This window comes from Microvirga aerophila (assembly GCF_003332305.1).
GTDB classification, from domain to species: Bacteria; Pseudomonadota; Alphaproteobacteria; order Rhizobiales; family Beijerinckiaceae; genus Microvirga; species Microvirga aerophila.
Window position 1 is genome coordinate 1 of sequence record NZ_QOIO01000052.1, and the last position, 40,602, is coordinate 40,602.

At 63.2% G+C, this 40,602-nt stretch carries 37 protein-coding genes and 2 tRNA genes; 25 read left to right on the top strand and 14 right to left on the bottom strand.

Features of this window, described 5'->3' with window-relative positions; translation table 11 throughout:
- Positions 1-90 precede the first annotated feature (90 nt).
- Positions 91-507, top strand: a complete 417-nt coding sequence (locus tag DRB19_RS22745; RefSeq protein ID WP_147023549.1) for a hypothetical protein — start codon at positions 91-93, stop codon at positions 505-507.
- A 107-nt stretch (positions 508-614) separates the two neighbouring features.
- On the opposite strand, the gene DRB19_RS22750 is transcribed toward DRB19_RS22745, so the two are convergent.
- From DRB19_RS22750 to DRB19_RS22785, 8 genes are all read right to left on the bottom strand, one after another.
- Positions 615-857 (bottom strand): hypothetical protein, encoded by a 243-nt coding sequence (locus DRB19_RS22750; protein ID WP_114188314.1) that lies wholly within the window; start codon positions 855-857, stop codon positions 615-617.
- A complete protein-coding gene (locus DRB19_RS22755) occupies positions 854-1,039 on the bottom strand; it encodes a hypothetical protein (RefSeq protein ID WP_114188315.1) in 186 nt (61 codons plus the stop codon). Before DRB19_RS22755 ends, DRB19_RS22750 begins: the two co-directional genes overlap by 4 nt.
- A complete protein-coding gene (locus tag DRB19_RS22760) occupies positions 1,036-1,497 on the bottom strand; it encodes a DUF5681 domain-containing protein (protein ID WP_114188316.1) in 462 nt (153 codons plus the stop codon). Before DRB19_RS22760 ends, DRB19_RS22755 begins: the two co-directional genes overlap by 4 nt.
- A 221-nt stretch (positions 1,498-1,718) precedes the next feature.
- On the bottom strand, positions 1,719-2,834 hold the full coding sequence (locus DRB19_RS22765; RefSeq protein ID WP_162815808.1) for an AAA family ATPase: 1,116 nt from the start codon (positions 2,832-2,834) through the stop codon (positions 1,719-1,721).
- Positions 2,818-3,060, bottom strand: a complete 243-nt coding sequence (locus DRB19_RS22770; protein WP_114188318.1) for a hypothetical protein — start codon at positions 3,058-3,060, stop codon at positions 2,818-2,820. Before DRB19_RS22770 ends, DRB19_RS22765 begins: the two co-directional genes overlap by 17 nt.
- Positions 3,061-3,378: 318 nt before the next feature.
- Positions 3,379-3,588, bottom strand: coding sequence for a helix-turn-helix transcriptional regulator (locus DRB19_RS22775; protein ID WP_147021966.1), 210 nt, complete (start codon positions 3,586-3,588; stop codon positions 3,379-3,381).
- Between the two features lie 107 nt (positions 3,589-3,695).
- Positions 3,696-4,430: a hypothetical protein gene (locus tag DRB19_RS22780; RefSeq protein WP_114188320.1), complete on the bottom strand. Its 735-nt coding sequence runs from the start codon at positions 4,428-4,430 to the stop codon at positions 3,696-3,698.
- Between the two features lie 90 nt (positions 4,431-4,520).
- Positions 4,521-5,819 carry a tyrosine-type recombinase/integrase gene (locus tag DRB19_RS22785; RefSeq protein ID WP_114188321.1) on the bottom strand — a complete coding sequence of 433 codons (1,299 nt, stop codon included), beginning with the start codon at positions 5,817-5,819 and terminating at the stop codon, positions 4,521-4,523.
- A 306-nt stretch (positions 5,820-6,125) separates the two neighbouring features.
- On the opposite strand from DRB19_RS22785, the gene DRB19_RS22790 reads away from it, so the two are divergent.
- The 9 genes from DRB19_RS22790 (at position 6,126) to DRB19_RS22835 (ending at position 14,824) form a co-directional block, all read left to right on the top strand.
- Positions 6,126-6,201 (top strand) — tRNA-Ala (locus tag DRB19_RS22790).
- A gap of 24 nt (positions 6,202-6,225) precedes the next feature.
- A tRNA-Gly gene (locus tag DRB19_RS22795) sits at positions 6,226-6,300 on the top strand.
- A 743-nt stretch (positions 6,301-7,043) separates the two neighbouring features.
- On the top strand, positions 7,044-8,396 hold the full coding sequence (locus DRB19_RS22805; RefSeq protein ID WP_162815809.1) for a M10 family metallopeptidase C-terminal domain-containing protein: 1,353 nt from the start codon (positions 7,044-7,046) through the stop codon (positions 8,394-8,396).
- A gap of 311 nt (positions 8,397-8,707) precedes the next feature.
- Entirely contained in the window at positions 8,708-9,796 is a 1,089-nt protein-coding gene (locus DRB19_RS22810) for an ABC transporter ATP-binding protein (RefSeq protein ID WP_114188324.1), read from the top strand.
- A 10-nt stretch (positions 9,797-9,806) separates the two neighbouring features.
- Positions 9,807-10,907 carry an ABC transporter ATP-binding protein gene (locus DRB19_RS22815; RefSeq protein WP_114188325.1) on the top strand — a complete coding sequence of 367 codons (1,101 nt, stop codon included), beginning with the start codon at positions 9,807-9,809 and terminating at the stop codon, positions 10,905-10,907.
- Entirely contained in the window at positions 10,904-11,800 is an 897-nt protein-coding gene (locus DRB19_RS22820) for a carbohydrate ABC transporter permease (protein ID WP_114188326.1), read from the top strand. The genes DRB19_RS22815 and DRB19_RS22820 overlap by 4 nt, the downstream gene beginning before the upstream one ends.
- Before the next feature lie 107 nt (positions 11,801-11,907).
- Positions 11,908-12,684, top strand: coding sequence for a carbohydrate ABC transporter permease (locus DRB19_RS22825; protein WP_114188347.1), 777 nt, complete (start codon positions 11,908-11,910; stop codon positions 12,682-12,684).
- A 12-nt stretch (positions 12,685-12,696) separates the two neighbouring features.
- Entirely contained in the window at positions 12,697-12,981 is a 285-nt protein-coding gene (locus DRB19_RS22830) for a DUF2160 domain-containing protein (RefSeq protein ID WP_114188327.1), read from the top strand.
- 88 nt (positions 12,982-13,069) lie between these two features.
- Entirely contained in the window at positions 13,070-14,824 is a 1,755-nt protein-coding gene (locus DRB19_RS22835) for an ABC transporter substrate-binding protein (protein ID WP_114188328.1), read from the top strand.
- Positions 14,825-14,904: 80 nt separating this feature from the next.
- Here DRB19_RS22835 and DRB19_RS22840 read toward each other — a convergent pair whose 3' ends face one another.
- The 4 genes from DRB19_RS22840 to DRB19_RS22855 all read right to left on the bottom strand — a co-directional run bounded on the left by DRB19_RS22840 (position 14,905) and on the right by DRB19_RS22855 (position 22,369).
- Positions 14,905-15,792, bottom strand: a complete 888-nt coding sequence (locus DRB19_RS22840; protein ID WP_114188329.1) for a cation diffusion facilitator family transporter — start codon at positions 15,790-15,792, stop codon at positions 14,905-14,907.
- A gap of 448 nt (positions 15,793-16,240) precedes the next feature.
- The gene (locus DRB19_RS22845; RefSeq protein WP_245439749.1) at positions 16,241-18,199 is read right to left on the bottom strand and encodes a CHASE2 domain-containing protein; all 1,959 of its coding nucleotides are present in this window, start codon (positions 18,197-18,199) and stop codon (positions 16,241-16,243) included.
- Between the two features lie 19 nt (positions 18,200-18,218).
- Entirely contained in the window at positions 18,219-21,830 is a 3,612-nt protein-coding gene (locus tag DRB19_RS22850) for a FecR domain-containing protein (RefSeq protein WP_114188330.1), read from the bottom strand.
- Positions 21,831-21,982: 152 nt separating this feature from the next.
- Positions 21,983-22,369, bottom strand: coding sequence for a response regulator (locus DRB19_RS22855; protein ID WP_114188331.1), 387 nt, complete (start codon positions 22,367-22,369; stop codon positions 21,983-21,985).
- A gap of 391 nt (positions 22,370-22,760) precedes the next feature.
- Here DRB19_RS22855 and DRB19_RS22860 point away from each other — a divergent pair, with 391 nt between their 5' ends.
- Both DRB19_RS22860 and DRB19_RS22865 read left to right on the top strand, forming a co-directional pair.
- Entirely contained in the window at positions 22,761-23,231 is a 471-nt protein-coding gene (locus DRB19_RS22860; protein WP_114188332.1) for a tellurite resistance TerB family protein, read from the top strand.
- 4 nt (positions 23,232-23,235) lie between these two features.
- Positions 23,236-23,955, top strand: a complete 720-nt coding sequence (locus tag DRB19_RS22865) for a glutamine amidotransferase (RefSeq protein ID WP_114188333.1) — start codon at positions 23,236-23,238, stop codon at positions 23,953-23,955.
- Positions 23,956-23,975: 20 nt separating this feature from the next.
- On the opposite strand, the gene DRB19_RS22870 is transcribed toward DRB19_RS22865, so the two are convergent.
- Positions 23,976-25,409, bottom strand: a complete 1,434-nt coding sequence (locus DRB19_RS22870) for a helix-turn-helix domain-containing protein (RefSeq protein WP_114188334.1) — start codon at positions 25,407-25,409, stop codon at positions 23,976-23,978.
- A 185-nt stretch (positions 25,410-25,594) separates the two neighbouring features.
- Here DRB19_RS22870 and aceA point away from each other — a divergent pair, with 185 nt between their 5' ends.
- From aceA to DRB19_RS22925, 11 genes are all read left to right on the top strand, one after another.
- Positions 25,595-26,914 carry an isocitrate lyase gene (gene aceA / locus DRB19_RS22875; protein WP_114188335.1) on the top strand — a complete coding sequence of 440 codons (1,320 nt, stop codon included), beginning with the start codon at positions 25,595-25,597 and terminating at the stop codon, positions 26,912-26,914.
- A gap of 40 nt (positions 26,915-26,954) precedes the next feature.
- The gene (locus DRB19_RS22880) at positions 26,955-27,158 is read left to right on the top strand and encodes a DUF4170 domain-containing protein (protein ID WP_114188336.1); all 204 of its coding nucleotides are present in this window, start codon (positions 26,955-26,957) and stop codon (positions 27,156-27,158) included.
- Between the two features lie 195 nt (positions 27,159-27,353).
- Positions 27,354-28,256, top strand: a complete 903-nt coding sequence (gene osmF / locus DRB19_RS22885; protein WP_162815812.1) for a glycine betaine ABC transporter substrate-binding protein OsmF — start codon at positions 27,354-27,356, stop codon at positions 28,254-28,256.
- 92 nt (positions 28,257-28,348) lie between these two features.
- A complete protein-coding gene (locus DRB19_RS22890) occupies positions 28,349-29,512 on the top strand; it encodes an ABC transporter permease (RefSeq protein ID WP_114188338.1) in 1,164 nt (387 codons plus the stop codon).
- Positions 29,509-30,444, top strand: coding sequence for an ABC transporter ATP-binding protein (locus DRB19_RS22895; protein WP_114188339.1), 936 nt, complete (start codon positions 29,509-29,511; stop codon positions 30,442-30,444). Before DRB19_RS22890 ends, DRB19_RS22895 begins: the two co-directional genes overlap by 4 nt.
- Positions 30,441-31,193, top strand: coding sequence for an ABC transporter permease (locus tag DRB19_RS22900; protein ID WP_114188340.1), 753 nt, complete (start codon positions 30,441-30,443; stop codon positions 31,191-31,193). The genes DRB19_RS22895 and DRB19_RS22900 overlap by 4 nt, the downstream gene beginning before the upstream one ends.
- Positions 31,194-31,299: 106 nt before the next feature.
- Complete coding sequence (locus tag DRB19_RS22905; protein WP_162815810.1) at positions 31,300-31,866, top strand: biliverdin-producing heme oxygenase; 567 nt, start codon at positions 31,300-31,302, stop codon at positions 31,864-31,866.
- 14 nt (positions 31,867-31,880) lie between these two features.
- The gene (locus DRB19_RS22910; protein WP_245439750.1) at positions 31,881-34,103 is read left to right on the top strand and encodes an ATP-binding protein; all 2,223 of its coding nucleotides are present in this window, start codon (positions 31,881-31,883) and stop codon (positions 34,101-34,103) included.
- Complete coding sequence (locus tag DRB19_RS22915) at positions 34,104-34,553, top strand: response regulator (protein WP_114188343.1); 450 nt, start codon at positions 34,104-34,106, stop codon at positions 34,551-34,553.
- A 5-nt stretch (positions 34,554-34,558) separates the two neighbouring features.
- The gene (locus DRB19_RS22920; RefSeq protein ID WP_114188344.1) at positions 34,559-35,617 is read left to right on the top strand and encodes a sensor histidine kinase; all 1,059 of its coding nucleotides are present in this window, start codon (positions 34,559-34,561) and stop codon (positions 35,615-35,617) included.
- Between the two features lie 79 nt (positions 35,618-35,696).
- Positions 35,697-37,754 carry a sensor histidine kinase gene (locus DRB19_RS22925; RefSeq protein ID WP_162815811.1) on the top strand — a complete coding sequence of 686 codons (2,058 nt, stop codon included), beginning with the start codon at positions 35,697-35,699 and terminating at the stop codon, positions 37,752-37,754.
- A gap of 43 nt (positions 37,755-37,797) precedes the next feature.
- Here the strand turns inward: DRB19_RS22925 and DRB19_RS22930 are convergent, their stop codons facing one another.
- On the bottom strand, positions 37,798-38,829 hold the full coding sequence (locus DRB19_RS22930) for a DmpA family aminopeptidase (RefSeq protein ID WP_114188346.1): 1,032 nt from the start codon (positions 38,827-38,829) through the stop codon (positions 37,798-37,800).
- A gap of 147 nt (positions 38,830-38,976) precedes the next feature.
- Here DRB19_RS22930 and DRB19_RS22935 point away from each other — a divergent pair, with 147 nt between their 5' ends.
- Together DRB19_RS22935 and DRB19_RS22940 are read left to right on the top strand one after the other, a co-directional pair.
- Entirely contained in the window at positions 38,977-40,281 is a 1,305-nt protein-coding gene (locus DRB19_RS22935) for an amidase (protein WP_114188349.1), read from the top strand.
- Positions 40,282-40,361: 80 nt separating this feature from the next.
- Positions 40,362-40,602, top strand: a 241-nt coding sequence (locus tag DRB19_RS22940) for an IS630 transposase-related protein (RefSeq protein WP_245439419.1), incomplete at its 3' end; no start/stop codon positions are given.

Genomic DNA, 40,602 nt, shown 5'->3' on the forward strand with positions numbered 1-40,602 from the left:
CGGTTCCAGGTCAGGCTTCAGCACCTTCCTGGAATCATAGAGGCCTCGGCCACTCAACCCTTTTCGGGACGGGCTCTAAGAGGGAACTGCATGAAACGTTTTGCGGTGCTGTGTGCCGTCACAGGTGTAGTGGCAGTGCACAGTTCGGCAAACGCATCCGACATCGAGTTGCGCTGTACTGGATGGTACTACCCGAGCATAGAAGAGAGCCTCGAACCCGACAGACAAGCCATTCCTGCTGCTGCCAAGGCTAACTTCACCTTTACCACGAGAGAGGTCATGTTCCTCTTGGAACAGCCGCCCGGACTGACCGCGTTCAATGGCGTATTCCCAATGGATCTTGCAGACCAGACTTCGCTTGGGTTCCGTGGCGGCGACAAGACTGGCCTTTTTAGCAAGCGACCGGAAGTTGTCGGCTTCTTTAGCCGAACGGATGGAGCCGCCTTTGTAATGTCAGAGCCAGAAATATTGGACCTCAAGTGCTCCTCTGCGGGGCAATTATTTTGATGCGCCAATTACTCCACCGTCTCCCTGAGATGATCAGCACTGTGGCACTCCTGAAGGTACTTCACATCCTCTCAGATTGAGGCATCAGCAGGCGGCAAGCTGGCAACTTAGATTATCCGCTTCATCAATTCGGCCCCGCTCTTGCAATCCTCTGACGCCTCGATGATCAGAGCCGTTGCCTCGTCCCCATTCGCCCGGGCTGCCGCGGCTGCCATCTCAGTACCCCCGCTTTCCCGGATCTCCTGGCGCAGGAAAGCTAACAACTGATCGTCGGTCATGTTGCTGACCTCGCCGAAGGGGTTCCGCCGCTTCTCGATCCGCTGAAGCCTGGTGACTGTCGATTGCCTCATGCGTCACCCCCGCAATAGAGCGCCTGCCATTCCTCTTCCGTCAGGATCGGGGACAGAGTAGTTGCTCCGCCCAGATCGCTCTCCAACTCTTCGAGAGGACAGTCGCTGACGTCGTATTGGATCGCCTCTTGGTGATCTGTCTGCTCAAGGCGGATGATGCGGCGTCGGATATCCTTGCTCATACGGTACCTCTCTCGGTTTCAAGCTGTGACAGTCGCTTGTCGATGTCGTGGATCTCAAAGGCTCGGGTGAAGCCTTCAACCAGTTTGGCCATCTCACCGGCTTCCATGGGCGTCAGCTCGCCGGATGCCACGGCTTCAGTAATGGCGGCAGTTGCTCTCACAGCGTCAGCCGGCGTCTCTAGCTTCGGCAGGGCAAAGTTCACCGGCCGGTCACGCCTTGGTGGCAGAAGCCTGTCCAGAACAAGCCGCATAGCAGTTGCATCGCCCTCCTTTGCCATCTCGATCGCCTTGCGGGTCAGGGCCTCTGCCTCGCCGTCGAGCAGGGCTTCCATGGCAAGGGTTGCCCTGTTGCGAGAGCCTTGAGGGCGACCGGAGTTGCCGGGCTGGAAGCGCCTGCCCTCCGGAACCTTCTTCCGCGTATTGCCCGCGTTTTTTCGGGGTGACTTGGCGTCCGTCATGTCAGCTCTTCGCACTCAGGTGATCCGAATAGGTGAAAGGTGCGGCCATCGGAGAGGCTGGCACCGGATACAAGCGTTCGGGATGTTCAATAGCACGGAGCCAGCCAGCACACCCCAAAGCCAGAGTTGTGAGGGTTATCGGGACATTCGACAGATGTGCCGCTTCTGGTCCTTGCCCCCTTCGACCCCCGATAAGATCAGTAAGAAGATAAGAAGGAGAGCTACGCATTGTGGCTGCCCTCCGCGTCCTCATCCTCCCCGCTTCTTATCTTCTTATCGTTCTTATGGGGGGTAGAAGCATGAGCCTCGATAAGATCGGTTCGGCTGGGGTGGATGTAGCGGCCTCGTTTCGCTTTCAGCACCTCGCCAGCCTTGGCCATCTTGTAGAGGAGCTGATCGATGTTGTTCCGGTCGGCTCCGGTTGCGATGGAGATCTCGCGCGGTCCCATCGGCTCATCGGCGTCGTTCAGAACTTCGAGAATGGCGGATCGTTCGTCCGTCCGCCGCACCTCCGAGGCCTGCCCAAGAACGAACCACCGGCAATCGCCCTTGTTGAACTCGACCGCGCTCTCGATCTCCTCGATGTCACGCCCGCGCCCGTAAATAGTGGCTCCATTGCTGTCCCGGTCGAGAACAATGGTGGTGTCAGCGGCGCCGGACAGCCCCAGGGTGCCACTTACCTTCTCGAACGGGTCCACGTCACTGCCACCCTTGCGGGTGTGATGCACGACGATGATCGCCACACGGTATTCAGACGCCAGAGCCTGCAAGCCTTTGATGGCGTGGTAATCAGCTTCATACATATTCTCGGCGGCGCCACGCACCGGCTTGAACATGGCCAGCACGTCCACGATCACGAGACGCGGATGACGAACGCTCCTGATCCAATCGCGGATCGCATCGATGCCGCCCTCGTTCGCCCGTGGGCAGTCGGTGGCATAGTGAAAGTTCTCAGGCCAGTCTTCGAGCGGTCCGAGAACCTTGTCCATGCGCTTTTGCAGCCGGCGCTCGTTGTCCTCCAGGGCGAGGTAGAGCACATCGCCCTGCTCACAGAGCACACCGCCCAGGCAGGCCTCACCCATGGCCACGGAGAGGCCCATTTCAAGCACAAGCCAGGACTTGCCCAGCTTTGGGCGGCCTGCCAGCAATGTGCAGCCCTCCGCGATATAGCCGGGCACCACGTACTTGAGTGGCTCAAAGTGCTTCTGCCGCAGCCGGTAGGCGGACGAGAACCGGGCCTTGGCCGAAGGCTCGGCCCGGCTTGGGGTCCAGTCCTCCAAGTCCACAGGGCCGAGGTCGATGTCGGCGAACGGATCATCCTTAAGCGGCGCATTCATCGGCCCCTCCATGTTTCTCGGTTTTCAGGTCTGCGAGGGTGCCGAGGGCAGCGCGGGTATAGGCCGCCAGCCGGCGCATGGCATAGTCGAGGCCGGCGTCGTCGCCGGTGGCTGCGTAAGTCTCGCCGATCTCCGCTTGGATGCGAGCCATGCCGAGCATCTCGGCGATGAACTCCCGGTAGGCTTCCGGTGTCCCATGGGAGACGTGATGCTGCGATGTGCTCATAGAGCACCTCGTGGCTGACGAAGGAGCAGGGCTGGTAGGCTTAGACATTCGCCACCTCCTGACCGAAGCCGGAGAGTTCGCAGATGACGGCGGCTACTGCTGCCTATACGCGTGCCCGACGCATAACCGCTCGGACGGCAGGGTTGGTGACGGGAGAATTATGCTGGGCCCAAGCGAAGAGATCAGGATGGGCCAGAACGGATTGGCGCTTAGAGCGCTTTGCGCTAGATATAGCCATATTGACGAAAGTCCTTTGGAAGCCCCCTGCGCATGACTTGGCGGTCCCAGCGCTCGGGGCTTTTTCGTGTGGGGAGGGGTTCACGCGGCGGCTGCGGCGCTATCAGAGGTCGAGCGGCGCTGAAGGTTGGCCAGCCACTCCCTCACAGTCGGGACATGGTAGCGGACCGATTTGCCGATCTTCGTGAAGGGGGGAGTATCGCCGGTCAGGCGGCGCTTATTCCAGGTGCTGGCGCTGATGCCGGTGATCTCGGCCAGCTTGCGAGTGTCTACATACTCGTTGGGGCTCATGGTCATTTCCGCTTGAAGGAAACACCCGGTCGTGCCGGGAATGACCAGAGAATGAGAGCGCTCGGGCCCTGGATAGAAGTCAGTGAATTGGAGCGAATTGGAGCGAATTAATCCAGCTTTGTGTAGGTGTCCGCGTACCGCTTACGTAGACGGGTCAATTTGCTTTCCTCAGAGCCAAGACCGGGAGCGTTTGAGACTACCATGCCGGCCGCGGCTGAAATCGAGCGCGCTGCCCCCGTCTCAATGAGCCTATGCATCTCAGCGACCAAGGGCTGATCATCTGAGCCTAGTGAAACAGCCCCGCGCTTCCTTTTGGCTTTCGGATTGGAAGGGACTGTCTGATGCTCTACTACCGATGAGTGGTCGGAGTTGAACAAAGCGATTATTGCGGCCTCTTCGACAAAGAGATACCGCCGGGTTTTTGGACTGTCCTCTAGAAAGACATACCCCTGCGAAAGGATTATCTCGCCGCCTGGGGCCCGTAGACCTTCGCCGTTTATATGCTCGATTTGGCCTCTCTCATTGATGAAATGAGCTTTCATTGCTCCTTCGGCAATCAAACCTCTGAACAGAAGTATAGCTTCGCCATAGTCATTCAGGCGGACCCTCGTTGAGGGATCTGAAGCACGCGCTTTCTCATCTACATAGTATAAAATGTGGTCCTCTATGAATTCCGGAGATAACTGATTTGTCGCAATCTTGTCCCAAACCTCCCCCTCTCCAGGCAACATTTTCTCTGGTGTCCATCGACTTGGGTAGCGGTACTGAACTATCAGGAGCACCGCATCAATAATCCAGACATAGCCAGGTGGTATGTAAATTTGTCCCATCGCACCGCACATGCGTTATCCGCACTATGGAAAATGCACACGGCAGCCCCGGTGCGGTCGGGGTTTTCGGCTGGCCGGCCTAGCCGTGTGCGTCTCTGAAACTCAGCTCTCGCCTGTCTGTCCTTTGATAGGAATAACAGGCGCTTTAGGTCTGCCGTCGAGGGCGGCAGAGATCGCGTCCCCAATTTTGTTTGATGCTCGGCGCAGCGGATCGGCGTCCAAGTGCGCATAGCGAGCCGTTGTCGCTGATTGGGTATGCCCAAGTAGTTTGCCGATAATTGGAAGACCCATGCCAGAGCCGGCGCCAAAGCTGGCATGGGTATGTCGAAGGTCATGAAGGCGAACGCCGTTTAGGCCTGCCCGTGTTGAGACGGCGGCCCATGGCCTCTTGAGATCGGCCCGAGGTTTATTGGGATCATCACCAGGAAGGACGTACCGGGATGTTCTCGCTAGCCCTTCAAGGATCGAAAGGGCGGGGGCGTTCAGGATGATGGTCTTCCGGCCTGTCTTGGAGTCAGGGAGGAGAAGCAACCCACGTTCGAAGTCCACGTATTCCCATCTTAAGTGCAGGATCTCTCGAAGGCGGGCGCCAGTCAGTAGGAGCAAGCGGATCGCCGCCACAGCCTCGGTACTCACCTTCACGCGGCGGTTGTCATCCTTCGGGGCGTGCTTCGATTTTTTGTTTGGGTCCGGCTCCCATGGCAGGCCGATTGTCTCAGCGTCCCGCAGAGCCTCCCCTATGCGTTCGATTTCGTAAGACGATAGGAACCGCTCGCGCCGCTTCTCCTGATATTTTTCGATCCGGGAAGCAGGGTTAAAAGCCTCTGGCACATAGCCGTGGGTCGAGCCCCAGGAGAACATCGAACTGGCAACAGCAAGCACCCGATTTGCAATAGCCGGCTTACTGAAGAGCTTCCCATGAAGGCGGGATATATCGGAGCGGGCAATTGCACCAGCCTTCCTCTGGCCAAGTTCAGGCAGAAGATAGGCGTTTATGACGTGCTCGTAGCTCTCTACCGTCTTGGGCTTCCGCTTCTTCTTGACGTGATCCGCTACGAAGGCTTTTGCCAGATCAGAGAGGCTAGCAGCTGCCCGCTCCTGGGCAATAGCATCGGCTGGATCTTCGCCATTTGCTGCGGAACCCAAGATTTCTTTGGCCCTCCGTCGGGCGTCATCAGGGGTTAGTGCGCCATATCGCCCAATGCTGACAAATCGCTTTGGAGCCTTTCTCCCTCCTGCCCCTGGTCGATACCTCACAATGAATGATTTGATTCCAGACGGCTCAACTCGGAGGCCAAATCCCTTTAGCTCGCTATCCCACACCTCATAGCGCGCGGCTGCTGGCTGAGCAGCATCAACCGTTCGCTTTGTGAGCTTGATCGCGACCTTGTCTTTTGCCATCCGTGGTCACTTCAGTGCGCGGTGACCACCGGGTGACCACCGAATAAGGAAACTGGCGGAAATGCCAGAACAAATCAGACGATATAAACCATTGAAACGCAACGGAACGGGGTGTCTACAAGAAACATCAGGATACACCCAGAAATTACCGCCTTCTCATTCGTAATGAGGGGGTCGGGGGTTCGAATCCCTCTTGCGGCACCATTCCTTCCCTTGAGGAACAGGGCATTGCGAGTGACCGGCAACCGCCGGTACGGTGTCATGGACCGGAGAGCATGGCGGCAGAAATGCCGCCCTGTCCAGGTTGGGGCCATAGCTCAGTTGGGAGAGCGCTTGAATGGCATTCAAGAGGTCGGCGGTTCGATTCCGCCTGGCTCCACCAACCTGGTCTGACGAAACGGGGCGTGCGGGTGTAGCTCAGGGGTAGAGCACAACCTTGCCAAGGTTGGGGTCGAGGGTTCGAATCCCTTCGCCCGCTCCAGTTTCCAAATGGCAGTCTTACTGCTAGTCCGAACTTCCCAGAAGTCGCGAATCTTTCAAGCTCGGCGTCCGGCATCTGGTAGCTCGTGACACCATCTAGTTAAGCGTCTTGTCGGACAGCGTCGGTGTTCATGTTTCGACGAGGCGGGCTAGGCCTTCGTCCAGTTCTCGATCAAGCCCCGAACGGCCTCCGGCAGATCGTGCGGCCGCATGACCGAAACGGAGTCGTCCGACGCGATTTCAGCCAGGACGGCTTGGTACTGCTCGGTTTTCGCGAGCCTTATGGCCTGATGATCTTCTGGCCGCCTGTTCGGCGGTGTCGAAAGCAGGCAAGGAAGTCTGATCCACCCACGCATGTCTTTCCCTCTCCGACATCGAACGAAAAACAGTGTGCAGCATGGCTGTTTCCTGCTGGCTCCGGCGTGCGTCGGCGCACCTGGGCGCTCAACATTGGGAATGGGGCATGGCAGAAGCGTAAAGGTCTGTTCTCGATGATGGCTGTGCGCGCCTCCGCGCCGCCGGAGCGGTGATGCTCTTTATACCAAATATCTCTTTTCGAAGCCTTCGATGCTTCGCATTCGTGAGTATGAATTCACAAAGTGGCTTAAAACCGAAGTAAAACCCGCAGATAGGCGGTTTATCCTAGTAAATAGGATCGCCTGATGCCACCAAATAGTTATGTGAAGCCAAGTTTTTGCCTGTTAGCCGTAAGTATTCCACTACGGGGAACTTTGAATGCCAGGCATGATTTCAGTTGGTTCGACGAACGATCAGGATATGGACGGCATATTGAGCGGCGAACGGTGGGATGCCTTGGATCTCACGTTCAGTTTCCCCACAAGCGCTTCAAATTATGAGGCCGGGTACGGCCACCAGGAGCCGCGGGCCAATTTCGAGGCTTTGAACGGCCAGCAGGCCGCAGTCGCGCGTCAGGTCTTCGCGATGGCTTCCTCATTGACGAACCTGAATTTCAGCGAGGTTGGCGAGACCGCGACATCCCACGCCACGATCCGGCAGGCGATGTCGGACGGGCCCGCCACCGCTTGGTCTTACATGCCCGGCGCCGGCGCGGAGGCCGGCGATATCTGGTACGGCAACTCGACCGGATGGTATGACGTGCCGGTGCTCGGCAACTACGCCTTCGGCACGATGATTCACGAAATCGGCCATACGCTGGGCCTCAAGCACGGTCACGACGGCGAAGCGGGAGGCTTCGCGGCCATGACGGCGGCTCATGACTCGATGGAATATTCGATCATGACCTACCGGTCCTACGTGGGCGCGGCCGGCCTCTCCGCCGAGAACGAGATCTGGAGCTTCGCCCAGACTTTCATGATGTACGATATCGCGGCCTTGCAGCACTTGTACGGCGCGGATTTCTCCACCAATGGGGGCAACACGACCTATCGGTGGGATCCCGCCACAGGCGAGACCTTCGTCGACGGCGCCGGGCAGGGAAGCCCTGGAGCCAACCGGATCTTTCGCACCGTGTGGGACGGCGGCGGAGTCGACCTCTATGATTTCTCCAACTATGCCACCAATCTCATGGTCGACCTGCGCCCAGGCGAGTGGACGACAACGTCGAGCCAGCAGCTTGCCCTCCTCGGACCAGGCCATTATGCCCGCGGCAACGTCGCTAACGCTCTGCAGGTCGAAGGCGACCCCCGGTCGCTGATCGAAAACGCCCGTGGCGGGTCTGGCAACGACAAGATCATCGGAAACGCGGCTGCGAACGTTCTGTCGGGCCGCGGCGGCAATGACGTGCTCACTGGCAGAGCCGGCAAAGACATCTTCTTGTTCGACACCAAGCCCAACAGAAGCACCAACACCGACCGCATCGCCGACTTCTCCGTGCCGGGCGACACCATCCGGCTCGAGAACGCGGTCTTTTCCAAACTCACCAAGACCGGCACGCTTCCGGCCACCGCATTTTGGAAAGGGCCGTCGGCTCACGATGCGAATGACCGCATCGTCTATAACGGCGTGACGGGCGCGGTGCTCTACGACCCGGACGGTTCCGGCCGGGGAGCCGCCGTGCAATTCGCCACTCTGGTGAACAAGCCCAAGGTCAGTCACGTCGATTTCTTCGTGGTCTAGAGTTTTTTCGCGTTCCCGGAGCAGTCGGCGTCCAGGCGTTCAGGAGACGCCGGCTGCGCTTCCCCGCATGGGACATTCCTCCGGCCCTTTGGGATGACCGGGGGCTCTTGCGCTTGGTCCGGGACCCACTTACGCTTGCGGCAACAATAAGCATAAAAAGTCACGAATCGAACGAGGGCTTCAGGGAGGAAGCACTTGGGAGAAGGGACCCTCGACGTCAGCCGCAAGCTTTCCGTCAGGAAGGCGCGTCGATCCCTTTTGCGCTCCGCGTCCACACAGGCTCCTCCTTGCCAATGCGAGGGATCGCCCCTGTGACACTCGTTCTCGACAACGTCAGCAAGAAGGTCGGCGCGGAGACGCATATCGGCAAAGTGTCGTTGACGCTTGAACGCGGTTCCCTCAACGTGCTTCTCGGCGCGACGCTTTCGGGCAAGACCTCGCTGATGCGCCTCATGGCAGGCCTCGACGCACCTACGAGCGGGCGGGTCCTGGTCGACGGCAAGGACGTAACCGGTTGTGCCGTGCAGCGCCGCAGCATCGCGATGGTCTATCAGCAGTTTATCAATTATCCGTCCTTCACGGTTTATGAGAACATCGCCTCGCCGCTGCGTGTCGCGGGCCTTTCCCGAGATGAAATTCACGCCCGGGTGCAGGAGGCCGCAAGGCTTCTCAAGCTCGAACCTTATCTCGACCGCAAGCCCCTCAACCTGTCCGGAGGGCAGCAGCAGCGTACCGCCATCGCGCGGGCGCTGGTCAAGCGCGCCGATCTGGTGCTGCTCGACGAACCTCTGGCCAATCTCGACTACAAGCTGCGCGAAGAATTGCGCGAGGAACTGCCGAGGGTCTTTGCCGCCTCTGGCGCGATCTTCGTCTACGCCACCACCGAGCCGACCGAGGCGCTGCTGCTGGGCGGCAACACAGCGACCCTGTTCCAGGGCCAGGTCACCCAGTTCGGTCCGACCCCACGGGTCTATCGCCAGCCGCACGATCTGGTCAGCGCAGGCGTTTTCTCCGATCCGCCGCTGAACACCGTCGCGGCGCGCAAATCTGCGGGCGTCATCGCCTTGAGCACCGGCGGGGAGTTTCGTCCCACGGGCGTTTTCGCGGGTGTTCCCGATGGGGATTACACGGTGGGCTTCCGAGCGCACCATCTCGGCCTCGAACCATCGGGTGGCGACCTGTTCGCCATCCCGGCAACTGTCTCGGTCGCGGAGATCACCGGCTCGGAGAGCTTCGTCCATCTCGATGCGAGCGAACGCCGGCTCATCGCGCTCGTGCCCGGCGTGAAGCGCCTGGAGCCTGGCTCCGACGTCACGGCCTATCTCGATCCACGTCACCTTTTCCTGTTCGACGGCACGGGCCGCCTCGCGGCGGCCGACGTCGCCCAGCAGGCAGCTTGAGGATCGCGCCGTGGCCCGCATCACCCTCGATCATCTCGCCCACGCCTACCGGCCCGATCCCCAGGGACCGCAGGACTACGCGCTCAAGGAAATCAATCACGTCTGGAGCCAGGGCGGGGCCTATGCGCTGCTCGGGCCCTCGGGTTGCGGGAAGACGACGCTTCTCAACATCATCTCGGGGCTGGTGCGCCCGACGCGTGGTCGCATCCTGTTCGACGACCGGGACGTGACGGACCTGCCCACGGAGGCGCGCAACATCGCCCAGGTGTTTCAGTTTCCGGTGGTTTACGACACCATGACGGTGCGCGAGAACCTTGCCTTTCCGCTGAAGAACCGGGGCGTGCCACGCGAGCGAACCGCCTCGCGCGTGGAAGAGATCGCCCGCCTGCTCGATCTCGGCCGCGTTCTCGACCGCAAGGCGAGCAATCTCACGGCCGACATGAAGCAGAAGATTTCCCTCGGCCGTGGCCTCGTGCGCTCGGACGTGTCCGCGATCCTGTTCGATGAGCCGCTCACGGTCATCGACCCGCACCTGAAATGGCAGCTGCGCTCGACCCTCAAGGAAATCCACCGGGCGCTCGACATTACCATGATCTACGTGACCCACGACCAGACCGAGGCGCTGACCTTCGCCGACAAGGTCGTGGTCATGCATGACGGCGCCGTCGTTCAGACCGGAACACCCGAAGAGCTCTTCGAGCGCCCGGCCCACACTTTCGTGGGCCATTTCATCGGCTCCCCCGGCATGAACATCCTGCCGTGCCGGGTCGACGGCGCGACGGCTTACATCGGCGACGAAGCGGTGGCGCTGTCGCGGGCTTATCGGGCTTTGCCGCAATCGCAGCGAATCGAGCTCGGCATCCGGCCCGAATTCCTGAGACTGCAGCACAAGGGCGCGGGCCTGCCCGTGCGCCTAAGGCGCATCGACGACATTGGCCGCGCACGGATCGCCCGCGTCGAGATGAGCGGACGCCCGCTCACCGCGAGCGTGCCGGACGACATCACCATCGAGGGGGACGAGGCCGCGCTCGCGTTCGATCCGCACCATGTCCACATCTATGCGGACGGACATCTGGTGGCCGGTGAAGCAGCCGGAGGTCAGGTGCGATGACGAAGACCCTCAACAACAAGGCCTGGTTCCTGGTCTTGCCGGTCTTCGCCATCGTGGCGTTCTCGGCCGTGCTGCCTTTGATGACGGTGGTGAACTATTCGGTGCAGGACACCTTCGGCAACAACCAGTTCTTCTGGAACGGAATCGGCTGGTTCCAGGAGCTGCTCGACCCGTCCAAGGAACTCGGCGGGCGCTTCTTCGAAGCCCTGTGGCGAACGCTTCTGTTCTCGGCCATCATTCTGGCGATCGAGATCCCGCTCGGAATCCTCGTGGCGCTATCGATGCCCAGGGAGGGATGGACGGTGGCGCTCTGCCTCGTCCTGATGGCGCTGCCGCTGCTCATTCCGTGGAACGTGGTGGGCACGATCTGGCAGGTCTTTGCGCGCGGCGATATCGGGCTGCTCGGCTGGGTCGTCAACCATCTGGGCATCGACTACAACTACACCGGCGACGCCCTTGACGCGTGGGCCACCATCATCGTCATGGATGTATGGCATTGGACGAGCCTCGTGGCGCTCCTCTGCTACGCAGGCCTCAAATCGATCCCCGACGCCTATTATCAGGCGGCGCGCATCGATGGCGCGTCCCGCTGGGCGGTGTTCCGCACCATCCAGCTGCCCAAGATGCGCCGGGTGCTCCTGATCGCCGTGCTCCTGCGCTTCATGGACTCGTTCATGATCTATACGGAGCCTTTCGTGCTCACTGGCGGCGGACCCGGCAACGCCACTACGTTCCTGTCCATCGACCTCGTGAAGCTGGCGCTCGGGCAGTTCGATCTCGGCAAGGCGGCCGCCCTGTCGCTCGTCTACAACCTGATCATCCTGGCGATCTGCTGGGTCTTCTACACGGTGATGACCAACGTGGACGCCGATCGCGAGAGGGTCGAGGCATGACCGACACCATCGCCATCGGGACCGCCGACAGGAAGGACGCGAAAACCGGAACGGTTGCGGCCAACCGTGCCCTGGCGGGCCCCCGGGTCAACGGCAAAGCCGTCGTGATGACGCTCTACCTCGTGTTCCTGATGCTGCCGATCTACTGGCTCGTGAACATGAGCCTGAAGACCAACACGGAGATCACGTCGGGCCTCACGCTCTGGCCCCGCCAAATAACCTTCGACAATTACATCCGGATCTTCACGGACCAGAGCTGGTACTCGGGCTACATCAACTCGCTCACCTACGTGGTCATCAATACGGTGCTGTCGATTTCCTTCGCGCTGCCGGCGGCCTACGCGTTCTCACGCTATCGTTTCTTGGGCGACAAGCACCTGTTCTTCTGGCTGCTCACCAACCGCATGGCGCCGCCGGCGGTGTTCGCCCTGCCGTTCTTCAACCTCTATTCGGCCATCGGGCTCTTCGATACGCCCTGGGCGGTCGCATTGGCGCATTGCCTGTTCAACATTCCGCTCGCCGTGTGGATCCTGGAGGGCTTCATGTCTGGCGTGCCGCGCGAGATCGACGAGACCGCCGCCATCGACGGCTATTCGTTCCCGCGCTTCTTCGTGAAGATCTTCATGCCGCTGATTGCGTCGGGCATCGGCGTCGCGGCGTTCTTCTGCTTCATGTTCTCCTGGGTTGAACTGCTGCTTGCGCGCACCCTCACCACCGTGAACGCCAAGCCGATTGCCGCCACCATGACCCGCACGATCTCCGCCTCGGGCATGGATTGGGGCATGCTGGCGGCGGCAGGCGTTCTCACCATCGTGCCGGGGGCGCTCGTGATCTGGTTCGTCCGCAATTACATCGCCAAGGGCTTTGCCCTGGGTCGGGTTTGAGGAGGAGCGCCCATGCCTGATTTTGCCTGGATGGCCTGGACGTGGCAGACGGCGCTCTTCTTCGCCGGCATCGCAAGCCTCCTTTTGGTGATGACCGTGCTCGCCGTGTATCGCCCGGAAACGGAGCGCGTGGGAGTGCTGCGCATTCCCACCACCCGGGGCGACCGGCTCTTCATTTCGCTGCTTGGCGCGGCCTTCATCCATCTCGCCTGGCTCGGGCTCTTCGGCCCGGACCAACTCTGGTGGGCTTTCGGCCTTTCTCTCCTGTATGCGGCGGCCGTATTCCGCTTCGTGTGAGGGCAAGGTTCAAAACGACTCTGCGGCTCGAATGAGCCGACGAGACCGACCGGCGACAAATGCCGGCCGATAATGGGAGGAAGAACACATGTTGCCAAAGTCGCGTCTTACGCTGCTTGTCTCGGCAAGCACGGTTGCGCTGGCGCTCGGCACGAGCGCCGCATTCGCCGGCATGGAAGAGGCCCGCCGCTGGATCGATTCGGAATTCCAGCCTTCGACGCTCTCGAAGGAAGAGCAGGCGAAGGAGATGGAATGGTTCGTGAATGCCGCGAAACCCTTCGCCGGCATGGAGATCAACGTGGTCTCCGAAACGATCACCACTCACGAATACGAAGCCCGGACCCTCGCCAAGGCGTTCTCGGAAATCACCGGCATCAAGCTCACCCACGACCTCATCCAGGAGGGCGACGTGGTGGAGAAGATCCAGACCCAGATGCAGTCGGGCCGCAACGTCTACGATGCCTGGGTCAACGATTCCGACCTCATCGGCACCCATTTCCGCTACAAGCAGGCGGTTGCACTCGACGATTGGATGGCGGGCGAGGGCAAGGACGTCACCTCGCCGACCCTCGACGTCAACGACTTCATCGGCAAGTCCTTCACGACTGCGCCTGACGGCAAGATGTATCAGCTGCCCGACCAGCAATTCGCGAACGTGTACTGGTTCCGCTACGATTGGTTCCAGCGCCCGGACTTCAAGGAAAGATTCAAGGCCAAGTACGGCTACGACCTCGGTGTGCCGGTGAACTGGTCGGCTTATGAGGACATCGCCGAGTTCTTCACCAACGACGTGAAGGAGGTCGATGGCGTCAAGGTTTACGGCCACATGGATTACGGCCGCAAGGATCCGTCGCTGGGCTGGCGCTTCACCGATGCTTGGCTGTCCATGGCAGGCAACGGCGACAAGGGCATTCCCAACGGCAAGCCCGTCGACGAGTGGGGCATCCGCATGGAGGGCTGCCGCCCGGTCGGCTCCTCGGTCGATCGCGGCGGCGACACCAATGGCGCTGCCGCCGTCTACTCGATCGCCAAATATCTCGATTGGATGAAGAAATACGCCCCGCCTCAGGCGAACGGCATGAACTTCTCCGAATCGGGACCTGTGCCGGCACAGGGCAACATCGCCCAACAGATCTTCTGGTACACGGCGTTCACGGCCGACATGGTGAAGCCCGGCCTGCCGGTGGTGAACCAGGACGGCACGCCGAAATGGCGCATGGCGCCCTCGCCGCACGGCGCCTACTGGAAGGAGGGCATGAAACTCGGCTACCAGGACGCCGGCGCGTGGACGCTCCTCAAGTCCACTCCGGTCGACCGCCGCAAGGCCGCCTGGCTCTATGCCCAGTTCGTGACCTCCAAATCGGTCTCGCTGAAGAAGAGCCATGTGGGCCTCACCTTCATCCGCGAGAGCGACATCTGGCATCAGTCCATGACCGATCGAGCTCCCAAGCTCGGCGGGCTCGTGGAGTTCTACCGCTCGCCGGCCCGCGTGCAGTGGACTCCGACGGGCAACAACGTGCCGGATTACCCGAAGCTCGCGCAGCTCTGGTGGCAGAACATCGGTGATGCGGCCTCCGGCTCCAAGACCCCGCAACAGGCGATGGATTCGCTTGCGGCCGCTCAGGACGAAGTGCTCGGACGTCTCGAGCGCGCCAACGTACAGGGCGAGTGCGGTCCCAAGCTGAACCCGAAGACGTCCGCTGAAGACTGGATCAAGAAGGCGGCCACCGCCGGCACGGTGGCTCCGCAGCCCAAGCTCGAAAACGAAAAGCCGAAGGGTGAGACGGTCGATTACGACACGCTCATCAAGAGCTGGCCAGCGTCTCCGCCCAAGCGCAGCTGAGTCGAGCGCATATCGGAAGAACAGGAGGGCGCAAACGTGCCCTCCTTTTTCATCGCATTGGCCCCGGATCGACGGCGGTCCTACAAAACCACGATGCCTGCGTGCTTGGCCTTGACGTCCGGCTCGACGTGGATGGTGATCAGCGAGTCTTCGACCTCGTTCTTCAGCGCCCGCTCGAGGCGGTCGCAGATGTCGTGCGCATCCGTGACGCTCATGTGGCCCGGCACCACGAGATGGAAGTCGATGAAGGTCATGCGCCCCGCGTGGCGGGTGCGCAGATCGTGCGCCTCGATAGCGCCTTCCGCATTGCCGGCGATCACGTCGCGGACACGGGTCAATGTGGCCTCCGGCAGGGCCTCGTCCATGAGGCCCCCGATGCTTTCCTTCATCAGGCCCCAACCCGACCAGACGATGTTGAGCGCCACGACGGAGGCGAGGGCCGGATCGAGCCAGTGCCAGCCCGTGAGCGGCACCAGAAGCAACCCTCCCAGTACGCCGACCGATGTGACCACATCGGTCAGAAGATGACGGCCATCGGCCGCAAGCGCCGGGGAGCGCCTGAGGCGGCCCTGCCGGATGAGAACCCAGGCCCAAACGGAGTTGATAGCGGTCGCAAGTCCGTTGACAGTTAGGCCGGCGGCCGTTGCGTCGAGCGCCTTCGGGGACAGGAAGCCGAAGTAGGCCTCCCGCAGGATGGCAAGGGCCGCGACGATGATCAGCACGCCCTCGAGAACCGCGGAGAAATATTCGACCTTGTGGTGACCGTAAGGGTGGTTGGCGTCCGCCGGCTGCGCGCTCAAGCGCACGGCCAGAAAGGCTGCCACTGCCGTGACCACGTTGATGATGCTCTCGAGGGCGTCCGAATAGAGCGCAATGCTGCCCGTGAGGTGATAGGCGGCATATTTCAGAACGAAAACAATCGCTCCGACGAAAATGCTGCCAATGGCAAGTTTTTGGATCTTGTCCATTGCGACACAATAATACGGATCAGCGGGGGAGGGCGAGGCGTCCTTATAGAGGGTGGCGAACGAGGCGCAAGCCTTTGTTTATACTTGCCAATGGCTCGCAAGTGCAGGGCTTGCGCAGAGTGGTGCCGCAGACGCCTTGGTGTCCTCACAGAATGGGACTTGCATGCGCGATATTGCTGTTGGGCCAAGAGCGAACAGCCGCATGTAGCGAGGGCCGCCGCTCCTCTCCTCCCCCTTACGTCTGTTCATTCTGAACAGCGGGGAGGAGGTGGAGGTGGGGGTCGTAAAGTCGGGGCGCCGTGCTTCGTTGTTAGAGCACGCGGCCGCTACAGCCTCACCTCCCCATCAATCACCTAGTCGCACCAACCCCCACCCGACCGCTTCGCGGCCACCCTCCCCTCAAGGGGGAGGGAACAGGCGCGCGGCAACTTTGGGGTCGGTCGGCGCGTCAGGGCGTTGAAAACCGTCCTACGAGTTTGTCGTAATAACCCGCAAGCAATGGCATCAGAGTCCGCGCAGGGACGATGAGTGCGTCCGCCTCCTGCTTCCTGCCGGACCGCAGCAATTCGAGAATACGGGGATGCAGGCTCTCGATTTCGGTGACTGCCGGATCCTTCCGTTGTTCGACGGGCGCCACCACCGTGTAGATGGCCGACTCGGCGGCCCGGCCGCGCACCGCGATCCGGTCGAGCTCGATGAGAACGTAATGCTCGCGCACCGCCTCGGCGGTTGCAGGCCCCAAGATCAAGGACACGCCGAATTCCTTCGACAGACTCTCCAGCCGGGAGGCGAGGTTCACGGCATCGCCCAGCACGGAATAATCGTAGCGCCAGCGAGACCCCACATTGCCGACCACGCAATCGCCCGTGTTGATTCCGACGCCAACGGCGAAACGCGGCGCGACATCGCCCTCTTCCGCATGCAGAACGAGGTTCAGGTGTTCCACGGCCTTGATCATGCCGAGGGCTGCGCGCACGGCCTTGAGCGGATGGTCCGGGCTCGGCAGCGGAGCATTCCAGAACGCCATCACGCAATCGCCCATGTACTTGTCGATGGTGCCGCCCTCTGCCAGCACGGCTTCCGAGAGTGCATCGAGAAGGCGGTTGATCAGGGTCGTGAGCCGCTCCGGCTCGTCCTTCAGCTTCTCGGACATGCTGGTGAACCCGCGCACATCGCAGAAGAGAACCGTAAGGTTGCGGCGCTCGCCGCCGAGTTTCAGCGCGCTGGGATCGCGGGCTAGCTGCGCCACCAGTTCGGGCGCAAGATAGCGGGAGAAGGCCTCCGACACCGTGCGGCGCAACTGGCGCTCATTCATGTAGTCCAGGCCGAACCGCGCGCCGAACACGCCAAGGGCGGCCGCTACCGGAAGGGCGGGAGGCGCCCAGATGCGGCCGAACCGCAGCAGCGCCCATGCGCCGGCGATCAGCAGGACGATGCTGAGGCATGCCAGGGCGGCTCTGCGCCAGTTGAAGCCTTTGCGACAGACGAGGGCCGCCATGAAGGCAGCGGCTACGATCAGCCCAGCCAGGACGACACGCGGAACGGGAACCGCATAAAGGCCGTGGCGGAGGTTGTCCATGACGGTCGCCTGCACCTCCACGCCGGCCGTCAGGCTCTCGCTGGTGAGCGTATAGGCGGTCGGAAACGCGTCCGGCGCACCACTGTCCACCGCCATGTCGGCCTTGAGGTTCAGGCCGATCAGGACAGTCTGACCCTTGAGGCGGCCCGGTGGCAGGAAGGTCTCGGGTGCCAGGGCCTGATAATAGGAAACAGTGGGATAGGTTCGGGACGGCCCGAAATACTGGATAAGCGCTCCTTCGGGCGGCACAGGAGCCGAAAATCCGTTCAGCCGCAGGGCCTCGGCCGCAAAGCTGTCAGGCAGGCGCGGCATGCGGCGCAGGTAGGCGTCGCCGTCGAGCTCCACGGCCGTCACGCCGGGCAGGGCCCCGGCTTCCAGGAAGGGATCGATCGGGTTGACCCGTGTGGTCTGGACGCCCTGGTCGAGCACGGTGGTCACGTCGTCCGCCGCGAGCACGACGTCCGGCCCGAGGGCCGCGGCGAGCGTCCGGTCTGCGTCTTCCATGGACGGCTCGGCAAAGATGATGTCGAAGGCAATGACCTTCGCTCCCGCCTTGCGCAGGCTCTTCACCAGCCGCGCATGCAGATCCCGGGACCACGGCCAACGCTGCCCCACTTCCGAGAAGGACGGCTCGTCGATCGCCACGATGACCGCTCCCGGCTGCGGGGGACGGGGCGGCGCGATGGTGGACAAGATGTCGTAGAGCCGCGCCTCGATCAGTCCGAAGGGCCGGAAGAACGAAACCGGGATCAGAAGCGCCGAGATCAGGGCCGCGATGATGAGGTGGCGCCAGGGCGAACGGCCCGGACCATCGGTCAGCGAGCCCAAGATCGACCTGAGGCCCACCCTAGAACCGCGCCTTCAGGCTCGCCGCCACGGTGCGGCTCGGCCCGGGAATCCCGACGCTGAGGTCGAATTCCTCGTCGAACAGGTTGAGCACCGTCAGCCCCAGGAGGAGCCGCCGGTCCGGGGTCTCCCAGGTGAGCGATGCATCCGTCGTCCAGTAGTCCTGGAGCGGTAGCCCCGTCAGATCCCCAGTGATGTCGCCCAGGAAGGTCTCGGCCAGGGTGAATTTCAGGCGGCTTGGATGAACGAACGTGATGCCGGCCCGCGCGAAGCGCTCTGCCACGAACGGAACGGCTTCGCCATAGACGTTCCCGGCTCTGATTTCGGTCGGAGAGACGCCGACGGTTCCGAACACGCCGATGCCATGGCCCAGCCAGAGATTGGCGGTGGCGCTCAGCCGCTCGAACCGGGCCTTGTCGATCGCGATCGGGTCGAAGGCTTCCGGGATCGGGAGGCTCACGCTCTGCACGTCCTGCCGCTGGTACTCCACGGAGGTGAAGAAGTGGGGAGACCATTCCGCATCCCACCGCAGCGCCAGGGTATCGACAATGCCGCCGACCGCGAGGGGCAGCACATTCGGCAGGAGGCCGACCGTGGTGAGCGGCGAGAGAGTGGTGGTGGCCGGCAGGAAGACATCGCTGCGGTAGGCCGCTCGCAGCCATTGCCCTTCAAAGGGTGAAAGGCCGATGCCGGCGCGCGGCAGCAGGTGACTGTCCGATGGCAGACCGTCGAGGCCGAAGGACGTTCCTTCGAGGCCGGCCTGCGCTTCAAACCAGTCGTTCGGCCGCCAGAACGCGTCTACATAGAGACGACCGCCGTCATAAGAGACGTCGGTGATCTCGGGCGGCACGTCCACGCCGTTCAGCTGCCCGGTTGCCCTGGCGTTCGAGTCTCCGATGAACGTCTCCGCCCCATAGCGGAACGTGACGCCCCCAAGACCGATCATATGGTTCAGGGCGAAAACGGTTGCGTCCCCGCGGGTCTTTCGCCGCCGTACGAGTTCGAAAGGCGTCAGCGTCGCATCGAGGCCAATGCTGTCGTCATCGATCGTGTCGTCGCTGTGCGCCGTGAAGGCCGCAGCCGTCAGGACGTTATGGAAACCGAAGGTGTGGCTCCAGCCGGCACCGAGCTGATACTCGGTCGCCTCCCGGGCGGCGGAGTAGAAGTTGAGCGGACCCGACAAGGTCAGCGTGCCGGGTTCGCTGCTGGCGAAAGTTCCGAAGAGCAGGAGCCGGTCGGCCGCCGAGGGTGCTGCGCCGATGAACAGGGAGGCGTTGTCGAGCCTCTCCCGCTCGTACGAATACAGGGCATCCGCCCGCAGGCGGCCCGCCGTCAATGCGAAGGAAGTGGGAATCGGCTCGTTGGAGAACCCGTGGACCGCCACGTCGGATCTCCAGCCCAGTTCTCCGTCCCGGGAGATGAGGCTCCCGCCGAATTCCGTGTCGATGAAGGGGCGGCGCAGGAGATCGATCCGCCCAATGCGTCCGCCGACCGCAAGGGGATCGAGCATCAATCCCTGAACCACGAGATTGAAGGCAGGAAGGCCGGGGTCGCTGCCGGTCTCCACGCTCGACAGGGTTGGGGCGGTGGCGAGTACGTTCGGGCGGGCGCTGGCCGCCTGGTCGAAATAGCTTGAAGCCGCGAAAGGATCGAAGGTCCTATCGCCGTAGAACCGTCCCCATTCGTGCAGGCCGACGAACCGGTAGGCGTCAGCCGGGTACGAGCCGCTTTGCCGGGTGGCGGACAGGCCCGCATAATCGCCGCCGCGGGATCTCGACCGCTTGATGGACTCGCGGGCAAACCGCACGGCGTCGTCGGCCTTATACTGGTCGATCGCCATGGCCGTCCTCAGGACGGCGACCACCGGATCGTTCGGATCGAGCCGGTCCGCGTTGTCGATGGCCTGCTCGGCCAGCTCAACCTCGCCGTTCTGGTAATACGCGATAGCTGCGGCCACGAGGCCATTGGAATAAGCCGGGTTCGCGGCCGATCCGGCCAGGATCGACTCGATCGCCCCGGCCATGTCGCCCTTCTGCAGCAGGTAGCGGCCCCGCGCGATGTAGGCCACGTGGAAATCCGGATCGAGATCCAAGGCCTTGTCGATGAGGGCCCGGGCTTCCTCCATGCGGCTCTGATCGAGCAGAATGATCGCAAGGTTGCCGTAGGCGATGGGGTTTTCCGGATCCATTTCGATGGCGCGCCGGAAAGCCGCCTCGGACTCGATGGGAGCCTCGAGCTCCGCCTGCAGCATGCCGATCTCGTTCCAGACATCGGAATCGCCCGGCGCCGTGGCGGCGGCTTGGCGCAGGTCCGCGAGCGCTCCCATCCTGTCGCTGTCCACATCGGCCTTGATCCGGCCGCTCATGGCGAGGACCAGATGGTCGTTGGGATCGACGGCGCGCACGCGATCGACGGATGCGCGCATCTCGGCCCGCCGGTTGAGCGCAAGGGACAGTTGAGCCGAGAAGATGGCGAGGCGCGTATCGTGAGGGAACCGCTTCTCGGCCGCTGCCGCGACCTCCGCGGCGGCGGTCAGATCCTGCTTGAAGCCGGTCACGAACGCGCGCGCCATGGCGGCTTCAGGGCTGTCCTGGCCAAATTTCGGCTCGGCCAGGGCACGCTTCGGATCGGCCAGGGAGGCGGCGATGTAGCGTCCATAGGCTGCCGTGACGCGACGGCTGCGGTCGACGCCGCACTCGGCCCGTGCGAACAGGGCCGCCGCGTCGGTCCAGCGGCGCTCCGCGCCCGCCATCAGGCCTTCCACGAGATCCGCGCGGGCGCGCTGCTGCGCATTCAGAGGATGGCGGCGGGCCTCGGCCAGGGCGGCTGCGGCCACCTTGCGGCCATCCAGCACCAGCGCCACCTCGGCGCGGCTCAGCCAATCCTCGCCACGCCGCGCTTCCGGCGGGATCGCCTCGATGCGCGCGCGCTCCGCGCTGCGGGCGGAGCCGCGCAGCGAGGTCGCCGGCAGCCACATGACGCCGTCCCGCAAGGTCAGGTAGAACAGCATCTGCTCGCGGTCGTTGGGACTGACGAGCACGAACTTGGTTGGAGCCTGGCCGATGGCCGCAACCGCGCCCTCGCCCTGGCGCACGGTCACGGAGCCCTGTGGGTTCGACAATTCGACCACGCCTTCCAGCACGATCAGGGATGTCCGGCCGGAGGCGTCCACGGACAGGGACCAGTCCGTGCCGCGGATCGCCGCCACCGCCGCAGGGGTTTTCACGTCGACGCCCGGGCCGCCACGGGAGGCGCGGGCCCAGACATTGCCGGCCTGGAGCTCGAGCTGGGTGTTGGTCTGCCCAGAGGACACCCCGTTGACGGTCAGAACCGAGTTGCGTCCGACGCGGATCTGGGTCTGGTCCGAAAACAGGATCGCCAGGTTGCCGATGGCGTTGGTGCGCAGGGTGTCGCCGCCGAGAAGGTCCTGCTTGAGGGCGGCGGTGCGCCAGTCGCCTTCGCGGACGAAGCGCAGTTCCTCGCCGCCTTTTGCGGCTACAATCGAGCCGGCCGCGGGAGTTACGCGTGGTACGGGCGACTGGGCGCGGGCCTCGGCAAGAGACAACGCAAGGGCGCTGGCGGCGACCAGATACCGGAGAGATCGGGAATGCATGGGAAGATCGGCTTATAAGTTACAACGTGGCCCTGGGTTCGGCGAACCTTAGCAGGGATGGAATAACTTCAAAGCGGATTCCGCAAATTTGAGCTGTGTTTTAGAGCACACAGAGGGAGTATGAGGCGGCCACTCAGACCTCGGCCGCCGCATCAGGCAACGTTGCTGCGAGCCATCAGGAGCTTCTGCTTGAGGTCGTTCTGGGCGAACGGCTTTTGCAGCACCGGGCGGTCACGGAAGGTGTCGCGGATGCCAGCGCTGCCGTAACCAGTTGAAAAAACGAAGGGAATCGAGCGCTCGGCAAGAGCCTCTGCGACCGGATAGATCGGCTCGCCCGCGACGTTCACGTCCAGGATCGCAAGATCGACCTGTTCCCGCGAGACGGCGTCGAGAGCCGCAGACAAGCGGGCCGCTGGGCCGATCACCTCGCAGCCGAAGTCAAGGAGCATGTCTTCCAACAGAAGGGAGATCGCGGCTTCGTCCTCCACCACAAGGATACGCAGGCCATTGAGGTCGCCGATCGTCACGCTTTCGCTCACAGGGTCACTTTCTTTCACAGAGGCTATGGCGATCCGTTGCCATCATGCCAAGAATCGTCTGCTTCTAGCATCCTCCCCCGGCAGTGGAAAAGACGCGAGAAGCCTCTGGGCGCAAGTCTGGGCTGGATCGCCGGTTCAACTTAGGGTGAAGGGCTGTTCTGGCACAGGTCTGAACAGCTTGAGTTTTATCAGAAATCCGGCCATCGGGGGCGGGCCTTCCACGGATCGCCATGCGACGCTTGGCCTTAGGGCGGGCGCGGATTTCGCGGCAGCCCTGGGACGAACTGCTCCCTGCATCGGCCGCTGCTGAGCCCAATTGAGGAGGCGGCTTCCCGCGACCCACCGCGAACAGGCCTTGCGCGGCCTGCTTTCGCGCTTGAATAATGACCCTATGTCCCTGATCACCCGCCTGCGCGATCTTTTTCATCATTCCGCCGCCGCTCACCAGCCTCCGGCCGATGACGAAACCCTCACCGTTGCCATTCTCCTGACCCTGGTGGTCCATGCGGATGGACGCGTGGTCGAAGCCGAGGAAGACGGCCTCCGGACCCTTCTCACCGCCCGTTGCGGCTTGACGCCGGAGCAGGCCTCGAACCTCATCGGTCGGGTGCGCGAGGCTGGAGACGCGGTCAATCCAGCGACCACCATGGTGGACCGCATCGTCCACGACGTCCCGCCGGAGGAGCGCCCGAGGCTCTTGTCCATGGCCTATCGGATCGCGGCCGCCGACGGCTCGATCCATGAATTCGAGGACGACCTGATCTGGCGGACCGGACGTCTTCTCGGCTTTTCGGACAGCGATCTCGCGATCATCAAGGCCGAGGCCCTGGAAGCTCTCGTGACTTTCGAGGTGCGCGGCTAGATCCATGTCCGACGCCAAGGCTCCCATCCTCATCGTTCTGCATCAGGAGCACTCGACTCCGGGCCGGGTTGGCCGCCTGCTGCGGGAGCGCGGTTACCCGCTCGACATTCGCCGCCCCCGATACGGCGATCCCTTGCCCGAAACCCTCGCTGAGCATGCCGGGGCGGTGATCTTCGGCGGGCCCATGAGCGCCAACGATTCGGACGATTTCGTCAAGGCCGAGATCAACTGGATCGGGGTGCCGCTCAAGGAGAACAAGCCCTTTCTCGGCCTGTGCCTCGGGGCGCAGATGCTGGCGAAGCATATGGGGGCCAGGGTCTGGACCCATCCCGAAGGACGGGCGGAGATCGGCTATTACCCCCTGCTGCCCACGGCGGCAGGCGACGCCTTGAGCGAGCGCCTGGGCATCGCTTGGCCGACCCATGTGTATCATTGGCACCGGGAGGGCTTCGACTGCCCCACGGGCGCCCGGACACTGGCTGCCGGCGACGACTTTCCGACCCAGGCCATCAGCGCCGGGGAGGCGGCCTTCGGCCTCCAATTCCACCCGGAGGTCACCCACGCCATGATCTGCCGCTGGACGGTGATGGCCGAAGAACGCCTCGCCCTGCCGGGAGCCCAGGACCGCGTCCGCCAGCTCGCCGGGCGCTTCCAGTACGATCCCCACGTGTCCCGCTGGCTCAACGGCTTCCTGGACCATTGGCTCGGGGCGGAGGCGCCCTAAGAGCCATTGACCAGAGGCCTTTAGGTCGGGTCGAACTCGAACGGCGATACGCCCCGCTTCATCTCGTCGACGATGAGCGCGTGCATGAGCGGCGGCGCGGCGCGCTGCGGGCAGGCGACCCGCTCGCAGAGGCGGCAGTTGATGCCGATCGGCGTCGGATCGGCGGCCGACAGGTCGAGGCCCCGGGCATAGACCAGGCGATGTGCGTATTTGAGTTCGCAGCCGAGGCCGACCACGAATTGCGGCTCGGGCGTGCCCCAGGGGTTGAAGGCGCGCTTGACCGAGCGCGCCACGGAGAACCAGCGCGACCCGTCGGGCAATTCGATGATCTGCGTCGCCACCTGGCCGGGGGTCCTGAAGGTGGCGTGCACGTTCCACAAGGGGCAGGTGCCGCCATATTGCGAGAACGGGAAACGGCCCGAGGAGAAGCGCTTGGAGACGTTCCCGGCGGAATCCACCCGCACCAGGAAGAACGGGATTCCCCGCTGGCCCGGCCGGGCCAGGGTGGTCAGCCGATGCGCCACCTGCTCGAAACTCGCGCCGAAGCGGGCGGCCAGCACCTCCACGTCGTAGCCCAGGGATTCGGCGGCCGCGTGAAACTTGCCGTAGGGCATCATGAGCGCGCCCGCGAAAGAGTTGGCGAGCGAGACCCGCAGAAGGCGTCTGGCCGGGCCGTCGACCGGCTCCAGTCGCGCCACCAGGGCGTCGATGGTTTCGCGCATCTCCGCGAAGGCGAGCTGATAGGCCGCCTGGAACGTGCGTCCCGACGGCTCCACCAGTTCTGAAATGAGCAGCTGCCGGCGGTGGTGGTCGTACCGGCGCAGGGAGTCCGGCATCACGTCGATGGGCATGATCCGCACGCGGATCCCGTGCCGGGCGTGCAGGCGCTCGGCGATGGCGTAGAACGGCTCGTGCCCTGAAAGGGCGAGATCGGACGCGAGGGTTTCGGCCGCCTCGTCCAGCTCGGGAAAGTAATTCTTGGCTTCCTGAATGTGATGCCTGACCCGATCGACCGGATTGTCGTTCGGGGCATCCTCGGCCCTGTCCCGGTCATGCAGCCGCGGCGTGAACGCCTCCCTGGCGCCGCGCATCGCCACATAGGCCCGGTAGAGGCGGTTGACCGCGTCCACAAGGGTGGGGGCGCTCTCCACCGTCTCCCTCATTTCGAGCCGGGACACGGGAGCGCTGCGGAAGAGCGGATCGGCAAAGACCTCGTCGAGTTCGGAGACGGTGCGCTCATGATCGTCGGTGGCGAATTCGCGCGGATCGAGCGAGTAGGCATGGGACAGCCGGATGAGAACCTGCGCGGTGATCGGCCGCTGGTTGCGCTCCATCAGGTTCAGGTAGCTCGGCGAGATCCCGAGTTCCTCCGCCATGCCGGCCTGGCTCAGGTTCCGGTCGCGGCGCAGGCGCTTGAGGCGCGGGCCGACGAAGAGCTTTCTGGTCTCATCCATTTGTAAATATCTTTACAGATTTACTAACGACACACAGTCAAGGTGTGGCAAGGCGACTTTTCTCCCGAACTCTCTCGTTGAAACAAAGGCTTCCTCAGTCATTATTACATACACCAGCCCGGCCGACCTGATCAGATTGTGGTTAGCAGGGTCATTTTGTCAACGGATGTAAACGGAAGATGAGCATGACTTCACAAACGCCCCCGGGTTCGTTCGAAGACCTGATCCCGTCCGCCCCCTCCGGCCGCTTCGACGGCGTCCACCGCCCCTACTCCATGGAGGACGTGGCGCGGCTTCGGGGCTCTGTCACGATCGCCCATACCCTGGCCGAGCGCGGCGCGCAGCGCCTGTGGCAGCTCCTGCAGGAGCGCCCCTATGTGCATTCGCTGGGCGCCATGACCGGCAACCAGGCCATGCAGATGGCCCGCGCGGGACTCGAAGCCATCTATCTCTCCGGCTGGCAGGTCGCGGCGGATTCGAACGTCGCCGGCGCCATGTATCCCGACCAGTCGCTCTATCCGGCCAATTCCGGTCCGGAACTCTGCCGCCGCATCAACCGCACCTTCCAGCGCGCCGACCAGATCGAGCATGCGGAAGGCGGGGCGCAGCGGGACTGGTTCCTGCCCATCGTGGCCGATGCGGAAGCCGGGTTCGGCGGCCCGCTCAACACCTTCGAGATAATGAAGGCCTATATCGAGGCCGGCGCGGCGGGCGTGCATTTCGAGGATCAGCTCGCATCCGAGAAGAAGTGCGGCCATCTCGGCGGCAAGGTTCTGATCCCCACCGCAGCCCATGAGCGCAACCTGATCGCGGCGCGGCTTGCCGCCGACGTGATGGGCACCTCAACCCTCATCATGGCACGCACGGATGCGGAATCCGCCAAGCTCATCACGTCGGACGTGGACGAGCGCGACCGGCCCTTCATCGAGCCCGACAGCCGCACGCCGGAAGGGTTCTACCGCCTGAAGGACGGCACCGGCCTCGATCATTGCATCGCCCGCGGCCTGGCCTATGCGGAGCTGGCGGACCTGTTGTGGTGGGAGACCTCGCATCCGGATCTCGACGATGCCCGCAAGTTCGCCGAAGCCGTCCACAAGCGCTATCCGGGCAAGATGCTCGCCTATAACTGCTCGCCCTCGTTCAACTGGAAGAAGAAGCTCGACGACGCCACCATCGCCAAGTTCCAGCGCGAGCTCGGGGCCATGGGGTACAAGTTCCAGTTCGTGACGTTGGCCGGCTTCCATCAGCTCAACTACGGCATGTTTGACCTGGCGAGCGGCTATCGCGACCGTGGCATGGGCGCCTATTCGGAACTCCAGGTTCGCGAATTCGCCGCAGAAGCCGACGGCTACACGGCGACGCGTCACCAGCGCGAGGTCGGCACCGGCTACTTCGACCAGATCTCGGTGGTGATCACCGGCGGCAAGTCGTCCACGACCGCCATGCAGGACTCCACCGAAACCGCTCAGTTCCACTCCGCCACCAAGCTCCAGGCGGCCGAATAAAACATCCTCAGCATCAACCATTCGAGAATGGAGAAATATTATGAATAAGACGCGTTTCTGGGTCGTCGGCGGCGAATACACCTCTTGCGATTGCGACACCCTGATCAGTGGGACGGAGCGGGTCGTCGGACCCTTCGAGAGCCGCACCGACGCCGAGCAGACCTGGAGGTCCCTCTCCGAGGATCACCGGCCGCAGGCTCAGGTGCGCTTCACGATCGCTCACGAGCCGTCCATGGGCGCCTGATCGTCGCCCCGCCTTCACCGAGCCTCCAGGTTCCGCCCCGTCGTCCGAAGGACGGGGCGGAATTCATCGTGTCGCACAGATTTTTGATCCCTTTTGGAGGAGTTGACGAGGATTCCCCCTGCCTTACGGCCGCAAGTGTCCTAGAAATAGCGGAGCAGTGCGCCGTGACCCGAGGGGAAGCCCGTGAAAGCCGTTCTGAAATCGTTTGCCGTAGCCCTGGCTCTCGGCCTGACGGCCGTATCCGCCGCCAAAGCCGACGTGGTCGTCTCCTCCAAGATCGATACGGAAGGCTCTGTGCTCGGCAACATTATCCTGCTGACGCTCAACGCCAACGGCATCAAGACCCAGGATCGCATTCAGCTCGGCGCGACCCCCGTCGTCCGCAAGGCCATCACGGCGGGCGAAATCGACATCTACCCGGAATACACCGGCAATGCGGGCTTCTTCTTCAACAAGGCGGACGACCCACTCTGGAAGGACGCCGCCAAGGGCTACGACGCGGCCAAGAAGCTCGATTACGACGCCAACAAGATCGTCTGGCTCACCCCGTCGCCCGCCAACAACACCTGGGCCATCGCCCTGCGCAAGGATGTGGCGGAACCGAACAAGCTCGCGACCCTGTCCGATTTCGGCAAGTGGGTGTCGGGGGGCGGCAAGGTCATCCTCGCGGCCTCGGCCGAATTCGTGAACTCCGCCGCGGCGCTTCCGGCCTTCCAGGCGGCCTATGGGTTCAAGATGAAGCCGGAGCAGCTCATCGTGCTGTCCGGCGGCGACACGGCGGCCACCATCAAGGCGGCGGCGGAGCAGACCAACGGAGCCAACGCGGCCATGGTCTACGGCACCGATGGCGGCATCGCCCCCTCGGGTCTCGTCGTCCTGGCCGACGACAAGGGGGTGCAGCCGGTCTATGCGCCGGCCCCGATCATCCGTGAGCAGGCCCTGAAGGAGAACCCGAAGATCGCCGAGGTTCTCAAGCCGGTCTTCGAATCTCTCAATCTCACGACCCTTCAGGACCTGAACGCTCGCGTTCAGGTCGGGGGCGAGGCCGCCAGGGCCGTGGCGACCGACTACCTGAAATCGAAAGGCTTCCTGAAGTGACCCGACGCCGGACGCGCCTGTGAGCATCGGCAAATATCCGGGAAGCTAGACTGGTTGTGAACGCGACGTCGTCTTCCACGAGCGCTCCCGGCATGGCGTCACCGCACTGGACCTTATCCCCCGACCGTTTGGGGAGCATGGTGGCCGTTCTGATCGGCATTGCGTTGTACGCTGCGCCCTTCGTGACCTATCGGGCCAATCGCATCGCCGCGGGCGCGGCGCGCTCGATCTTCGAGGCTCTGCCGCCGACCACGGCCTTCGTCCTGGTGGGCGCCGCGCTGTCCGTCGCGATCGTTGCCATATTCGTGCGCCGCTCCATCGTCCGCTTGGCGGCCGCGTCGTTGGGGCTTGTGGTCATCGCGCCCTGTGTGGGTTTGTCGGCTGGCTTCGTCACGCCGGCTGGAAACACTTTCGCGCGGGTTTCTCCGGCCCTCGGCTTCTGGCTTCTCGGCCTTGCGTTTAGCCTCCTCGTCGCCGATGCGCTCACCCGGTTGCGGCTGGGGCCCTGGGCGCGGCTGGGAGCGCTCTCGATCGCGGCTGCCGCGATGGCCCTGCTGCTATTCTCCGGAGCCTGGGACGGGCTGTCGATCCTGAAGGAATACGCGACCCGCGCGGACAGCTTCTGGAGCGAGGCGCGTCGGCATGTGCTTCTGGCCATCGGATCCCTTGCGGCGGCCGTCGCGGTCGGATTGCCATTGGGTGTCCTGTGTCACCGTGCCCCGCGTCTGCGCGCCGCCATCCTTCAGGTTCTCAACGTCATCCAGACGATCCCGAGCATTGCCCTGTTCGGAATCCTGATGGTTCCCCTGGGCTATCTGGCGGCTTTTCCCCTGGCGGCGGCCCTCGGGATCCACGGCATCGGGGCTGCGCCCGCTTTCGTGGCGCTTTTTCTTTATTCCCTTCTGCCTGTCGTGGCGAACACCGTGGTGGGCCTCGATCATGTGCCGGCCACCGTCGTCGATGCGGCCCGTGGCATGGGGCTTTCCAACCGCCAGCGCCTGTTCGACGTGGAACTGCCCTTGGCGCTTCCGGTCATCCTGGCAGGCATTCGTATCGTGCTGGTGCAGAATCTCGGACTTGCCACCGTGGCGGCGCTGATCGGCGGAGGGGGCTTCGGCACCTTCGTGTTCCAGGGCATAGGGCAGACGGCGATCGACCTTGTGCTCCTGGGCGCAATTCCCACGGTCGCCCTGTCCTTTGCGGCGGCCGTGATCCTCGATGCCGCCATCGAGCTTTCGAACGGGACCTCGCAATGATCGAGATCGAGCGTCTCACCAAGCGCTATGGCGACACCACCGTGGTCGACGATGTCTCGTTCGGCGTGGAGGAGGGCACGATCACGGTCGTGGTCGGCACGTCGGGCGCCGGCAAGTCCACCCTTCTGCGCATGATCAACAGGCTGGTCGAGCCCACATCCGGCCGTGTCCTCATCGACGGCCAGGACACCCGCTCCATCCCGGAGGATGATCTGCGGCACCGGATCGGCTACGTCATCCAGGGCTACGGCCTCTTCCCGCACCGGACGGTGGCGCAGAACATCGCCACCGTGCCGCGTCTGCTCGGTTGGGACAGGAAGAGGATCGCCGACCGGATCGAGGAACTGCTCGATCTCTACCAGCTCGATCCGGCCGAGTTCGCAACGAAGTTTCCGCACGAATTGTCCGGCGGGCAGCAGCAGCGGGTGGGCGTCGCACGGGCGCTTGCGGCGCGGCCGGAGCTTCTCTTGATGGACGAGCCCTTCGGAGCTCTCGATCCGGTGATCAGGGCCAAGGCGCAGGATGATCTCCTGGCGATCCAGCGCCGCCTGCGCGCCACGATCGTGCTGGTAACCCACGACATGGAGGAAGCCTTCCATCTGGGGGATCGCATCGCCGTCATGGATCAGGCCCGCCTGATCCAGTATGGGCCGCCGGCCGAACTGCTCACCCGTCCGGCCGAGGCTTTCGTCGAGCGTCTCGTCGGCACCGCGGACAGGCCCTTCCGGCTGTTGTCCCTGGCCAAGGTCGAGGATGCGCTGGAGCCGGGCCTCGCGGAGGGCGAACCGGTCGCGGCCTCCGGCACCCTCTATGAGGCGTTGTCCCGGCTGATGTGGTGCGGCCGCCAGGATCTGCCGGTGGCAGACGGGACCGGCTCCGTCATCGGCCGGGTCAGCATCACGGGTATTCTGGCCTATGGGCGCAGCGCATGAGCCGCCGCGCCGTGATGATCCGCTTGACGGCCCTGATCATGCTCCTGGCCTTCATCTCGGCCCCGAACCTCTTTGCGCCGGTTTTCGAGCCCCTGACCACGAACAACGCTCCGGCGATCTATAACCAGGGAAACCTCCTGTTCCTGACCATGGCCCACCTGGGCACCGTCTTCAGCGCTGCGCTCGCCAGCACGCTTGTCGCCGTCCTCTTGGGCGTTCTCGTCACGCGGCCTTCTGGAGTTGAATTCCTTCCCCTGTCCCGCAGCCTTGTGAGCATCGGCCAGACGTTCCCGCCGGTCGCCGTTCTGGCCATTGCCGTGCCGCTCGTCGGGTTCGGCGAGAAACCAACGCTGATCGCGCTATTCCTCTACGGCCTCCTGCCGATCTTCGAGAACACTCTCACGGGCCTCACACAGGTCTCTCCCCTGACCCTGGATGCCGCCAAGGGCATGGGCATGGGGCCCACAAGGCGGCTCTACGAGGTGGAGCTGCCCCTGGCGCTCCCTGTCATCCTGGCCGGAATCCGCCTGTCGGTGGTGATCAATCTTGGGACGGCCACGATCGGATCGACGGTGGCCGCTAAGGGACTGGGCGAGGTGATCATCGCCGGCCTGCAGTCGAACAATACAGCGTTCATCCTGCAAGGCGGCCTCGTGGTGGCGCTGCTGGCGGTTCTGATTCACGACGGATTGATGATGTTCGAGCGGCTGCTCGTCCGGCGACTCGGTCTCGGGCCCGCCGCGGCCTGACCAATCCGAATTCAACTTAAAGTGATCTTCTGGGGCCCAAATGCCCTTTGGGCATCCGAGGGGATCTGTACGAGTAAGCCGTATTTGCCTATGGTCCGCCGCCTGCATGACACTGCTTGAACGCCTGAAGATTGAAACACGCCCAGCCCACGACAGAATCGAGAGAGCCATCGATCTCGAGCGGCGAATCGCGTCCCGGGACCGCTACAGGCAATTGCTGATCCGGTTTTACGGGTTTCACAGCGCCTGGGAAGATGTCGCCATGGCCAAGGCGCCGGACCCCGAATTCTTTCAAAGGCGATGCAAGGCGCCCCTCTTGGTCAAGGATCTTCAGGCTCTTGGATTGCAGTCCACCGATATCGAACGCCTTCCTGCCTGCCATCCCCTCATGCCCCTGGGAGCGCCGGAGGCAGTGCTCGGGAGCATGTACGTGGTGGAGGGCTCCACCCTCGGGGGGGCCATCATCGCACGGGACGTGGAGCGGAGTCTGGGCCTGACGGCCGAGACAGGATGCGCCTATTTCCGAAGCTATGGACGTGATATCGGCCCCATGTGGAAATCTTTCGGCGCGATGCTCCTGGCGGCCTCGTCGCCCGAGACGGACGACCTCATCATTGAGGCGGCGAGCCAGACCTTCAATGTCATGCATGACTGGCTGTGCGGGGAATCATGAACGCTGGGACGACCATGCCTGATCTTGATCTGACCGCGTGCGAGCAGGAGCTGATCCATATTCCGGGCAGCATTCAGCCCCACGGTTTCCTGCTCTCCATCCGGTTGCCGGACACGGCCGTGATCCATGCCAGCGCCAACGCGGCCTCGATCCTGGGTCTCGAGCCGGATGCGGTTCTGGGGCGCACCCTCATGGAGGTGCTGCCCGAACTGGCGGCGGATCTCGACGCGGATCTGCGCGACATGAATCCCAAGGGGGGCAGCCACTACCTGCGAACCGTGGCGCTGGACAGGAGCACCGGGCGCCGCAGCTTCGACGTCGCGGTTCATCGCTCGGGCGGATACGCGGTTCTCGAGCTGGAAGAGGTGAACGGCGCGGCGGCAAGCCTCGATGCGCTCAATCCGAACCTTCGCCAGTTCGTAGAGCAGTTGGGCGGGACATCCACCACCGAGTCCCTTTGCCGGCTCGCCGCAGCGGATGTGCGCCGGCTGACGGGTTTCGACCGCGTTCTCGTCTACCGCTTCGATGAGAATTGGAACGGCACCGTCATCGCCGAGGATCGCAACGAGAACCTGCCGTCCTATCTAGATTTGCGCTTCCCGGCCTCGGACATTCCGGCCCAGGCGCGCGAGCTTTATCGCCGCAATCGATTGCGCATCATTCCAAATGCCGACTACATCCCGGTCCCGATCCAATCGCATGATCCGGCTCCGCTCGATCTCAGCGACTCGCTGCTGCGCAGCGTGTCTCCCGTTCACCTGGAATACATGCGCAATATGGGCACCATGGCGTCCATGTCGATTTCCATTCTGCGCGACGGTGAGCTCTGGGGTCTGATCTCCTGTCACAGCAAGGAGCCGCGAAGGGTTCCCCTGCAGGTGCGCAATGCCTGCGATTTCCTCACTCAGATCTTCTCCCTGCAGCTCGAAGCGCGGGAGAACACGGCACTGGCCGAGAAGCGCATCCGCCTTCGCTCGGTGCAGGCGCGGCTTTTGGGCTACATGGCCGCCGAGGAGTTCTTCATCGACGGGCTGGTGAACCATCCGGCGGAGTTGATGCATCTGGTAGGGGCCGAAGGCGTCGCCATCGTGTCCGGCGATTTTTGCTGGATTCTCGGCCAAACTCCCTCGGAACAGCATATCAGAAAGCTGGCCGCATGGTTGTCCCAGCATCACCCCGAGGATCTGTTTGCAACCGATGCCCTGTCGGCGCTCTATCCCGACGCTAGGGACTACATCGACCGCGCAAGCGGCCTGCTCTCCATCTCCATCTCGAAGGTGCGCGCGAGCTACGTGATCTGGTTTCGGCCTGAGGTGGTGCAGACGGTCAAATGGGGCGGGGATCCGAGCAAGTCGGTGCGGGCCGAGGCGGGCGCCCCGCGTCTTCACCCGCGCCGCTCCTTCGAGATCTGGAAGGAGACGGTGCTGGGACGCTCCCTGCCATGGGACGTGAGCGAGATCGAGGCCGCGGGGGAACTGCGGAATGCGGCCGTGGGCATCGTCCTTCGCCGCGCCGAGGAGCTCGCCGCTCTGTCGGACGAGCTCCGGCGAAGCAATAAGGAGCTGGAGGCGTTCTCCTACTCCGTGTCGCATGATCTGCGCGCGCCGTTCCGCCATATCGTCGGCTATTCGGAATTGCTGAAGAAGCACGAAGGCAGCACCCTGTCCGAGCGGGGACTGCGCTATGTGGACACCATCATCGAATCGGCCCTAACGGCCGGGACGCTTGTCGACAATCTTCTGAGCTTCTCCCAGATGGGCCGCACGACCCTGAAGCCCAGGCTTTTCGATGCATCGCAAATGGTCCGCGAGGTCAAGCACTCGCTTGCCATGGAGATCGGGGATCGCAAGGTCCGCTGGAACATCGCGGATCTGCCGGCCGCGACCGCAGACCCCCTCCTGATTCGCCTCGTCTTCGAGAACCTCATGTCGAACGCGGTGAAATACACACGTCCGCGGGACGAGGCTCGGATCGATGTGGGCTCTTATCGGAAAAACGGCGAAATCGTCTTCTTCGTGCGAGACAATGGCGTCGGCTTCGACATGACCTACGTTGATAAGCTGTTCGGCGTGTTCCAACGCCTGCACCGTATGGAAGATTTCGAAGGCACGGGAATCGGCCTGGCCAATGTTCGCCGCATTGTCGAGCGACATGGCGGGCGGACCTGGGCCGAGGGCGCGATCGACAAGGGCGCAACCTTCTCATTTTCTCTGCCTGACATCGAAGGAGCGGCGTGAATGCCGGAACTGAAACCGATCCTCCTAGTCGAGGACAACCCGAAGGATATCGAGCTGACGCTGGCGGCCCTGGAGCAGAGCCAGCTTGCCAACGAGGTCGTGGTGGTGCGCGACGGCGCCGAAGCACTCGACTTCCTATACCGACGCGGCGAGCATGCGAGCCGCAATACAAGCGACCCGGCGGTGGTGCTGCTCGACCTCAAATTGCCGAAAGTCGATGGTCTCGAGGTGCTGGAAAAGGTCAAAGCGGACGCTATCTTGCGCCACACGCCCGTGGTCATGCTCACCTCCTCCCGGGAGGAGAGCGACGTGGTGCGAAGCTATGAGCTTGGCGTCAATGCCTTCGTGGTGAAGCCTGTGGGCTTCCGGGAGTTCTTCGACGCCATCCAGGACCTCGGCGTGTTCTGGGCTATCCTGAACGAGCCACCTCCGAGAAATGGCGGACAGTAACCTGTATGGACCGGCCTGCCATCCCCCAGACCGATCGCAGCCTTCGCATCCTCCATCTGGAGGACAGCGCGCTTGACGCCGAGCTGGTGACCGAGGCTCTGGGGGCGGTCGGACCTTCCGCGTCGATCACCCATGTGAGCTCGGGAGGCGAATTTTCTGATGCAGTTCGCGAGGGCGGCTGGGACTTGATCCTGGCGGATTATGTCCTGCCCTCGTTCGATGGGTTGAAGGCGCTTGATCTTGCGCGGGAGCGTTGCCCCGATACGCCGTTCATCTTCGTGTCCGGAGCGCTTGGCGAAGAGGTGGCGGTCGAGGCGCTGAAGCGCGGCGCGACCGACTACGTGCTCAAGGAGAGGCTCGATCGCCTGCCGATCACGGTCCTGCGCGCGCTCTCGGAAATGCGCGACCGTACCGAGCGCCTTCGGGCCCAGGAGGCCCTGCGCCGCTCGCTCGAGGAGCGAACCGCGCTCCTGCATGAGCTCGATCACCGGGTGAAGAACAACCTGCAGCTCCTGCTCTCTCTCCTGGGAATGGAGATCCGCCAGACCGAGAACAAGGATGTCCGCACGGCTCTCGGTTACATGAAGCAGCGCCTTCACGCGCTCGCGGCGGCGCATCGCGATCTCTATGACGGGCAAGGAGCCTCCCGCTTCGATGTGACGACCTTTGCCAGAAGCCTGTGCGCGGAACTCACCGGCGAACTCACGGACGTCAACGTTCGGCCCGAATTCGAGCTCGACGCCGTCGAGGTCGAGGCCGAACGGGCAGCGCCCATGGCGCTCCTGTTCAACGAAATCATCGTGAACGCCCTGTCCCAGGCTTACGCGAACCGGCACGGAAAGCTGAAGCTCGGAATGAAAGTCCGCGACAGGCAGCTCAATTTCGAGCTGGCCGACGACATGTTCACCCTGGAGGAGAAGACGGCTGCTCGGGAAAGCACCACCGGCGCCATCCTCAAGGCTCTGGCGCGGCAGCTCGATGCAGTCGTGGAATGGCCGGAGGACGAGCCCGCGGTGCTGGTTCGCGTCGTCATGCCGATGCAGGGGGCTCAAGAGCACCCATGACCCTCGGGCACAAGACCGCGTTCACGATGCACCGCCGGATCCTCCACGTTCCGCCGGCGCGCGCATATCCCTGCGGCAGGTGTTATGGACGCTGGTTCTCGCCCTGACGCTTCCGGCTGTTCTTATCGCGGGCGGCGGCCTTTACTCGGTTTATCAGGCCGAGCGACAAGCCACCGATCTGCGCCTGCAGGAGACGACGCGCGCTTTGGCTCTGTCCCTCGACCGGGAGATTGAGAAGGTCGAGATCGGCATGCGGGTTCTGTCGCAGTCGCCGCATATCCGGAGCGGCGATTTCGCAGCGTTCCACCGACAGGCCCTAGAAACTCCTCTGGCGGATCCGGCCTGGATCGCACTGTTCGAGCCGAACGGCCGGACGCTGCTCAATACCCGCGTCGCGTATGGAACGCCTTTGTCGGATAGCCTTCGCCCAGAAGTTCTCCGGCGCGTCCATGAAACCCGCGCCGCAAACCTGTCCGACCTGTACGTTGGGCCCGCCACTGGGCTCTCGATCGTAACCCTCGATCTTCCGGTGGTGATCGAGGATCGGGTCGCCTACATCCTGTCGATTGCCATCGGACCCGAGGTTTTCCAGAAGCTCATCCGGGATCAGCGGATTGCCAGCGGCTGGAACGGCGCCGTGCTCGACAGGAGCGGCAAGATCGTTGCCAGATCCCGCGCCCCCGAGCAATTCATCGGGCGCACCGCCCGGCCGCGCCTCGTGGAGGCCATTGCGGCCTCTCCCGAAGGGCAGATCGACAACGTGACTCTCGACGACGTTCCGTCCCGCACGTATTTCAGCCGTTCGCCCACCTATGGCTGGTCCTTCATCATCAGCTTGCCGGCTTCTGAACTGCGGGCCGCGATCCGGCGTCCCCTCGTGTGGCTCATGGTGCTTACCGGGGTTGTCATTGCGGGCATCGTCCTGGCAGCCATCCTGTGCAGGAGAATCGCGCAGCCCGTCGACCAGCTCGTCGCATTGGCGCATTCCCTAGGGCGAGGGGAGGCGGTTGCCGGGCAATCGACCCAGGTCCGTGAGTTCGACGCGATCCAGAAAGCGCTCGTCGAAGCGTCTCTGGCGATCGAGATGCAGAAGAAGGCGCGCGACGAAGTGCTCGGTCATGTCGCGGAGAGCGAAGCTCGCCTGCGCCTGGCGCTCAATGCCGGCGATCTCGGGTCGTGGGAGTATGATCCGGCCACAGGTGAATTCACCACGTCCGCGACCTGCCGGATGAATTTCGGCCGTCAGCCCGATGCGCCTTTCACCTACGCGGATCTTGTTGCGACGATTCATCCCGAGGATCGGCAAAGGCAGGCCGAGGCGGTCGCGGACGCAATGACGCGCAGAACGGACCTCCATGTGGAGTACCGGGTCATCTGGCCGGATCGCACCGTGCATTGGATCCGCGTCAGCGGGCGAACGCGGATGAGCCTGGACGGGAAGCTCACCATGGTGGGAGTGTCGCAGGACGTGACCGAGCGGCGCGAGGCCGACGACAGGCAGGCTCTTCTGCTCCATGAGCTCAACCACCGGGTCAAGAACACCCTCGCGACGGTCCAATCCATCGCATCCATGACGCGTCGCTCCGCGGAAGCGGGCGATCCGGCGGCCTGGGATGCTTTTTTGGGGCGCCTGCAAGGACTCGCGAAAACCCACGATCTTCTCACCGTCGCCAATTGGAACGGCGCACTTCTGGGGGATGTGCTCGCGAGCGAGCTCGAACCGTACCAAGACCCGTCGCGCCAGCGGATCAAGCTTCGCGGCCCACGGGTGAACCTGCAACCGAGCGCGGTTCTGGCCCTTGGACTCGCCGTTCACGAACTCGCCACGAACGCGGCGAAATACGGGAGCCTCTCGGTTCCGGATGGACAGATCAAGGTTATGTGGGCCCTCACATCCGGGCCGGGCCCGGCTGCTCTGCTGGTGGAATGGACGGAAAGTGGAGGACCGCGCGTCTCGCCACCGAAACGTCAGGGCTTCGGCACAAAGCTGATTCAGCGCGGTCTGGCGCAGCAGCTTGGAGGCGAGATCAAGCTCGATTTCGCCCCCTCGGGAATCCGCTGCGTCATCACCTTTCCCATCGAGACGATCGCGGCCGATCCGGACGAGGCCGAGGCGCCGCAGCGTTACGCCTCCTAGGGCGCGCCTGTGCCGGGCGCATGTCCTGTCGCGCCAAGACTTATCAAGGTGTCGAGAAGCCGGCGCGATGATGGCCGGCGCGGCCCCTCATGGGGCCCGCCGCAACAAGCGCGTCGAGAACCGCTTCCTGTGTGGTATCCGCCATAGCCTCGAACAGCAGATCGATGCGGCTCTCGTTGAGAATATCGAGACGCGCAAAATCATTAGGCTCGTCATGCGATAGGATGTTGGCCGTGGAAAAGCCAAGCGCGATGTCGCCGCTGCCATGACCCCAGAAGGAGCCCAGTCTGGCAAGCCCAACGCCGGATCTGCGGATCACCCGTTTGATCTGTCGGTCACTCAACGGAACATCGGTTGCCGCGATGATGATAACGGAGCCCTTCTCCGGCAATCCCGTGGAATCCGTTTGCTTGGGCGGAGCGATCTGCCTGCCATCGGGCAGGCGCAAGTCTCCCGCGCGTCCGAAATTGGACAACACCAGCACGCCCAAATGGAAGCGCCCGCCGTCGAAGTCGAGGGAACGTGAGGCTGTGCCGATTCCGCCCTTGAACCCAAAGGTGCTCATGCCGCACCCGGCGCCGACGGAGCCTACAGCGAAATCAGACGAGGCGCTGCTGATCGCCGCATGCGCATCCTGCTCCGTGACAGCGAGCGCCTGTATGTCATTGAGCCAGCCGTCATTGCATTCGAGCACCACCGGATTGACCGTCGCGGTCTCGCGGCCAATATCAGGGTTGCGCGCAATGGCGTGACGAACCAGCGCCGTGCAGCAGGTTCCGACCGAAAGTGTGTTGGTGAGCAAGAGCGGTGTCTCGATGACGCCTAGTTCGTGCACTTGCACCAATCCGGCGCTCTTGCCGAAGCCGTTCAGCACATGAACGGCCGCCACAGGCTTCAGGCGATAGAGATTGTCGTCGTGAGGCAGGACTGCGGTGACGCCGGCGCGGATGTCGCCCTCGTTGAGAGTGGTATGCCCGACCAGAACGCCCGGTACGTCCGCAATGCTGTTGCGGGCGCCCGGTCGCAGCCGACCGCAAGACAGTCCAACGTTATGCGCACGAAGCCCGTTGCTCATGGAATGCAGCTCCCGATGCGGTCACGTTCGATGGGACAGAGCCGTACAAGAGCGCCCCGTCCAGCTCAAGCATTCCGCCACGAAGCTTGACAGGCGGGAGGGCTTTAAGTGCTAACGTGACCGTCTCGCATCCGATCCGGCAGCATGATGATGACCATTCGGGACAAACTGGAAGGCATTCTGGCGAGGTTGGCAAAACGAGCCGCCGATGAGCGCGTATATCTACGCCTCTACGAGGATGCCGCCCGCGCGGCAGCGGATGCCGCCGATGCGCGCAAGCTGGCGGGAGTCTCTCTCGGCCCCCTCGACGGTGCCATTGTGTCGATCAAGGACTTGTTTGATGTTGCCGGCGAGACCACCACGGCCGGTTCCGTTGTGCTGCGGGATGCGCCTCCCGCTCAAAGGGACGCCGCAGTGGTCCGCCGGCTGCGGCAGGCCGGCGCGGTGATCATTGGCAAGACCAACATGGTCGAGTTCGCGTTTTCCGGGCTTGGCCTCAATCCTCATTATGGCACGCCGGGCAATGCGGCCGATCCCAAGCGCATTCCGGGCGGTTCGTCCTCGGGGGCCGGCGTCAGCGTCGCGGAAGACACGAGCGACATTTCCATCGGCAGCGACACGGGCGGCTCCGTGCGCATCCCGGCTGCTCTCAATGGCGTGGTCGGTTTCAAGCCAACCGCGCGCCGGGTGCCGCTCGATGGGGCGTTTCCGCTCTCTCCGAGCCTCGATTCCATCGGGCCTCTGGCCAGAACGGTTCAGGACTGCGCTTTCGCGGATGCGATCATGGCAGGCGATGAGCCAAAGCATCTCATGCCACGTCCTCTGGCCGGCCTTCGGTTCGGCGTTCCACGTGGACGCCTGTTTACCGAGGCCGAACCGTTGGTGATGGAAGCCTTCGACGCCAGCCTGCAGCACCTGTCCCGATGGGGAGCCAGGATCGCCGATCATTCCATCGAGGATCTGCTCCAGGCTATGGCGGATACGACCACGCGCGCCTCGATCGCCTCCATCGAAGCGGCGGAAGTCCACTCCGATTGGCTCCACGCGAAGGCGCATCTGATCGATCCGCGCGTGCAGTGGTGGATTGCCCGCAGCGGCGCTGTGCCGGCCCCGGTCTATATCCGCATGATCCGCCAGAGGAGGGCGTTGATCGCCCAGATGGAGGAGCGCCTCTCGTCCGTCGATGCGCTCGTTATGCCGACCACCGCCGTCTCGGCACCGTTGATCGCTCCGCTCGAAGCCGATGACAAACTGTATAACAAGATGGACTGGCTGATCCTGCGCAACCCGATGTTCGGCAACCAATTCGACCTGACAGGCATATCGCTGCCGATCCCGGGTTATGCCCGCCCTGTAGGCCTGATGCTCATCGCGCCCCACGGACGGGATCGCAAGCTCTTGGAGATCGCCGCGAGCGTTGAGCGAGACCTTATAGTCCCGTGGAAGGGCTAAAGCATCGGACTGGAAATTCGACTCTTAGGGTTCTGGGTTGATGTGATCTGTGATTCACTTCGTCGGACGGGAGGTGGATCATGGGTCACTGCTATTCTCTCGATCTTCGTATGCGGGTTGCAGCCTTCGTCGAGGCGGGCCATTCCTGCCGGACGGCGGCCCGCCACTTTGGCGTCAGGGACAGCTGTGCCATCAAGCTGATGCAGCGCCAGCGGCGGTTCGGCTCGCCGGCGCCCGCCCGCCAAGGCCGTCCGCCGGGAGGTGGCAAACTGGTGCCTTATGAGACCTTCCTGATCCAAGCCGTCGAGGCACACCCCGCCA

Bases quoted from the DNA above. Each gene is read 5' to 3' on its own strand.
- DRB19_RS22935 (WP_114188349.1), top strand. From the start codon at position 38,977: ATGATGACCATTCGGGACAAACTGGAAGGCATTCTGGCGAGGTTGGCA.
- DRB19_RS22775 (WP_147021966.1), bottom strand. From the start codon at position 3,588: ATGAGCCCCAACGAGTATGTAGACACTCGCAAGCTGGCCGAGATCACC.
- DRB19_RS22895 (WP_114188339.1), top strand. From the start codon at position 29,509: ATGATCGAGATCGAGCGTCTCACCAAGCGCTATGGCGACACCACCGTG.
- DRB19_RS22860 (WP_114188332.1), top strand. From the start codon at position 22,761: ATGTCCCTGATCACCCGCCTGCGCGATCTTTTTCATCATTCCGCCGCC.
- DRB19_RS22760 (WP_114188316.1), bottom strand. From the start codon at position 1,497: ATGACGGACGCCAAGTCACCCCGAAAAAACGCGGGCAATACGCGGAAG.
- DRB19_RS22830 (WP_114188327.1), top strand. From the start codon at position 12,697: ATGCCTGATTTTGCCTGGATGGCCTGGACGTGGCAGACGGCGCTCTTC.
- aceA (WP_114188335.1), top strand. From the start codon at position 25,595: ATGACTTCACAAACGCCCCCGGGTTCGTTCGAAGACCTGATCCCGTCC.
- DRB19_RS22930 (WP_114188346.1), bottom strand. From the start codon at position 38,829: ATGAGCAACGGGCTTCGTGCGCATAACGTTGGACTGTCTTGCGGTCGG.
- DRB19_RS22900 (WP_114188340.1), top strand. From the start codon at position 30,441: ATGAGCCGCCGCGCCGTGATGATCCGCTTGACGGCCCTGATCATGCTC.
- DRB19_RS22820 (WP_114188326.1), top strand. From the start codon at position 10,904: ATGACGAAGACCCTCAACAACAAGGCCTGGTTCCTGGTCTTGCCGGTC.
- DRB19_RS22920 (WP_114188344.1), top strand. From the start codon at position 34,559: ATGGACCGGCCTGCCATCCCCCAGACCGATCGCAGCCTTCGCATCCTC.
- DRB19_RS22850 (WP_114188330.1), bottom strand. From the start codon at position 21,830: ATGCATTCCCGATCTCTCCGGTATCTGGTCGCCGCCAGCGCCCTTGCG.
- DRB19_RS22865 (WP_114188333.1), top strand. From the start codon at position 23,236: ATGTCCGACGCCAAGGCTCCCATCCTCATCGTTCTGCATCAGGAGCAC.
- DRB19_RS22805 (WP_162815809.1), top strand. From the start codon at position 7,044: ATGATTTCAGTTGGTTCGACGAACGATCAGGATATGGACGGCATATTG.
- DRB19_RS22770 (WP_114188318.1), bottom strand. From the start codon at position 3,060: ATGAGCACATCGCAGCATCACGTCTCCCATGGGACACCGGAAGCCTAC.
- DRB19_RS22765 (WP_162815808.1), bottom strand. From the start codon at position 2,834: ATGAATGCGCCGCTTAAGGATGATCCGTTCGCCGACATCGACCTCGGC.
- DRB19_RS22785 (WP_114188321.1), bottom strand. From the start codon at position 5,819: ATGGCAAAAGACAAGGTCGCGATCAAGCTCACAAAGCGAACGGTTGAT.
- DRB19_RS22890 (WP_114188338.1), top strand. From the start codon at position 28,349: ATGGCGTCACCGCACTGGACCTTATCCCCCGACCGTTTGGGGAGCATG.
- DRB19_RS22840 (WP_114188329.1), bottom strand. From the start codon at position 15,792: ATGGACAAGATCCAAAAACTTGCCATTGGCAGCATTTTCGTCGGAGCG.
- DRB19_RS22870 (WP_114188334.1), bottom strand. From the start codon at position 25,409: ATGGATGAGACCAGAAAGCTCTTCGTCGGCCCGCGCCTCAAGCGCCTG.
- DRB19_RS22905 (WP_162815810.1), top strand. From the start codon at position 31,300: ATGACACTGCTTGAACGCCTGAAGATTGAAACACGCCCAGCCCACGAC.
- DRB19_RS22915 (WP_114188343.1), top strand. From the start codon at position 34,104: ATGCCGGAACTGAAACCGATCCTCCTAGTCGAGGACAACCCGAAGGAT.
- DRB19_RS22755 (WP_114188315.1), bottom strand. From the start codon at position 1,039: ATGAGCAAGGATATCCGACGCCGCATCATCCGCCTTGAGCAGACAGAT.
- DRB19_RS22780 (WP_114188320.1), bottom strand. From the start codon at position 4,430: ATGTGCGGTGCGATGGGACAAATTTACATACCACCTGGCTATGTCTGG.
- DRB19_RS22745 (WP_147023549.1), top strand. From the start codon at position 91: ATGAAACGTTTTGCGGTGCTGTGTGCCGTCACAGGTGTAGTGGCAGTG.
- DRB19_RS22825 (WP_114188347.1), top strand. From the start codon at position 11,908: ATGACGCTCTACCTCGTGTTCCTGATGCTGCCGATCTACTGGCTCGTG.
- DRB19_RS22880 (WP_114188336.1), top strand. From the start codon at position 26,955: ATGAATAAGACGCGTTTCTGGGTCGTCGGCGGCGAATACACCTCTTGC.
- DRB19_RS22835 (WP_114188328.1), top strand. From the start codon at position 13,070: ATGTTGCCAAAGTCGCGTCTTACGCTGCTTGTCTCGGCAAGCACGGTT.
- DRB19_RS22750 (WP_114188314.1), bottom strand. From the start codon at position 857: ATGAGGCAATCGACAGTCACCAGGCTTCAGCGGATCGAGAAGCGGCGG.
- DRB19_RS22910 (WP_245439750.1), top strand. From the start codon at position 31,881: ATGCCTGATCTTGATCTGACCGCGTGCGAGCAGGAGCTGATCCATATT.